Below are 55,226 nucleotides of genomic sequence, written 5' to 3'. Positions count from 1 at the left end.
AAAGGAACGCGCCATGCACAGCGCGCTGCTGGACGCCATGACGCACCTGCTGGGCGGGCGCTTCATCCGTTCGCGCAAGGCCGCCGTGGCCGCGCTGGCCCAGGAGAACGCCCTGGCCGCCGCGGGCGAGACGGTGCCGCACAGCCACCAGCTGCGCTCACTGGCCCACCTGGTGGCGGCCGAGGGCTCCCACGCCCTGCAGGACACCGCCACGCGCGACAGCCACCTGCAGCGCGCACTCGAAGACGCGCCCGCACGCGGTACCGCGCTGGAGCAGGAACTGCGCGAAGGTGCCCAGATGCGCGCCGCGCGCTGGACCCTGGACGACCGCGATGCCGAGGCCACCCTCGAATGGCTCGCCGCCCTGCCCCAGGGCGCAGCCCGGCGCACGCTGGCGCTGCGCATCAAGCTCAAGGCCACGCGCCTGGCCCGCCACACCCAGGAGGCGCTGGACACGGCCCGCCTGCTGGCCAAGCACCGCGCCTTTTCCCCGGCCGCCGCGCAGAGCATCGTGCGCGGCCTGGCCACTGAACTCATCCAGAGCGCCCACGACACGGCGCAGCTGCGCCGCGTCTGGGACGACTTGGAGGCCGCCGAGCGCAAGATGCCCGAGCTGGCCATCCACGCCGCGCAGCGCATGGCCGCCCTGGGCGGCGACGCGAGCCAGGTGCGCGCCTGGCTGCTGCCGGTGTGGGAGCGCATGCTGGAGCTGCCCGACGCCCTGGCCGAGCAGCATGCGCTCAAGCTGGTGCGCGCGCTGGAGTCCGGCCTGGACACTGTGGACGCGCCCTGGCTGGCCCGCATCGAGGCAGCCCAGCAGGCCAACCCGCGCGACGCGCGCCTGCAGTACCTGGCCGGCATGGCCTGCCTCAAGCGCCAGCTCTGGGGCAAGGCCCAGCAGTTGCTGACCCAGGCCGCCCAGCAGCTCTCCGACGCCAGCCTGCGCGCCAGCGCCTGGCGCTACCTGGCCGAGCTGGCCGAGCAGCGCGGGGACGAAGCCGGCGCCGCCGAGGCCTGGAAGAAGGCAGCGCTCGCGCGTTGAGCGATGGACTGGTTGATTGAACGCTGCGGCCCGGCTGGCTCCGTCAGGGCCTGCGGCCCGCGGTAGCCGCGCTGGCGGACTTGGCAGCACGCTCCAGCCTGGCGTACACGCCTTTGGGCACCAGGTCGGCCAGGGTACCGCCCTCGCGGTCCACCAGATCAATGCGTGCGCCCTGCGCGACCAGGTGCTCGGCGCAACTGCGGATGCGCTCGCGGTGCACCTTGTCTTCCACCCAGTTGGCGGAATGGGGTGCTGAAGCCAGCAGGTAGTGCAGCGCGGGAACGCCTTTCGCGTCGAGCGCGTTGAGGTCCAGCGGGGTGTGCTCCACGAGGTACTGCAGCGACTCCACGCTGCCATGCCGCGCTGCCATGTGCAGCAGGCCCAGGCCGCCTTCGGTGCGGGCATTCAGGGAGGCGCCCAGGCCTGCCAGGCGGCGCAGCATGTCCAGGCGGTTGTAGAGCGCGGCCCACAGCAAGGGGGTGCTGGCGCCCAGGCCGTCCTGCTCCTGCGCCGACACGCCTTCGAGTGGGGGCCCGCAGGCAAGGACCCGTTCCAGACCGGGAGCGTCGTCCTGCTCGATGGCGTGGAAAAGGGCCAGGGGATAGCGGCCCGCCCGCGCCCCATGGTGGCGCAACAGCTCGGCCATGGCGGGGTCGAAGGCCAAATCCAAAGGTTGTGCGCCTTCATCGTTCTCCGCATTGGGCATGGCGCCGCTCAGCAGCAGCATGTCGACCAGCGCGCGGTAATCAGCCTCCACCAGGGACTGGGCTTCGGGGTCGCCCGCAGGCTCCGAGTACAAGGCCGCACGCAGCACGGTGTGCAACGGCGTTTCTCCCCAGGTGCCACCCTTGTGGTTGAGCGTGGCGCTGCCCAATTCCAGCAGCCGCGCCACCAGCGGCTGGTAGGCCGCCACCCGCGGGCGCTCGGCGGTGTCATAGCGGCTGCGGCGCGTGGCATCGAGCAGGCGGTGCAGCGTGCTTCTCTGGCTGTCGTAGTCGTCTTCGCTGATGTACTCGGCATCGGCGCTGTCGGCGCTTGCCAGCAACTGTGCGATGCCATCGAGTTCGGCCTGGGTCTTGCCCACCTCCTTGCACTGCATGTACAGGGCCGCAGCCAATGCCGATCTGGCGGCCTGGGGTTTCGGCCTGGCCTTGGCCTTCCCGGACAAGAGGCCGGCCAGGCCGTGGACCCAGCTGCGGCGCTGGTCCTGCGCCGCCTGCTGCTTCGCGGTCGAAGGCTGCGGCTGCGCGGGCGCCCGGTCCGGGCGCTTCATGGCCTCGACCAGCATGGCGATGGCCTGCGGATCCTTGCACATCGCCAGCGGTGTCGCGCCAGAGGCCGGCTGGGCATGGGGGTCCGCCCCATGGCGCAACAGCGCGGCAATGGTATCGAGCATGCCCTGCCGCCGTGCGGCCTGGGCACCCTCTTCCTCGTCTGCGCGGGGGCTTGCGCACCGGCCCAGGCCCTCCACCGCCGAATGCAGCGCCGTCAGGTACTGCGTGTTGCGCCCCGCCACATCGGCTCCGCGCGCCACCAGCAGGTCGACCATCGCGGCGCTGCGGCATTGCTGCAAGGGGAAGCTGAAGAAATCGAAGGGGCCGTCCTTGCCGATGCCGTTGGGCGAGGCACCGTGGTCCAGCAGCACGGTGCACAGGGCCAGGTCGTCTTTCCCCACGGCTTCGTAGAGCGCTGTGCACTGGCTGGAATCGACCAGCACATTCGGGTCGGCGCCCTGCTCCAGCAGGTAGCGCGCCACATCGCCGTGGCCGTTCTCCAGCGCCACGTACAGCGGCGTGTGGGTCTGCTGGATGATCACGGTCTCGCTGCCCTTGGCGTTCAGGTTGGCCTTGTGCTCCACCAGGCAGCGCACGATGTCGAGATGGCCCGTCTGCGCAGCCCAGTGCAGCGGCGTGAAGCTGTAGACGTTGCGCGCACTGGGCTTGGCCTTGGCGGCCAGCAGGGCCTGCACGGTGGCCAGGCTGCCGCTGCCGGCCGCCTTGTGCAAAGGCCGGTTGCCGCGCCGGCCGGCCAGCTCGGGGTCCACTCCATGCTCCAGCAGGGCGCGCACGATGTCGGCGGCCCCCTTGTCGGCATACACATGCAGGCTGTGGTCGCCACTCTTGAACGCCACGTCCCAGGCCATGCCGGGGCAGTGCGCGCGCATGTGCTGGAACAGCGCCAGGCTGGTGACCAGGTCCACCGGGCGGTAGCCGTTCTGGGTTGGCAGGTCGGGGGCCAGGCCGGTGCGCTCGCGCACCATGTCGTACAGCCCCAGATCGTTGGAGCGGGCCGCCCAGTGCAGGCAGGTGATGCCCTCCTGGCTCGTGTGGTCGAGGGTGTGGCCTTCGCCGAGGAAACGCTGCACCCAGGCCATGTCGCCGCAGGCCAACACCCGGTCGAACACGCGCACGCCCGTGTGGCTGGCCGCATGCGGCGAAGCACCGGCATCGAGCAGCACCTGGGCCAGCGCCAGGTTGCGCAGCTCCAGGGCCTTGGCGAGGGCTGTGGCACCGTGGGTGCCAGGGCGGTCCACCGGCGCTCCCGCCGCCAGCAGGCACTGCGCAATCTCCAGGGCCTGGGTGCCCGCCAGCGCGGCCGCCTGCACCAGCGGCGGATCCAGGTCCCCCTTGTGCGCGCCCCCGGCATCCAGCAGCCCGGGCAGGTGGGCGGCATTCCGGTCCAGGAAGCGCCGCACGGCGGGCAGGTCGGCTTTGCCGATGTGGCGGTTCAGGTCGATCTGGCGTTGGACGGTTTCGCTCATGCAGTCTCGGAAATATCAGGAAAAGAGGGCGCGGCCAGAGAGGCCAGGCCGCGTGCCGGCGCACATTGTCAGCCACCGCCCCCAAAGGGTGGGCAAGCCCGGGCATGGCATGGGATGAAAGGGCAGCTCCAACCGCCGGGCGGCTGCCATCCACCGTCCATCCGGCTGTGCGCTTTTTTTCCAAGCATTGGGGAACTTTGAGCGCACAAGCCCTATCGATTCAGTTTTTTTGAATTGAAGCATCAATCCTGCTGAAGCCGAAGGCCCTGTCCGCTTTCTACACTGCGCTCACGGCGAGCCCCATGTGCCCACGGCACAGCGGGAACGGCGTGCCCACACCACCACCGCCCACGACCACCATGCCCTCGCCCACACCGCCCACCGCCAGCCGACCGGCCCGCTACACCCGCACCGCGATGCTGATGCACTGGGTTCTCGGCCTGGCCCTGATCGGCGCCTTCTGCGTCGGCCTGTACATGACCAGCCTGCCCTTCTCGCCCGCGCGCCTGAAGCTCTACAACTGGCACAAGTGGGCCGGCATCACCATCCTCGCGCTGTCGGTGCTGCGCATCCTGTGGCGCGCCACGCACCGCCCGCCGGCCCTGCCGGCCGCCATGGTGCAGGCCATGCCGCGCTGGCAGACGCTGGCGCACCACGCCACGCACGGCCTGCTGTATGGGCTGTTCCTGGCGGTGCCGCTGATCGGCTGGGCCTACAGTTCGGCGGCGGGCTTTCCCATCGTCTTCCTGGGCCTGTGGCAGCTGCCCGACTTCGTGCCCGTGGACAAGGAACTGGCCGAGGCCATCAAGCCCTGGCACCTGTACAGCGCCTGCACCATGGCCGCCCTCGTGGTGCTGCACGTGGCCGCCGCGCTCAAGCACCAGTTCATCGACCGCGACGGCCTGATTGCCCGCATGCTGCCCGGCCCGCGCTGAGCCCGCCCCACTCCCTCCATATCCGCACACCCCCTCTTCCAGGAGCTTTCATGAACGCATCTTCCTTCGTACCGAGCCTCGTGCTGGGCGCCGCCGTGCTGGCCGCGCCGGCCGCCTTCGCACAGCAGCAACTGGTGCCCGCACAGAGCGAGTTGCAGTTCACCGCGCGCCAGATGGGCGTACCGCTCGAAGGCCATTTCAAGAAGTTCGATGCCAAGGTCGCCTTCGACCCCGCCAAGCCCGACACCAGCAAGATCAGCTTCACCGTGGACACCGGCAGCGCCACGCTGGGCTCGCGCGAGACCGACGCCGAGCTGCCCAAGGCCACCTGGTTCAACGTGCCCAAGTTCCCGCAGGCCGCGTTCGAGTCCACCACCATCAAGGCGCTGGGTGGCGGCAAGTTCGAAGTGGCCGGCAAGCTCACCATCAAGGGCAATGCACAGAACGTGGTCGTTCCCGTGACGCTGGCCCAGAGCGGCGCCACCACCACGGCCACCGGCACCCTGCCCATCAAGCGCCTGGCCTTCAAGATCGGCGAGAACGAGTGGGCCGACACCTCCATGGTGGCCGACGACGTGACCGTCAAGTTCAAGCTGGCCCTCACCGGCGTGGCCAAGCTCTGATCACCCCCCTTTTCCTTTCCCTTCGCGTTCCCTTTCCCTTGACCCTTCCTTTTTCAGGAGCCTTTTCCATGCGCAAGTCTTCGTTCGCCCTGCTCGCCCTGGCCGCAGCCGCCGTTCTGTCCACGGGCGCAGCCCAGGCCCAGAGCGCCGCGTACGCCATCGATCCAACGCACACCTTCGTGACCTTCGAGATCGGCCACTTCGGCGCCACGACCAACCGCGGCCGCTTCGACAAGAAGGAAGGCACTGTGCAGTTCGACCGCGCCGGCAAGACCGGCAAGGTGGAGATCACCGTGGACACCACCTCCATCAACTCGGGCACGCCTCCCTTCGACAAGCACCTGCAGAGCGCTGACCTGTTCAACGCCGCCAAGTACCCCACGATCAAGTTCGTCTCCGACAAGTTCAGCTTCAACGGCGACAAGGTCAGCGAAGTGTCCGGCCAGCTGACGCTGCTGGACAAGACCAATCCCGTGACCCTCAAGGCCACGCAGTTCAACTGCTACCAGAGCCCCATGCTCAAGCGCGAAGTCTGCGGCGGCGACTTCGAAGCCACCATCGACCGCACCCAGTGGGGTCTGGACTACGGCGTGCAGTACGGCTTCCCCAAGAACGTGCGCCTGGTGGTGCAGATCGAAGCCATCAAGCAGCAGTAATCCACCGGCCTCTGGCCCACAAGCCACCCGCGGCACGACCCCGGGTGGCTTTTTTCATGTCCGACACGCATCGAGCCGCCAGCCGCCGGCCTGCCATGCCCAGACATGGGTCGGCGCCAGGGCCGACAGGAAGTACCGGTCGTGCGAGACCACCAGCAGCGCACCGCCAAAGCCCTGCAAGGCCGACTGCAGGGCCTCCACCGAGGCCAGGTCCAGGTGGTTGGTGGGCTCGTCCAGCAACAGCATCTGCGCGGGCGCACCACCCCACAAGGCGCAGGCCAGCGCGGCCTTGATGCGCTCGCCGCCGCTGAGCACGCCCGCGGGCCGCTGCACACGGTCCGCATCCAGGCCCAGTTGCGCCAGGCGCGTGCGCAAGGTGGACTCGGGCAGGGGTGAGCCCAGCTCCGCCAGGCGCTGCAGCACACTGGCCTGCGGCGGCAGCAGCTGCGCGTTGTGCTGGTCCAGCCAGGCCGCGCGCACGCTGCGCACCACGCGGCCGGCCGCCGGTGCCAGCTGCCCGGCCACCAGGCGCAGCAGGCTGCTCTTGCCGCAGCCATTGGGCCCGGTGACGGCGATGCGCACCGGGCCGCTCCAGACCCCGTCCAGCGCCGCCATGCCGGGCGGCGCAAACGGGACCCGCACCTGCTCCAGCGCCAGCACCTGCTTGCCCGCAGGCACGGTGCTGTCCGGCAAGGCCAGCGCCACAGAGTTCTGCGCCGGCGCATGGCGCGCGGCCTCGCGCACGGCGGCGTCGAGCTGGTCGCGTGCCTCCTGCTGGCGCTCGTGCTCGCGCCCGGCATGGGCTTCGGCGCTGTTCTTCATGCGACCCAGCAGAATGGGTGCGAGGTTGGCCGTGCGCCCCACCCAGCGCCCCTGCGCAGCGCGGCGTTGCTGTGCGTCGTGTTCGCGCTGCAAGGCCTTACGGCCCCGCTCGCGCTCGGTGCGCGCATGCTCCAGCGTGGCCTGCGCCGCGGCCCGCTCCTGGTCCCGCTGCGCGGCGTACAAGGTCCAGTTGCCTCCGTAGCGCCGCAGCCCGGCAGGCGAAAGCTCCACGATGGCATCGACCGCACCCAGCAGCTCACGGTCATGGCTGGCCACAACCACGCCGCCCTGGCGCGCGGCCAACTGCTCCCGCAGCCAGCGCCGCGCTCCCCGGTCCAGGTGGTTGGTGGGCTCATCGAACACCAGCACATCCGCATCGGAGACAAAGGCCCCGGCCAGCGCCACGCGCATGCGCTCGCCACCGCTCAGACGGGTCGCGTCGCCGTCGCCTGGCAAATGCCCCAGGCCCAAGGCCTGCAGGGCACGCTGCCAGCGTGTGGGCAGGTCCCATTGGCCATCGGCCAGCAACAGGTCCTCGGGAAGGCCCTGGCCTGCCTCCAGGCGCTCCAGTGCGCGCAGCACCGGTGCCAGGCCCGCCAGATCGGCCACGGTGCAACCCGGGGCGCCCTGCACCTCCTGCGCCACGGCATGCAGGCGCGCGCCGCGCTGCACCGTGCCTGTGGCCGGCTGGAGCCGCCCGAGCAGCAGTTGCAGGAACACGCTCTTGCCCGCGCCATTGGCGCCCACGATGCCCGTGGTGCCGGCGCCCAGCGCCACGGTCAGGGCCGCGTTCCACAGCGGCTGGCCATCGGGCAGCCGCCAGGTGACGTCCTGGAACTGAAGGGAAAAAGAAGAAGGAGAAGAAGCGACAGCCTTGCTGTCGCCACGGGCGCGCGGGCCCGGATGATGGATCGTCGCCATGCCTGAAACACTCCACGGTCACCACAAAACCGCCCGAAGACTGCAGCGGGCGGAACGGCGTGAAAGTGGTTTACAGGCGCATGGGTGAAGACACCTCGGGGTGGTTGGCGAGGGCCGCAATGTACCGCAAATACCCACGCCCTCAAAATTCCCTTTACGTAAATTGATTACGAATAGTAGAATTTCAACATCAACACGCACCGACCCAAGGAGACAAGCGCATGAATGCCGTTCTGAAGCCCGACCTCGCCAGCCTTCCCGCCCCCGCCGCCGTCCAGCAACTGCACCACTACGCCTACAAGGCACGCGACGCGGAAGAGACGCGCCAGTTCTACGAAGACATCCTGGGCCTGCCGCTGTACCACATCATCCAGAGCGACTACGTGCCCAGCACGGGCGAGTACTGCCCTTACACGCACTTCTTCTTCCGCTTGAAGGACGGCTCCTTCATCGCCTTCTTCGACCTGGGCGACGACGTGAAGGCCGAGCCCTCGCCCAACACGCCCCTGTGGGTCAACCACATCTCGTTCCGCGTGGACACGGTGCAGGAACTGGAGAACACCAAGGCCCGCCTGGAAGCCTTCGGCATCGAGGTGCTGGGTGTGACCGACCACCACATCTTCAAGAGCATCTACTTCTTCGACCCCAACGGCATCCGCCTGGAGCTGACCGCGCAGCTGGCCGACGCACAGGCCATGGAAAAGGACAGCACCGTGGCCCATGCGCGCCTGAAGGAATGGACGGCCCGCAAGGAACAATGGCGCAAGGAACGCGCCGAGGGCAAGACCGACACGCTGCTCAAGCCCCAGACCAATGACCGGCCGGAGTTCGTGAAGGACTGAGGGTTTCCGCCGCCTTCAACGACAAAGGGGCGCCACCGGCCGGTGGCGCCCCTTTGTTCTTCATGCACCGCGCTGCTATGCAGCGTCCAGCTCCGCAAGCAGGTCGCTGGTGGTGGCCGCTTCCAGCAGCGCCTTCGTATAAGCCTGCTGCGGCCGGTCGAAGATATCGGCCACACTGCCCTGCTCGACGATGCGGCCGTTCTCCATCACCACAATGCGGTCGGCGATCTCGGACACCACGGCCAGGTTGTGCGAGATGAACAGGCAGCCGAAGCCGCGCTCGGCCTGCAGGCGCCGGAGCAGGTCCAGCACCTGCTTCTGGATGGTCATGTCCAGCGCAGACACCGGTTCATCGGCCACCACGAAGGCGGGCTTGCGCACCAGCGCGCGCGCAATCGCCACGCGCTGGCGCTGCCCGCCCGACAGGGCATGGGGGTAACGCTCGCCAAAGCCGGCCAGGCCCACCTCGGCCAGCATGGCATCCACCATGGCACGCAGGGTATCGCGCGTGAGCGGCGGGCCGTGGCGCAGCGGCTCGGCCACGATGTCGAAGACACGCTGGCGCGGGTCGAGCGAGGAATAAGGGTCCTGGAACACCAGTTGGCAGGCCAGGCGGAATGCGCGCCGGCCCGCGGCATCGGCACTGCCCAGCGGCGTACCGCGAAAGCACACATCGCCACCGGCCACGGGCAAGAGGCCGATCATGGCGCGGCCCAGCGTGGTCTTGCCCGAGCCCGAGCCCCCCACCACCGCCACCACCTCGCCCGGCTGGATGGCCAGCGACACCCCGCGCACCGCCAGCTTGGGCGCGGCCCTGGACAGCCAGCCCTGGCGCGCGCCCGGAAAGCTCACCTCAACGTCCCGGGCCTCGATCAGCGGCGCCTGCACGGGCCGCACCGGGCGCTGGGCACTGCGCTGGGGCAAGGCATCGATCAGGCTCTTCGTGTAAGCCTCGCGCGGCGCGGTGAGCACGCTGCGCACGGGGCCTGTCTCCACCAGGCGGCCTTTTTCGAGCACCACCACCGACTGCGCGTAGCGCGCCACCAGCCCCAGGTCGTGCGTGATGAGCAGCACGGCCGTGCCCTCGGTGCGCGTGAGCTCGGCCATGATCTCCATCACCTCGCGCTGGCTCAGCGAGTCGAGCGCCGTGGTCGGCTCGTCGGCGATCAGCAGGCGCGGCTTGAGCAGCATGACCGAGGCCAGCATGATGCGCTGGCGCATGCCGCCCGAGAACTGGTGCGGGTACGAAGCCAGGCAGCGCTCGGGGTCGGCGATCTGCACGCGGCGCAGCATGGCGATGGCGCGCTCGCGCGCCTGCGCCGTGCTGACCTTCTCGTGCAGGCGCAGGCCCTCGAAGAGCTGCTCGGCGATCGTCATGGCCGGGTTGAGCGAGACCATGGGCTCCTGGAACACCATGCCCACGTCGCACCCGCGCAGGGCGCGCAGCGACTGGGCCGAAAGCGTGCCCACATCGCGGCCCTGCAGCAGCACGCTGCCACTGCTCTGGCGCACCTGGGGCGGCAACAGGCCGAGCACGGCGCGCCCGGCCATGGTCTTGCCGCTGCCCGACTCGCCCACCAGGGCCACCACGCCGCCCGCGGGTACGTCGAAGGAGACGGCGTCCAGCAGCGGGCGGGCCAGCGGGCCGTGCACCGTGAGTTCGCGCACGGACAGCAGCGGCAGCGGGTTCTTCTCGGTCGTCATGTCGTTTCTTTCCGCCATGGGGTAGGTGGAGGGGCGCATCAGTGGTGCTCCATGCGCGGGTCGAGCCAGTCGCGCAGCGCATCGCCCAGCAGGTTCACGCCGAGCAGGGTGAGCGCGATGCAGGCGCCGGGCGCAATGCCCAGCCAGGCGGCGGTCTCGATGTAGGGCCGGCCAGAGGCCAGCATGTTGCCCCAGGTGGGCGCCGGCGGCGGCACGCCCAGGCCCAGGAAGCTCAGCGCGCTCTCGGCCAGGATCACCCAGCCGAACATCGACGTGGCCAGCACCACCAGGGGCGCCACGCAGTTGGGCAGGATGTGGGCGAACACCGTGCGCAGGCCGGAGTTGCCGATGACCTCGGAGGCCTCGATGTACTCCTTTTCGCGCAGCGAGAGCACCGAGCCGCGCACCACGCGCACCGCCGTGGGCGCATAGGCCAGGCCCAGCGCGACGATGATGCCCCACTGGTTGGCGCCCACGATGACCATCACGCCCAGTGCCAGCAGGATGCCGGGGAAGGCCAGCAGCGCATCGTTGAAGACCATGAGCACCCGGTCCAGCCAGCCGCGGAAGTAGCCCGCCACCAGGCCGATCACCACGCCCAGCACCAGGGCCAGGGCCACGGTGAGTGCGGCCACCACCAGGCTGGTGCCGGCCCCGGCCATCAGGCGCGAGAGGATGTCGCGGCCGAATTCATCGGTACCCAGCAGGTAGGTGCCCGAGGGCGGCTGTAGCCGCTGGCGCAGCGCCACGCCCATGGGGTTGTAAGGTGTCCAGACGATGGACAGCAGGGCCATGGCGCCCACCAGGCCGACCAGCAGGCCGCCGACCAGGGCATTCGCCCGCAGGCGTTTCATCAAGCGTTTCACCACCATCATGATGCGGACACCCGGGGATCGAAGAGGGGATAGCACAGGTCCACCACGAGGTTGACCAGCACATAGATGGCGGCCGTGAACAGCAGGCAGCCCTGCACCACGGGGTAGTCGCGCGCGAAGATCGCGTCCACCAGCAGGCGGCCCAGGCCGGGCAGCGTGAACACCGTCTCCAGCACCGCAATGCCGCCCAGCAGGTTGCCCAGCACCAGGCCGATCATGGTCCAGGTCGGCGCGAAGGCATTGGGCAGCACATGGCGCAGCAGCACGCGGCGCTCGGCCAGGCCCTTGGCGCGGGCATGCGTCACGTACTCCAGGCGCAGCACCTCCACGGCACTGGCGCGCGCCATGCGGGTGAGGATACCGAGCTCGATCAGCGCCAGCGTGATGGTCGGCAGGATCAGGAAGGTGAGCGCCGAGCGCCAGTCCTCGCTGAAGGGCACATAGCCCACCACCGGCACCAGGCCGAGCTTGAGCCCCACGAAAAGCAACAGCAAGAGGCCCAGCCAGAAGCTCGGGATCGACAGGAAGAACGTGGCCGCGGCCACCACCATGGTGTCGAGCACGCTGTTCTGCTTCCATGCGGCGAGCAGGCCGGCCGGCACGGCCAGCAGCGCGGCCAGCGCCACGGCCACGAGCACGATGGCGGCACTCACCTGGAAGCGTTCGAGCAGCAGCGGCAGCACTGCCTCGCCGCTGGTGATGGACTGGCCCAGGTCGCCCTGCAGCACCCGGCCGAGCCAGAGCGTGAACTGCACGGGGATGGGCCGGTCGAGCCCGAACTGGGCATGCAGGTCGGCCAGTTGCTCGGGCGTGGCGCTGTCACCCAGGATGAGCAGCGCCGGATCGCCCGGCACCAGGCGCATGAGCACGAAGACCATCAGGCTCACGAGGAACAGGGTCGGCAGCGTCCACAGAAGGCGCCGGCCGAGGTAGGCGGGAAAGGAGGAACCCATGGCGGATCTGGATCGTCAGTTCGGCAGTGCCATGCGCATCATGGTGCACGCAGGGTGACACCCCAGGCACGCGGTGTGCCCAGGGCCCAGCCCTTGTAGCCCTTGGCGTACGAGCGGGCGGCGCTGGTGTTCACGGCCGAGTACATGAAGATCGCCGGCACGTCCTCGCGCATGCGCGCCTCCAGTTTGTCGAACAGGGCCTGGCGCTGGGCCACGTCGCTGGTCTCCATGCTCTTGGCCAGCAGCTCGTGGGCCTGCGGCTCGTCCCACACCTTGCGCGGCTGCTTGTCCTTGGGGCCCGTGACCATCTCGTACGACAGGGCCGGATCCAGCCGTGCCGAGAAGGTGAAGCCCATGGCTTGGTAGTTGCCCTTGTTGTAGCGGTCCAGCAGCGTGGCCCAGTCGAGCACCTCGACCTCGGCCTTGATGCCGGCCTCCTGCACCATGGCCTGCGTCAGCACGGCGATGTTGAAGACGCTGTTGTAGCGCTTGGTGGCCAGGATCTTGATGGGCTCGCCCTTGTAGCCGGCCTCGGCCAGCAGCTTCCTGGCCTGCGCGAGGTTGCGCGCGGGCAGCGCCGCCTGCGGCTTCTTGTAGAAGGCGCTGGGCGTGGGCACGACCGAGCGGCTGGGCGGCGCATTGCCCGAGGTGACGGCGGCCACCAGTTCGGGCATGTCCAGCGCCAGCGCGATGGCGCGGCGGATGCGCGCGTCCTTGAGCAGCGGGTCGCGCGTCTGGAACAGCAGGCCCTGCACATTCATCGTGGCCTGGGTCTCCATGAGGATGTCCTTGCGGCCCTTGTACTCGGCCATGTCTTCGTCGTTGATGTCGTAGTTCAAATCGATCCCGCCCGAGAACAGCGCCGCCTTGGCGGCCGAGGCATCGGGGATGATGATGAAGCGCACCTTGGGCGTCTCGGCGATCTTGGCGCCCGTGTTGCCGTCGCGCGGGCCGGGCAGCGCGGCATAGCTGTCGTTGCGCAGGAGCTCGATGTACTGGCCGCGCTTCCACTCCCCGAGCTTGTACGGGCCGGTGGCCACGGGCTCGCGCCACTTGCCGTCGGCTTCGAGCGAGCTGCGGTGGTAGATGCCGGTGCCGCCGCAGTCCACGCGCGCCAGCGTGGCCAGGAAGAGCGCCGAGGGCTTGTCCAGCGTGTAGACCACGGTGGCGGCGTCGGGCGCCTCCACCTTGACCACCTTGGTCAGGCCGCGCCCGTCGAACTCGGCCAGGCAGCGCCAGTTGTTGGCCGGGGTCATGTAGCGGTTCCAGGCGAAGAGCACATCGTCGGCCGTGAGCGGCGCGCCGTTGTGGAACTTCAGGCCCTGGCGCAGCTTGAAGGTGTAGGTCCTGCCGTCGGCCGAGGTGCTGACCGACTGCGCCAGCAGGGGCGCCACGGAGGCGTCCTCGCGGTAGGCCACCAGGCCTTCGAGCACATGCATCATCACCGCGTCGGTGTTGTTGTCACGGTTGATGCCGGGGTCGGTGGAGCGGATGTCGGCATTCAGGCGGATGCGCAGGGTATCGGGCTGCGGCTGGGCCTGGGCCAGGCCAAAGGAGCAGAAGCCGGCGAGCAGGGCCAGGCCTCTGGACAGCCAGCGCGAGGGGGCGGTAGTCATCTCGGGGTCCTTTCTTCGTGGGGCAAGCAATCGAGGGACGGCGGGCGCGCTCAGGCCAGCGCCAGGTGGCGCTCCAGGTCCAGGCGGTAGGTCTGGAAGCTGCGGCTCAGCGCGGGCAGCATGGCCACTTCCATCTCGCCCAGGGCCGGCTCCATCACCACCATGGCCACGGTGGCCGACAGGTTGCTGCTGGAGTTGGGGCGCGGCGGGCGGCACACCGACCAGGGCGACTGGAAGTCGTCGAACAGCGCGGTTTTGATGTGCTCGCGCGTGAGCGCACCGATGTGCGGCTCCACCAGTTCGCGCACGCGCAGGTCGCGGTACAGCGAGTCGGGCGTGTTCACGATGCCCATGTCCTTGACCTTGCCCAGGGCGATCGGGCTCTGGAAGTGGTTGGCGTGCACGATGACGCCGCGCTCGGGGTGGATCTGGAAGGTCTCGTCGGGTGCGCATTCGAAGTCGATGGCCACGCCCGTGGCGTGCGAGACCATCACGTTGTTGGAGGCCGACTTGGGCGTGCAGTACACGATGCGCATGGCCAGGGCCAGCTGCACCTGCTCCAGCGCCTTGCGGCGCAGCAGCGCCAGCGGCACGCCGAGCTGGCGGTAGTCACGGTCGGATTCCAGGTAGTTGGCGGTGATGGAGATGCCTGCAGAATTCATGCCCGAACGGGCGAGGCCGCCGGCCTCGGTGAAGGTCAGGATGTCGGGGCCGTCCTCGCGCAGCACGCGCAGCACGATGGCGGTCTCGGCGCACTCGGCCTTCCAGTCCCAGTTCTGGGCGTGGATCACGCGGCCCGATGCCGTGGCCCCCGGCATGGCGACCACGCCGGTGCAGCCATCGGGGTCGATCTGTGCCGGCTGGCCCTTGCGGCGGCGGTCGGCCAGCTTGAGGATTTCGGTGCGCGCATTGAGCATCACGATGGCTTCGTACGAGACCCCGGCACCCTCGGCGATGCCGCGCATCTCATCGAGGTAGGCCGCCTCGAAGGCCTCGATGGTGGGCTCGAAGGTTTTCACCAGCGTGCCGATCTCGGGCCAGCCGAGTTTGCTGGCTTCAAGCTGGGTGGAGTAATGTTCGATGCCGCGCAGGATGCGCGCCTTGGCCTGTTCGCCATACTGGCGGCCCCGCTCGCGCGGCGCGCCGCTGATCTCGACCAGGGGGCAGGAAGGAATGGGCTGGTCGGAGCCCCAAGGGAATGTCTGGTCCATGGCTGTGGGTGGAGTGAGCAATCGGTGATCGATGATTTAAATTGTATTTTGTAAAATAAAAAGCATCAACCATTTCAAACCATGGCTTCTACATCCTTGCACCTGGAGCTGGCAGACCGCATCAGCCGCCTCATCCACGAAGACGGCCTGGCGGCGGGCGCGCGTCTCAACGAAAACCAGTTGGCAGAGCGCCTGGGCGTCTCGCGCACCCCCGTGCGTGCGGCGCTCGACCACCTGGCGCAGCAGGGCTTTGCCGAGCGCAAGCCGCACCGCGGGGTGGAACTGCTGCGCCTGCCGCCCCTGCCCTCGGCCGCCCGCGAAGCGCCCGACGACAGCGACCAGCTGCTGCGGCGCATCGCCTACGACCGCCAGCACGGCAACCTGGGCGAGTACGTGTCGGAAAAGGAGCTGATGGAGGCCTACGACCTGGGCCGCCCCGCCATCCGCAATGCGCTGGAGCGCCTGGCCGACCTGGGCGCCATCGAGCCCAAGCTGGGCTATGGCTGGCGCTTTGCCACCGGCGCCTGGGACGCCGGCGTGCGCCATGAAAGCTACCGCTACCGCATGGTGATCGAGCCCGCGGCCATCCGCGAGCCCGGCTTTGCCCTGCCACCCGCCTGGGCGCAGGACATGCGCCAGCAGCACGAGGAGTTCCTGCGCACGCTGACGGAAGAGTCGTCGAGCATCGCCTTCTTCGAGATGAACGCAGCCTTCCACGAAGGGGTTGCGGCCGCCTCGGGCAATCGATTCTTCCACATGGACATCCAGCGCCAGAACCGCCTGCGCCGCCTGTCCAACTACGACTGGAAATACGGCCGCGAGCGCATGGAGGTGAACTGCCGCGAGCACCTGGAGATGCTGGACCGCATGCAGGCGGGCGACCAGGAACTGGCCGCGCTGCTGATGCTGCGCCACCTCGACGTGGCCAGCCGCTTGCGCCCTCCGGTCAAGACCTGAGGGCCGTAGCCATCGCTTTCGCGGCTGCACAGTCATTTGATTTTTGTTAAAACAAAAAACATAATGACGAAAATTGCAGCCCTCACCGAAAGCCCCATGACCTCTGCCGCCCCCTCCAGCGCCCCCAACGACTCCGCCTTCTGGCTCCCCTTCACCGCCCAGCGCCAGTTCCAGCAGCAGCCCATGCTGTTCACCGCCGCGCAGGGCATGCACTACACCACCGAGGACGGCCGCCAGGTGCTGGACGCGATGGCCGGCCTGTGGTGCTGCAATGCGGGCCACGGCCAGCCGCGCATCACCGAGGCGATCCGCGAAGCCGCGGGCCGCCTGGATTTCGTCTCCTCGTTCAAGATGAGCCACCCGGCCGCCTTCACGCTGGCGCAGCGCATCGCGGCCCTGGCACCCGAAGGCATGGACCATGTGTTCTTCACCAACTCGGGCTCCGAGGCGGTGGACACGGCGCTCAAGATCGCCCGCGCCTACCACCAGGCCCGCGGCGACGCGCGCCGCACCCTGCTGGTGGGCCGGGCCAAGGGCTACCACGGCATGGGCTTTGGCGGCCTGTCTGTGGCGGGCCTGGGTCGGCACAAGCGCGACTTCGGCCCGCTGCTGCCCGACACCGCCCACCTGCCCCTGCCCTACGACGCCGACGCCCGCTTCTCGCACGGCCAGCCGGCCACGGGCGCGCACTACGCCAACGCGCTGGAGCAGTTGTTCGTGGTGCACGACCCGGCCACCATCGCGGCGGTGATCGTCGAGCCCGTGACCGGCTCGGGCGGCGTGTACCCACCGCCCGTGGGCTACCTGCAGCGCCTGCGCGAGCTGTGCACGCAGCACGGCATCCTGTTGATCTTTGACGAGGTCATCACCGGCTTCTCGCGCGTGGGCGCGCCGTTCGCGGCCCAGGCCTTCGGTGTCACGCCGGACCTGATGTCCTGCGCCAAGGGCATGACCAACGGTGCCGTTCCCATGGGCGGCGTGATTGTCGGCAACAGCGTGTACGACGCCTTCATGCAGGGCTCGGCCAATGTGATCGAGCTGTTCCACGGCTACACCTACTCGGCCCACCCGCTGGCCTGCGCCGCCGGCCTGACTACGCTGGACGTGCATGAAGAACTGGGCCTGGCCGCGCGCGTGCAGGCCATCGCCCCGGTGTGGGAGGCGGCGCTGCATGCGCTGCGCGATGCACCCCACGTGGTGGATGTGCGCAACATCGGCCTGCTGGGCGCCGTGGACCTGGCGCCGCGCCCGGGTGCCGCCGGCGCACGCGCCCAGGCCGTACACCTGGCCTGCTTCGAGGCGGGCGTGCTGGTGCGCAACTCGGGTGACACGCTGGTGCTCTCGCCCCCGCTGGTGATCAGCGAGGCGCAGATCGGCGAGATGGCGCACAGCATCCGCACGGCGCTGCAGCACATCGCCTGAGCCCGCGCCATGCAGGAACAGCTGAATTTCTACATCGACGGCGCCTGGGTGCCGGCCCAGGGCACGCGCACGCAGGACGTGGTCGACCCGTTCACCGAGCAGCCCGTGGCGCGCATCGCCCTCGGGGATGCATGCGACCTCGACCGGGCCGTGGCCGCCGCACGCCGCGCCTTCCCTGCCTGGGCCGCGCAGAGCCGGCAGCAGCGCCTGGCGGTGCTGCAGGCCGTGATCGCGGCCTATGAAGCGCGCATGGACGCCATCGCCATGGCGGTCTCGCTGGAGATGGGCGCGCCGCTCACGCTGGCACGCCAGGCCCATGCCGTGGCCGGCCTGTCGCACCTGAAGCAGGCCGCCCAGGTGCTGGCCGGCTATGCCTTCGACGAGGTGGTCCATCGCACACGCATCACGCGCGAGCCCATCGGCGTGTGCGGCCTGATCACGCCCTGGAACTGGCCCCTGAACCAGATCGCCTGCAAGGTGGCACCGGCCCTGGCCGCGGGCTGCACGGTGGTGCTCAAGCCCAGCGAGACGGCGCCGCTGTCGGCCCTGCTGTTCGCCCAGGTGCTGCACGAAGCCGGCGTGCCGCCGGGGGTGTTCAACCTGGTCAACGGTGACGGCCCCGGCGTGGGCGCGGCCATGGCCGCGCATGCGGACATCGACATGATTTCCTTCACCGGCTCCACCCGGGCCGGCGTGGCCGTGGCCAAGGCGGCGGCCGACACCGTCAAACGTGTGGCGCAGGAGCTGGGCGGCAAGTCGCCCCACATCGTGGTGGACGGAGTGGACCTGCCGGCCACCGTGCGCCAGGCCGCGCTGCAGTGCTTTCGCAACAGCGGCCAGTCGTGCAACGCGCCCACGCGCCTCCTGGTGCCCGCGCACCTGCACGCGGCCGCCACGGCCATCGCGGTGCAAGCAGCGCAGTCGCTGCGCCCGGGCGACCCGCGCGATGCGGCCACCACCCTCGGGCCGGTGGCCAATGCCGTGCAGTACACCAAGGTGCGCGAGTGCATCGCCACCGGCCTGCGCGAGGGCGCGCAGCTCGCCACGGGCGGGCTGGAACGGCCCAAGGGGCTGGCCCGTGGCTACTTCGTGCAGCCCACGGTCTTTGCCCACGTGGCCAACACCATGGCGGTTGCGCGCGAAGAGATCTTCGGGCCCGTGCTCTGCATCCTGCCCTATGGCAGCGAGGAAGAGGCCATCGCCATGGCCAACGACACGGTCTACGGCCTGTCGGCCTATGTGAGCGCGCCCGACCTGGACCACGCCCGCCGCATCGCCCGTCGCCTGCGTGCCGGCATGGTGCACCTCAACGGCGCACGCGCCGACCATGCGGCGCCGTTCGGCGGCTACCGCCAGTCGGGCAACGGGCGCGAGTGGGGGCGCATGGGCTTCGAGGAATTCCTCGAGGCCAAATCCATGTTCGGCTACGAGGAGCAGCAGCAGGCCGCCTGAAGCGGCCCGCCGAACCGGGCCGTCATTCCGTGGGCGCAGGCACCGAGTGCAGCAGCACCGGGTGGTTGCCGTAGGCGTCCACGCTTTCGATCTGCACGCCAAAGCCCCACAGGCGCGCCACGTGGCGCAGCACCTCCGGCGTGTCCTCACCCAGCGGCCGGCCCTTGTACTGGGTGTGGCGCAGGGTGAGGCTGCGGTCGCCCCGCAGGTTCACGTTCCAGACCTGGATGTTGGGCTCGCGCGTGCCCAGGTCGTACTGCTGCGAGAGGATCTGGCGCAGGCTGCGGTAACCGTTCTCGTCGTGGATCTCGCTGACCAACAGCTCGCTCAGGGCGGGGTCGTCGTGCAGGGCAAACAGGCGCATCTCGCGCATCAGGTTCGGGCTCAGGTACTGGCCGATGAAGCTCTCGTCCTTGAAGTTGCGCATGGCATGGTCGAGCGTGGGCAGCCAGGGCGCGCCCGCGATGTCGGGGAACCAGTGCCGGTCTTCGGGCGTGGGGTTCTGGCAGATGCGCTGGATGTCGCGGTACATGGCAAACCCCAGCGCATAGGGGTTGATGCCGCTGTAGGCGCGGTGCCCCACCGGGGGCTGGAAGATCACGTTGGTGTGCGAGCCCAGCCACTCGACCATCACCCCGTCGCTCAGGTAGCCCTCGTCGTAGAGCGTGCTCAGCAGCGTGTAGTGCCAGAAGGTGGCCCAGCCCTCGTTCATGACCTGGCTCTGGCGCTGGGGGTAGAAATACTGCGCGATCTTGCGCACGATGCGCACGACTTCGCGCTGCCAGGGCTCCAGCAGCGGGGCATTCTTCTCGATGAAGTACAGGATGTTCTCCTGCGGCTCCTTGGGAAAGCGGTTGATCTCCTGCGCCGCACCGTCCTTGCCGGGGCGCGTGGGCAGGGTGCGCCACAGCTCGTTGACCTGCTGCTGGGCGTAGGACTCGCGCTGCTCGCGCTCCTGGCGCTCGCGCGCCAGGTTCTTCTTGGAGGGGCGCCGGTAGCGGTCCACACCGAAGTTGGCCAGTGCATGGCAGGAGTCCATGAGCCGCTCCACCTCGTCGAAGCCGTAGCGCTCCTCGCACTGGGCCACGTAGTCCTTGGCATAGACCAGGTAGTCGATGATGGAGGAGGCATCCGTCCACATGCGGAACAGGTAGTTGCCCTTGAAGAAGCTGTTGTGCCCGTAGGCCGCATGGGCAATCACCAGCGCCTGCATGGCGGTGGTGTTCTCCTCCATCAGGTAGCTGATGCAGGGGTTGGAGTTGATCACGATCTCGTAGGCCAGGCCCATGTGGCCGCGCCGGTAGCGCCGCTCGGTGGCCAGGAACTCCTTGCCGTAGCTCCAGTGGCGGTAGTTCACCGGCATGCCCACGCTGGAGTAGGCATCCATCATCTGCTCGGCGGTGATGACTTCGAGCTGGTTGGGGTAGGTATCGAGGCCGAAGCGCTCGGCCGTGGCCGCGATGGCGGCGTGGTAGCGCTCGATCAGCTCGAAGGTCCAGTCGCTCGGGTCGGGCAGCGGCGCTGCGGGCCGCGCCCCGGCGGGCAGGGGCTGCTCGGGCACGGTGCGGTGGCGCCGCTCGCCGACGATGGCGGTCTTCCAGGGGTTGTCGCGGATGCGGCGCTCCAGCACCGGGTATTGGGCCAAGGGGTTGTTCATACCTGCACCCCCTCCTTCTTGAAGAGGTCGCGGAACACGGGGTAGATATCCCCCGGCTCGGACACCTTGCGCATGGCGAAATGGGGGTACAGCGGCACCAGCTGGCTGTACTCCTCCCACAGGTTCTGCTCTTCCTGGGCCACCTGCACATAGGCGAAATGGCGTGCCAGCGGCAGGATGCGGTCCACCAGCAGGTTGCGGCAGTTGCCGCTGTCGTTGGTGAAGTTGTCGCCATCGCTGGCCTGGGCCACGTAGATGTTCCAGTCGCCCGCGGGATAGCGCGCGCGGATGATCTGGTCGAGCAGCACCAGCGCACTGCTGACCACCGTGCCGCCGCTCTCGGTGGAGTGGAAGAACTGCTCCTCGTTCACCTCGGCGGCCTGGGTGTGGTGGCGGATGAAGACGATGTCGATCTTCTCGTAGTGCCGCGTGAGGAACAGGTACAGCAGGATGAAGAAGCGCTTGGCCAGGTCCTTGCGCGCCTGGTCCATGGAGCCCGAGACGTCCATCACGCAGAACATCACGGCCTGGCTGTTGGGCACGGGCACCTGCACCCGGGCGCGAAAGCGCAGGTCGATGGGGTCCAGGTAGGGAATGCGGCCGGTGCGCGCCTGCAGCTCGTCGATGCGCAGCCGCAGCACGGCGGCCTCCTCGCTGGCGCCATCGCCGCGCTGCACCAGGGCCTCAAGCTGCACCTGCAGCGCCGCCAGCTCCCGGTGCGCCGACTGCCCGAGCGCAATGCGCCGCCCCAGTGCGCCGCGCATGGTGCGCAGCACCGCCAGGTTGTTGGGAATGCCGTTCTGGCTGTAGCCGGCGCGGCGCGGCTTGTACTTGGGGGTCTCGCCGATGTGCGTGCGCAGCAGGTTGGGCAATGCCAGGTCCTCGAAGAAGAGCTGCATGAACTCTTCCTTGGTCAGCGTGAAGGTGAAGTCGTCCTCGCCCTCCCCGCTGTCGCTGGCCTGCGAGCCGCCACCGCCCCCACCGCCGCCCTGGGGCCGCTGGATGCGGTCGCCGCGCACATGGTCGGCATTGCCCGGGTGCACCCGGTCATGGATGCCGCCGCGCCCATGGTGGAACACGGGCTCGCCGATGTCCTTCCTGGGTATGGTGATGTTCTCGGCCTGCTCGATGTTGCGGATGTCGCGCTGCGACACCGCACGGCGCACGCCCTCGGCGATCTGCTCCTTGAAGCGCCGCACAAAGCGTTCGCGGTTGCCGACCGATTTGTTCTTGCCGGCGAGCCTGCGGTCGATGATTTGCAATGCCATCCCTTGCCCCCATGCGTGGGCCAGCGCCCCCGGTGGGATGCCCTGGCCAAACCTTCAAGCGCGTCCCTTGCCGCTGCGCTGCCTAGCTGCTCTTGCGCACGCGCAGGTACCACTCGCACAGCAGGCGCACCTGCTTGGGCGTATAGCCCTTCTCCACCATGCGGGTGACGAAGTCCTCGTGCTTGCGCGCCTCCTCGGCGCTGCCCTTGGCATTGAAACTGATCACGGGCAGCAGCTCTTCGGTGTTGGAGAACATCTTCTTCTCGATCACCAGGCGCAGCTTCTCGTAGCTGGTCCAGCTCGGGTTGTTGCCTTGGTTGTTGGCACGCGCGCGCAGCACGAAGTTGACGATCTCGTTGCGGAAATCCTTGGGGTTGGCAATGCCCGCGGGTTTCTCGATCTTCTCGAGCTCGGCATTGAGCGCGCTGCGGTCGAACACCTCGCCGGTGTCGGTGTCGCGGTACTCGTTGTCCTGGATCCAGTAGTCGGCGTAGGTGACGTAGCGGTCGAAGATGTTCTGCCCGTACTCGCTGTAGCTCTCCAGGTAGGCGGTCTGGATCTCCTTGCCGATGAACTCGGCATAGCGCGGCGACAGGAACTCCTTGATGTAGCTGGTGTACTTGGTTTCGAGCTCGGCCGGGAACTGCTCGCGCTCGATCTGCTGCTCCAGCACATACATCAGGTGCACGGGGTTGGCCGCCACCTCGGCGCTGTCGAAGTTGAACACCTTGGACAGGATCTTGAAGGCAAAGCGCGTGGAGATGCCGGTCATGCCCTCGTCCACGCCGGCATAGTCGCGGTACTCCTGGTAGCTCTTGGCGCGCGGGTCGGTGTCCTTGAGGCTCTCGCCGTCGTAGACCTGCATCTTGCTGAAGATGCTGGAGTTCTCGGGCTCCTTCAGGCGCGTGAGGATGGCGAACTGCGACATCATCTTGAGCGTGCCCGGCGCGCACACCGCGTTGCCCAGCGAGGACTCGCGGATCAGCTTGTCGTAGATGCGGATCTCCTCGCTCACACGCAGGCAGTAGGGCACCTTGACGATGTATATGCGGTCGAGGAAGGCCTCGTTGTTCTTGTTGTTGCGAAACGCCTTCCACTCGCTCTCGTTGCTGTGGGCCAGCACCACGCCGTCGAAGGGAATGGCGCCAAAGCCTTCCGTGCCCTTGTAGTTGCCCTCCTGCGTGGCCGTGAGCAGCGGGTGCAGCACCTTGATGGGCGCCTTGAACATTTCCACGAATTCGAGCAGGCCCTGGTTGGCCAGGCACAGGCCGCCGCTGTAGCTGTAGGCGTCGGTGTCGTCCTGGGCAAAAGTCTCGAGCTTGCGGATGTCGACCTTGCCCACCAGGCTCGATATGTCCTGGTTGTTCTCGTCGCCCGGCTCGGTCTTGGCGATGCCCACCTGCTTGAGGATGCTGGGGTAGCGCTTGACCACCTTGAACTGGCGGATGTCGCCGCCATACTCCTCCAGCCGCTTGACCGCCCAGGGCGAGAGCACGCGCTGCAGGTAGCGCCGCGGAATGCCGAACTGCTCCTCGAGCACCGCGCCGTCCTCCACCGCATCGAACAGGCCGAGCGGCGACTCGTTCACCGGCGAGCCCTTGAGCGCGTAGAAGGGCACCTTCTGCATCAGGTATTTCAGGCGCTCGGCGATGGAGCTCTTGCCACCGCCCACGGGCCCGAGCAGGTAGAGGATCTGCTTGCGCTCTTCCAGGCCCTGCGCGGCATGGCGGAAGAAGCTCACCACCTGCTCGATGGCATCTTCCATGCCATAGAACTCGGCGAACGCCGGGTAGCGTTTGATCACCTTGTTGGCGAAGATGCGCGACAGGCGCGGGTCATTGCGCGTGTCCACCATCTCGGGGTCGCCGATGGCGGCCAGCATGCGCTGGGCGGCCGTGGCATAGACCATGGGATCGCGCTTGCATTCGGCGAGGTATTCGTCGATCGACATTTCCTCTTCGCGGCTACGGGCGTAACGCGAGGCGAAACTGCTGATGGCATCCATACGTCCTCCTGTGGTGGCACCCTCCGCATGGGCACCACGGTTTGCAGTGGGAATCGCTACCGGTTCAGCCCTGTTGTAGCACCACCGCCTGTCTTTGAACAGGGAATTCGTGTAGGCGCGCAACGCTTTTCCACGCGACCTGCACACGCTCCGGTAGAGCGTGGCACACTGCGGAAAGTTCGCTGGCAATTACAAATTGAGGAGCAGGACGCCCAGCAGGCACCTGCCACGGCGCGCGCAGCTGCTGTTTCGGGCTGCGCCGGGACGGGCTTTTCGCGCGCCGGGCCGAGCCCCCTGGCGGCGCCGGTTCGGGGGCCTGGCGCCCCCGGGAAATCCCCCGTGCCCTTCAGCCCTCGTTCTGGTGCGCGCGCATGATCTGGTGGCGCTGCCAGTAGTGGCCCACGGTGGCATTGAAGTCGTCTTTTTCCTTCTTGAGGCCCGCCAGCTTGATCTTGCTGGTCTTGGCCCCCAGGCCCAGGGCATTTTTCTCGGGGTGGGTCACGACGAGCGCATTGCCGAAACTGCTTTCCTTGAATTCCAGTGCCTTGATGGCGTCCCAGAACACCGTGGTGTCGTCGGCCGAGGTGCTGATGCCCTCGATGCTCACGGTCACCGTGTCGCTGCCTTTCAGGGCGAACTGCACGGGTGGAAAGTACTGCAGCACCAGCGCGCGCTCCTCGTCGGTGGCCGGCTCATAGCGGTAGGCCAGGCTGCGCTCGTGGTCCGCGGCAAAGGCCTCTTCGTACGCACCCCACATGCGCTGCTCGATGGCATCGGCCGTGAGGATCTGCTGCACCCAGGTGGCGGCCGGCGGGCGCACGACGATGGCGCCGTAGGCGCTCTCGGGCAGGTTCACGCCCACGGCGCGCATGCGCTCGGTCATGGCCGGGTGCGAGTCGAAGGGGTGCGGCACGTTGGCCGTCTTCATCTCGGCCAGGAAATCGGCCGACGCGGCATAGGGTGACAGGCCCTGTGCGACATAGCCGGCAATGCCCAGCGCGGCCGATTCGTGCCGGCGGTTCTGGCCGAAGAGCTCGTGCTCGATCTTGGCACGGTACTGCGCATAGGCCGCGATCTTCACCAGCGAGCGCGCAATCGCGTCGGGCGAGATCAGCTTGGCGGCGATGCGGTCGGCCTTGAACTCGCGCTCGCGGCTTTCGCGTGCCAGGGCGACCTCGAAGATCATGCGGTACAGGTCGAGCAGCGGCGAGACCACGGCCGACAGGCCGCCCGTGCGCATGGCATGGCGGTAATGGTCGTACTGGCTGATCTTGGGGCCGAGCAGGGCGCTGCTCTTGGTATCTCCGCCGCGCAGGTGGGCCAGCTCATGGCCGAAGACGGCGTCGGCCTCGGACTGGTCCAGCAGGCGCAGCAGCGGAATGCTCACGAACAGGGTGCGCCCGGTGAGCGTCTTGCCGCCCACTGTGAGCGGCGCCTCGGTCACGAAGAAGTTGGCATCGATGCCGGCCACGATGTGCCGGGGCGGCTCGGTCTTGAGGCGCTCGGCCATGTGGCGGATGCGCTTCCACAGGAGCGGTGCATCGGCCTCGGCCACGAGCTCACCGTCCACGCCATTGTTCAGCCGCACGCGCGTGAAGATGCTCTTGATGGCCATGAACACACCAATGGCCACCGCGATGCCCACGAAGATGATGAGCTTGGGCGAATACTTGTGGAAGAAGAAGGCCGTGAGCCAGAACGACAGCCACACCGCCAGCGCTCCCTGCACGATCAGCGACGCCGCACTGGACCAGGTGGTCAGATGCCAGCCGGTGACGAAGCTGGTGTACTGCATCTTGCGGTCCACGAAGGCCAGGGCACCGAGGCCCAGCACCGAGGCCAGCAGCAGCACGCCGGCGACCAGGGTCCAGGCCGAGGCCTTGCGCACCAGGTTGAACTGCCACAGCTCGCCGTACTGCTCGCACACCGCCTCGCGGTATTCCTGCACCTCGGGCGAGGGGTTGGTGCAAACCTTGGACGGCGGATTGGCGCGGTAGAAATCCTTGCGCGCCTGTTTCTCGGCCGCGGGCATGCCCTTTTCGGCGTCGATGCGCTGGCTCACCCGGGCGACGAACTGGGTGTCTTCATCGCGCTGGGCGTAGCCGGTGAACAGAAAGGCGGCCAGCGGAATCAGGAACAGCGACAGCAGCGAATAGCCAAAGACCTTGGCCAGGCCCAGGCGCAGGGCAGAAGAGATGTTCATACGGGAGCGGACGGTTGGAATGGTTTTGTGGAATCCGGCGAAGCAAAGGGGTCCAGGCACGCCCGCAGCGCGCCCTTTCCTCACCCCTTGGCGCGGATTATCGGAAAACACCCGCCCTGCGCCAGCCCGTACAAGGTAACAATTGGATAAGTGGCGGCCATGCCTGTCCGAATGGCACCGCGCCCACGCGCCGCACCGGGGCACCCGCGTCGCATAAAATGGTGGGTTCCACCCTCTCGACAGCAGAGGCGCCCCGCCAGGGCCGCCTCTCCACCCTGCCCCACCCATGAGCACGCCCCTGCAACAACCCGGCCTCGACAGCCTGTCCAAATCGTTTGAACCCGCCGCCCTGGAAGCCCACTGGGGCCCCGAATGGGAACGCCGAGGCTACGGTGTAGCAGGCTTTCGCGGCACCGGCGTGGCACAGGCGGGCGAGCCGGCCTTCTCCATCCAGCTGCCGCCGCCCAATGTGACGGGCACGCTGCACATGGGCCATGCGTTCAACCAGACGATCATGGACAGCCTGACGCGCTACCACCGCATGCGCGGCCACAACACGGCCTGGATCCCCGGCACCGACCACGCCGGCATCGCCACGCAGATCGTGGTGGAGCGCCAATTGCAGGAGCAGGGCATCAGCCGCCACGACATGGGCCCCACGCCGCCCGAGGCGCGCAAGAACTTCGTCGCCAAGGTCTGGGAGTGGAAGGAAAAGAGCGGCAACACCATCACCACGCAGATGCGCCGCATGGGCGACAGCGTGGACTGGAGCCGCGAATACTTCACCATGGACGACAAGCTCTCCAAGGTGGTGACCGACACCTTCGTCAAGCTCTACCAGCAGGGCCTGATCTACCGCGGCAAGCGCCTGGTGAACTGGGACCCCAAGCTGCAGTCCGCCGTGTCCGACCTCGAAGTCGAAAGCGAAGAGAAGGACGGCTCGCTCTGGCACATCGCCTACCCGCTGGCCGATGGCTCGGGCAGCCTCACCGTGGCCACCACCCGCCCCGAGACCATGCTGGGCGACGTGGCGCTGATGGTGCACCCCGAGGATGCGCGTTACACCCACCTGATCGGCAAGAACGTGGTGCTGCCCCTGGTGGGCCGCGAGATCCCCATCATCGCCGACGACTATGTGGACAAGGAGTTCGGCACCGGCGTGGTCAAGGTCACGCCCGCGCACGACCCCAACGACTATGCCGTGGGCCAGCGCCACCAGCTGCCCATGATCGTGGTGCTCACGCTGCAGGCCACCGTCAACGACAACGCGCCCGAGAAGTACCGCGGCCTGGACCGCTTCGTGGCACGCAAGGCCATCGTGGCCGACCTGGAAGCCTCGGGCGCCCTGGTGGAGACCAAGAAGCACAAGCTCATGGTGCCCATCTGCACACGCACCGGCCAGGTGGTGGAGCCCATGCTCACGGACCAGTGGTTCGTGGCCATGAGCAAGGTGAGCGAGCAGGACCCCACGGGCAAGAGCATTGCGCAAAAAGCCATCGACGCCGTGGCCAGCGGCGAGGTGCAGTTCGTGCCCGAGAACTGGGTGAACACGTACAACCAGTGGATGAACAACATCCAGGACTGGTGCATCAGCCGCCAGCTGTGGTGGGGCCACCAGATCCCCGCCTGGTACGACGAAGAAGGCAACGTGATCGTGGCCCGCAGCGAAGCCGAGGCCCAGGCCCAGGCCCCGGGCAAGACACTGCGCCGCGACGAGGACGTGCTCGATACCTGGTACTCCTCGGCCCTGGTGCCCTTCAGCACCATGGGCTGGCCCGAGCAAGGCGATGGCCCGACCGACGACTACAACCTGTACCTGCCCAGCAGCGTGCTGGTGACGGGCTACGACATCATCTTCTTCTGGGTCGCCCGGATGATCATGATGACCACGCACTTCACGGGCCGCGTGCCGTTCAAGCATGTCTACATCCACGGCCTGGTGCGCGACGCGCAGGGCAAGAAGATGAGCAAGTCCGAGGGCAACGTGCTCGACCCTGTGGACCTGATCGACGGCATTGCGCTGGAGCCCCTGCTGGACAAGCGCACCACCGGCCTGCGCAAGCCCGAGACTGCGCCCACGGTGCGCAAGAACACGCAAAAGGAATTCCCCGAGGGCATTCCCGCCTACGGCGCCGATGCGCTGCGCTTCACCTTCGCGGCGCTGGCCAGCCTGGGCCGCAGCATCAACTTCGACAGCAAGCGCTGCGAGGGCTACCGCAACTTCTGCAACAAGCTGTGGAACGCCAGCCGCTTCGTGCTGATGAACTGCGAGGGCCAGGACTGCGGCCTCAAGGAGCACACCAAGGAAGAATGCCAGCCCGGCGGCCCGGCCCACGGCTACATGCAGTTCAGCCAGGCGGACCGCTGGATCGCCTCGCTGCTGCAGAAGACCGAGGCCGAAGTCGCCAAGGGCTTTGCCGAGTTCCGCCTGGACAACGTGGCCAACACGATCTATGACTTCGTGTGGAACGAGTTCTGCGACTGGTACCTGGAGATCGCCAAGGTGCAGATCCAGACCGGCACCGAGGCCGAGCAGCGCGCCACGCGCCGCACGCTGATCCGCGCGCTCGAAGCCATCCTGCGCCTGGCGCATCCCATCATCCCCTTCATCACCGAAGCCCTTTGGCAGACGGTGGCGCCTGTGGCCGGCCTGCCCGGCCAGTCGGTCAGCATCGCCCGCTACCCCGAGGCGCAGCCGAGCAAGATCGACGAGGCCGCCATTGCGCACATGGAGCGCATCAAGGGCCTGGTGGACGCCTGCCGCACGCTGCGCGGCGAGATGAACGTCTCGCCCTCGACGCGCCTGCCGCTGTACACCGTGGGCGACGCCGACTTCATGCGCGGCGTGGCGCCGGTGCTGCAGTCCCTGGCCAAGCTCAGCGAGGTCAAGGTGTTCGACGACGAGGCCGCCTGGGCCGCCGCGGCACAGGCAGCACCCGTGGTGGTGGTGGGCGAGGCCCGCATGTGCCTGCACATGGAGGTCGACGTGGCCGCCGAGAAGGCCCGCATCTCCAAGGAAATCACGCGCCTCGAAGGTGAAGTGGCCAAGGCCGATGCCAAGCTTGGGAACGAGGCCTTCGTGGCCAAGGCACCGCCCGCGGTGATCGACGAGACCAAGAAGCGCATCGCCGATTTCACCGCCACGCTCTCGCGTTTGCGCGATCAGCTTACACGCCTGGGCTGAAAACCCCGCGATACTGAGGGCAGGTGCGCCCGGCTGCTGCAAGCCGGGCCCTGCCCTTTTTCTTTGTCACCATTCTTGCCAGGAGCCCCATGACCGCTGCATCCGCCATCCGCAAAGCCGTTTTTCCCGTTGCCGGCCTGGGCACGCGCTTTCTGCCGGCCACCAAGGCATCGCCCAAGGAGATGCTGCCGGTGGTGGACAAGCCGCTGATCCAGTACGCCGTGGAAGAGGCCTATGCCGCGGGCATCCGCCACATGATCTTCGTCACGGGCCGCAGCAAGCGCGCCATCGAGGACCATTTCGACACGGCCTATGAGCTGGAGAACGAACTGGAAGCCGCCGGCAAGGCCGAGCTGCTCAAGCTCGTGCGCTCGGTGCAGCCCGATGACATGGACTGCGCCTTCGTGCGCCAGCCCCGCTCGCTGGGCCTGGGCCATGCCGTGCTGTGCGCCGAGCCCCTGGTGGGCAAGGAGTCGTTCGCGGTGATCCTGGCCGACGACCTGATGGTCGGCCCCCGGGGTGGCCCGCCCGTGCTGGCCCAGATGGCCGCGGCCTTTCGCCAGCAGGGCCGTTCGGTCATCGCCGTGCAGGAGGTGCCCGAGGACCAGGTGCACAAGTACGGCATCGTGGCCGGTGAGCCCGCCGGCGGCCCGCTGATCCGCATCGACCGCATCGTGGAGAAGCCCAAGGCCGACGTGGCGCCCTCGCGCATGGGCGTGGCCGGCCGCTACATCCTCACCCCCGGCGTGTTCGACGAGATCCGCAACCAGCCGCGCGGCGTGGGCGGCGAGATCCAACTCACCGACGGCATCGCCCGCCTGATGCAGCACGAGGCCGTCTACGCCTTCCAGTACGAAGGCAAGCGCTACGACTGCGGCAGCAAGGAAGGCTTCCTGGAAGCGACGGTGGAACTGGCCCTGCAGCATCCGCAGGTGGGCACCCACTTCCGCGAGTACCTCAAGGGGCTGAGCCTGTAAGCCTGCTGGCGGCGCACTCTGCCAGCAAAAAAGTCCTCCCGCGGTGCGAGCCGCCGGAGGACTTTTTGCGTTCAGGCGGGCCCACCGCCCGCCAGCCGATCAGCGCCGGCGCAGGATATGGATGAACTCCTTGGCGCCCTCGTCGCCTTCGCTCGTCTGCTCCACCAGCTCGTTGCCGGTCTGTTTGGCAAAGGCCTGGAAGTCGCGCACCGAGCCCACGTCGGTGGCCACCACCTTGAGCAGTTGGCCGCTGGCCAGGTCGGCCAGGGCCTTCTTGGCCTTCAGGATGGGCAGAGGGCAGTTCAGGCCGCGCGTGTCGATTTCTTTGTGGATGTCCATGGTCGTCAGTCCTTTGGCGGCAGGTCCAGGCCGCGGCGCCGCTCGGCATTTTCCTCGGCAGTGAAGAACACCGGCTCGTGCCCGCGCGTGCGCAGCCAGTCGGCCAGCGCGTAGCCGGTGCCGGCGGGCCAGCATTTGAGGTCTGCCAGGTCGTACATGCGGTAGTCCACCAGTTCGGGCGAGAGCTTCACCTCGCCCTCTGCCACCACATGGTAGGCGATGATGATCTGGTTCATGCGCAGGAATTCGTACGCCCCCACCAGCGTGGTGGCGGTCACGTCGAGGTTGGTCTCTTCCTTGACCTCGCGCGCAATGCCTTCCATGGGCGATTCACCGGCCTCCATGAAGCCGGTGATCAGCGCGAACATCTTGGCCGGCCAGGCCGCATTGCGGGCCAGCAACACCTGCCCGTTGACCTCCACGATGGCGGCGAGCACCGGCGTGGGATTGTTCCAGTGCGTCCAGCCGCAGGCCGGGCAGCGCAGGCGCTGCTTGTCGCCGCCGTCCTCGGCCACGGTGATCAGGGCCAGCGGCGTGCCGCAGTGGGTGCAGTAACGGGTTTCGTAGTGCATTTTGCTCTTGATTTTATAGCATCAGCCGTCACGGCGGCTGAGTGGCTGGCGCAGGGATGTCATCGTGGGCGGCATTCTGGCCGCGCCACCGCAGCGTAGCAGCGGCGGCCGGCCAGCACCGTCACGCGGGGAACACCCCGGTGGAAAGATACCGGTCGCCCCGGTCGCAGACCACGAAGACGATGGTCGCATTGCTCACGCGCTGCGACAGCTGCAGCGCCGCCCAGCAGGCGCCCGCGGCCGAGATGCCGCCGAAGATGCCCTCTTCGCGCGCCAGGCGCCGGGCCATGTCCTCGGCATCGTCCTGGCTCACATTCACGGTTTCGTCCACGGCGCGCGGGTCGAAGATCTTGGGCAGGTATTCCTGCGGCCACTTGCGGATGCCGGGGATGCGCGAACCGTCCTGCGGCTGCGCGCCGATGATCTGGATGCCGGCGTTCTTTTCCTTCAAGAAGCGCGAGACACCCGTGATGGTGCCCGTGGTGCCCATGGCGCTCACGAAGTGGGTGATGCGGCCATCGGTCTGCTCCCACAGCTCGGGGCCCGTGGTCTCGTAGTGGATGCGCGGGTTGTCGGCATTGGCGAACTGGTCGAGCACCTTGCCCTCGCCGCGCTTTTGCATGGCCTCGGCCAGGTCGCGCGCATGCTCCATGCCACCGCTCTTGGGCGTAAGCACCAGGTCCGCGCCAAAGGCCTTCATGGTCTGGGCGCGCTCCACCGACAGGTCTTCGGGCATCACCAGCACCATGCGGTAACCCTTGATCGCAGCCGCCATGGCCAGCGCAATGCCGGTGTTGCCCGAGGTCGCCTCGATCAGCGTGTCGCCAGGGCGGATGTCGCCGCGCTCTTCCGCGCGGCGGATCATGGACAGCGCCGGCCGGTCCTTCACCGAGCCTGCCGGGTTGTTGCCTTCAAGCTTGCCCAGGATCACGTTGCCGCGTGCGGCATTGTCGGCCGCCCCAATGCGCTGCAGCGCCACCAGCGGCGTCTTGCCAATCGCGTCTTCAATCGTCGGATATTTCATGCGCCCTACTGTGCCATAATTTGAGTCTTCACGAATTCCCTGCCCGGGTGGTGAAATTGGTAGACGCAGGGGACTCAAAATCCCCCGCCGCAAGGCGTGCCGGTTCGATTCCGGCCCCGGGCACCATAGTTTCTTTGCTATGGTTTTAGGAATGCGTTCCGCATTCCGTCCCAGAAAGTGGGACCGGCAAGGTGTTCCGTCACCTCCCGCCCCCCTGCCGCCCTGCTAGTTGATGGGCGAAGTGGCTTCTTCGATTTGAAATCGGGGCAGCGAAGCTCCGCACCAGGCGCCGAGATCCCGCAATTTTTGCCATCTGCGTCGTAGGTTCAATATTGGCATCCCAGGGATGGCCCCCATCAGAACCGGCCAGCAGCCGCCCCGTTTCGGAGAAATTCGATGCCCGCCAAAAAGATTGATCCAGAGGTTGCCGAGTTTGATGCCGCGCTTGTGCGCAGCGTAGACCAAGCCCTGGCCGGTGAAATCGGCGCCGAGCATAGGCCCCAACAGGCCCCGCCACGCGCACTTCTCGGCTTTGCGCATCTGACAGACGCCGAATTGGAACAGATGGCCCTGGCTATAGAAGCCGACGCCGGCCATGAAGTCCCCGGCGTGCGCGAGTCGCTAAGAGAGGCGAGAGACGGCAACTTCGCGGCCGTTCACACTCCCGAACAGATCGACGCGTACAAGCGTAGACAGTCTGCGGATTGAAGGGCGCAAGCTGCTTGCCTTGCCCTGTGGCCTCGGCCGAGCGGGCTTCCCACCCAGTTGACTGAAAGCCTGGAAGCTCGCCCAACTGGGCGCCCTTGAATGTCCGCATCCCGGATATTTGCGCAGACGATCTGCGTCGCCCCACGTCTACAAGATGACATCCTGCAGCGACGCACGTCACGGTGCATCGCTCTCACCATCGCCGCTCCCGAAAAGCGCCCTCAGCCAGGGTGACATGGAAACCGGCCAGCTCATCTCAACTCGATTGGGCCAGCAGCCCCTGGAGCTTTGGGATCGCAGGCCGATGAAGCTACGGATTCGCGGCGGGGAGCAAGGCATCCCGGATTTGCCCCCTTTCAGAGCCCAAAAAACCATCAGAGAATGTCCAGTGGCTTGAGTACTGATCCGACACTGAAAGAGCAGCCAATCCGGAGATTCCTCATGTTCGAAACAGGCCGATGGAATGTGACCGACCCGTCCGGGAAACACGTGGGCGTGGTCGAGGGCGACGAGTACGTGCGCGATGGCGAGCACCTGCTCTACCGCATCGATGGAAATGAACTCTACTCTGCAGGCCTCGAGGGGCGGCTGTACGGCTTCATCGAGGGCGATCTGGTGATCGCGCCCGCGACCAGTGCGCTGCTGCTGCGCTTTATCCAAGAATAAATAAGCCAGCGCTCTGTTACCCCTTGTGCTCCATGCTGCGGAGCACGTTTTCCCCCGCCTTCTGCACATGCGCGGCCGACAGCCGGGCGGCCGCCTCGCCGTCGCCGCGCTCGATGGCCGCGACCATGGCGTTCAACTCCTGCAGTGTGTGGGGCAGCCGCTCGGGCTGGGCCATGGAGATGCGGCGCAGCACGGTCACGCGGTTGTTGAGCTGGCGCAGCATCTGGCCTGCGACCAGGTTGCCGCAGCCGTCGACGAGGATCTCGTAGAACTGATTCTTGGTCTGGAGCAGCTTGGCCCGGTCTTGCGCGAGGGCGGGTTTGGCCAGCTCGTTGAGCTTGGCGCGCAGCGCGCGCACCTGCTCGGGCGAGGCGTGTTGGGCAAAGGCCCTGGCGGCCAGGCTTTCGAGGTGGGCGCGCACTTCGTAAATGTCGCGCACCTCTTTGGGCGAGATGGTGGTCACCTCAGGCCCGCGGTGCGGGACGATGGTGATGAGCCCTTCGGCCTGCAGGTGCTGCAGGGATTCGCGCACGCAGGAGCGGCTGACTTCCAGGCTTTCGCACAGCTCACGCTCCGAGAGTTTCTGGCCGGGCGAAAACACCCCGTCCAGGATGGCCTGGCGCAGCGCGCTGGTGGCGCGCTCGCGCAGGGAGGTCTCTTCACGGGGCACACGGAGCATGGCGGTCATGGCTTGATCCTAGCGGATCCCTCCTGCAAACAGATTGTCGGACACGCAGACGAAGCTTGCCATTGGCCTCCGCACATCATATGATTGTCCGACAATCTTATTGCATTCCAGCTGCGGGGCTTTGTTGCACCGCTGCTTTTTCCAACCCTTCCCTATCTACCCACCAGGAGCTTTCATGACCCGCGCCCTCGCCCCCAAGAACCCCGCTCTCTTCGACCAGGGCCTGTCCACCCGCCGCGAGGTGCTGGGCGCCGAGTACGTCGATGCTGCCGTTCGCAACGCAACCGACTTCAACATCGACATGCAGGAGATGGTGACCCAGTACTGCTGGGGCGATGTGTGGAACCGGCCGGGGCTGGACCGCAAGACGCGCTCGTTCCTGAACCTGGCCATGCTGACGGCGCTGAACCGCCCGCACGAACTGAAGCTGCACGTGCGCGGTGCCATCAACAACGGCCTGACGCGCGACGAGATCAAGGAGGTGTTTTTGCAGACCGCGATCTACTGCGGCGTGCCTGCAGCGATCGACTCCTTCCGCGTCGCCGCAGAAGTGTTCAAGGAAATGGATGCTTGAAATTAAGCACCCCCTGAGGCGCTACGCGCCTTCACCCCTCTCTTGACTCGCTGCGCGAGTCGGCAGGGGGACGCCCCCAGCGCGGCGGGGCGGCCCTTGCGCGGGGGCACTGGCCTTGGCAGCGCCAGTTTCGTGCGCCGTGGGTGGCGCGCAGCGCTGATACCGTGCCGCCCGGCAGCCAGCCCGGCATTGATCAGGGCTTGCGCGTGCCCGAGGCGATCTCGTCCAGCGCCTGCATGGCCTCTTCGCGGCTGTCCCAGCCGTTGTGGGTCACGGGCGTGTTGTGGCCATCGACCACCAGGTTGATGCAGTAGAAGCGGCCGGCCTGCTCGCGCAGGGTGGCCGAGTAGGTCGAACCGTCGTGTTCGCCGAACACGTTCTCTTCTTGCGGGTCTGATGGCATCGGGCAGCACCTCCTGGTGCAGCCATTGTGCACAAGCCGGCGGCCAGTGCATGTAGGCACGCAACGCGCACCCCGGCGGCATGCCCCTGGCCGGGCTCAGGGCCCCGGGGGGGCGACGTCGCTGTCAGTTGTTTTGTCGGCGCACCAGGTGGCGGCCCGTCTCGGTGATGCTCAGCTGGCCCGAGGCATTCTTGGCGATGTAGCCATGCTCGTACAAGCGCCCGGACATGTGCTCCTTCATCGCGGATATCACGCTGATGTTCTCGATTTCGAGGTGCTTCAAGGTGGCGAGTTCGTCCACCGTGGGCTCGAAGACAGGGGCATGGTAGGTGGCGTTGTAGTTGGCATTCAACAGCATGGCGGCTCCTTGGTGAAATAGTGAAGGTATGAGGTGCCTGCAATTCCCAGGGCTGCTGCCTTGGGGGCTTGCACTGGGTATGACACCGCAGCACCGCAGTTGTTCCGTTCCACTTTTCCAATCGGGCTGTAGGACCAGGGAGATCAGCCCATCTCCATGCGTCGACCGCCCGCACCACCAGGGTAGACCTGTACGCTGCCGCGCGCAAGCGGGTGCGCCCTCGCCAGCGCTCAAGGCGCCTGCGCCGCCTCCAGCAGCCATTGCGAAAACGCCGCCAGCACCGGCGACTGCACATGCGCCGGGCTCACCAGGTAGTAGCCGCGCTCGCCCTGCAGCGGCCGGTTGCAGGCCACGACCAGCTCGCCGCGCGCCAGCTCGGCCTCGATCAGCAGGGGCGGGATCAGTGCCACGCCCATGCCGCAGGTGGCGGCCACGGCCAGCATGGAGAACAGCTCGTAGCGCGGGCCGTCGAGCGCATGGGGCGCCTCCACGCCCATGGCCTCGAACCACTGGCGCCAGCCGTAGGGGCGCGTGCTCTGCTGCAGCAGGGGCAATTCGGTCAGCACCTGGGGGGCCACAGGCTGGTAGGCACGGCCCAGGCCGCGCTGGGCGGCGGCTTCGAGCAGGCGCGGGCTGCACACGGGCACCACGTCCTCGTGCATGAGCAACTGCGCGGTGATGCCGGGCCAGTTGGCCACCTGCTCGGCCGTGCCGGCATACAGCGCGGCGTCGAAGGGCGCATCGGCAAACAGAAAGGGCCGGGTCTGCGTCTCGATGTGGACCACGATGTCGGGGTGCTGCTGCGCCAGCTGCGGCAGGCGCGGAATCAGCCAGCGCGTGGCAAAGGTGGGCACCGCCGCCAGCGACAAGGTGCCGCCCTGGCCCTGGTGGGCCATCACGTCCAGCGTATCGCGCTCCAGCCCCTGCAGCCAGCGCGCCACCTGGCGGCCGTAGTGCGCGCCAGCCGGGGTGAGCACCACGCCGTGGCGCGTGCGCCGGAACAGGGCCACGCCCAAGAATTCCTCCAGCGCCTGGATCTGGCGCGACACGGCGCTTTGCGTGAGCGACAGCTCCTGTGCGGCGCGGGTATAGCTTTCGTGCCGGGCGGCGACTTCGAAACAGGCCAGGGCCTGGGTGGAGGGGATGTTACGGCGCATGCTGAAAAGGAACTTTTAGTCACGTCCAAAGCAGTTCTGCATAGTGAACGCCTGGACATCCAGTATTCCATACATTCCAAAAATGCATTTCTGGATGAAAAGAACTCGCTTGCGGCCGGCACGGCACAGGCCTACGATGGCCTCCATTCGCAGCACGGCCCCGTACCGTGCCCTCCTCTTTCATCTGCATCTTCACGGAGACACGCACCATGGCCAAAAACGCCGCTTTCCATTGGGACGACCCCTTTCTTCTCGACCAGCAACTGAGCGACGACGAACGCATGGTCCGCGACGCGGCGGCTGCCTACTGCCAGGACCGGCTGGCACCGCGCGTGCTCGAGGCCTTCCGCCACGAGAAGATGGACGTGAGCATCTTCCGCGAGATGGGCGAAGTGGGCCTGCTGGGCCCCACCATCCCCGAACAGTACGGCGGCCCCGGCCTGAACTACGTGGCCTACGGCCTGATCGCCCGCGAAGTCGAGCGCGTGGACTCGGGCTACCGCTCCATGGCCAGCGTGCAGAGCTCGCTGGTGATGGTGCCCATCTATGAATTCGGCACCGAAGCCCAGCGCCAGAAGTACCTGCCCAAGCTGGCCAGCGGCGAGTGGATCGGCTGCTTCGGCCTGACCGAACCCGACCATGGATCCGACCCCGGCAGCATGGCCACGCGCGCCTACAAGGTGGACGGCGGCTACAAGCTCAAGGGCAGCAAGATGTGGATCACCAACAGCCCCGTGGCCGACGTGTTCGTGGTCTGGGCCAAGGAAGTGTCCGAAGGCGGCGCCGTGGGCCCCATCCGCGGCTTCGTGCTGGAAAAGGGCATGAAGGGCCTGACGGCCCCCGCCATCCACGGCAAGGTGGGCCTGCGCGCCAGCGTGACAGGCGAGATCGTGATGGACGATGTGTTCGTGCCCGAAGAAAACGCCTTCCCCGAAGTGCAGGGCCTGAAGGGCCCCTTCACCTGCCTGAACAGCGCGCGCTACGGCATCGCCTGGGGCGCGCTGGGCGCGGCCGAGTTCTGCTGGCACACCTCGCGCCAGTACACGCTGGACCGCAAGCAGTTCGGCCGCCCCCTGGCCGCCAACCAGCTGATCCAGAAGAAGCTGGCCGACATGCAGACCGAGATCGCCATCGGCCTGCAGGCCTGCCTGCGCCTGGGCCGCATGAAGGACGAAGGCACGGCCGCCGTGGAAGCCACCTCCATCATCAAGCGCAACAGCTGCGGCAAGGCGCTGGACATTGCCCGCCTGGCCCGCGACATGATGGGCGGCAACGGCATCAGCGACGAGTTCGGCGTGGCCCGCCACCTGGTGAACCTGGAAGTGGTGAACACCTATGAAGGCACGCACGATGTGCATGCGCTGATCCTGGGCCGTGCGCAAACCGGCATCGCTGCTTTCAGCAACTAAAACCGACAAGGGCGCCCCGCGCGCCCTGCCCCTCTTGCGGCCGCTGCTCCATGCACCATGGTGCAGCGGCCGTCTGTCCTTTCACGATTTGCCGTTTTTGACCTTATGACCACACCTCCTGTCGGCGCCCTCGATGGCATCAAAGTCCTGGACCTCTCGCGCGTGCTGGCGGGCCCGTGGTGCACGCAGATCCTGGCGGACCTGGGTGCCGACGTGGTCAAGGTGGAGCGCCCCGGCGCGGGCGACGACACGCGCCACTGGGGCCCTCCCTTCCTGAAGGATGCCGAAGGCAACGACACCAACCAGGCCAGCTACTTCACCGCCTGCAACCGCAACAAGCGCTCGGTCACCATCGACATGGCCACGCCCGAGGGGCAGCAGCTGATCCGCGACATGGCGCTGCAAAGCGACATCGTGGTGGAGAACTTCAAGGTGGGGGGCCTCAAGCAATACGGCCTGGACCACGCCAGCCTGCGCGCGCTGAACCCGCGCCTGATCTACTGCTCGGTCACCGGCTTCGGGCAGGACGGACCGTACGCCGAGCGCGCGGGCTACGACCTCATGATCCAGGCCATGACCGGCATGATGAGCATCACCGGCAAGGCCGACAGCGAGCCTGGCGGCGGCCCGCTGCGCGTGGGTGTGGCGCTGACCGACCTGTTCACCGGCGTGTACGCCAGCACGGCCATCGTCGCCGCGCTCAATGTGCGCCACCGCACGGGCGAGGGCCAGCACATCGACATGTCGCTCTTGGACGTGGGCATGGCCATTCTGGCCAACCAGGCCTCGGGCTTTCTGGCCACGGGCCATGCGCCCACGCGCCAGGGCAATACCCACCCCAGCCTGGCGCCCTACCAGGACTTCCCCACGGCGGACGGCTCCATGCTGCTGGCGATTGGCAACGACGGCCAGTTCGCCCGCTTCTGCGCCGCTGCCGGCCAGCCTCAGTGGGCCAGCGATGAGCGCTTTGCCAGCAACACGCTGCGCGTGAAGCACCGCGCCGCGCTGATCCCCGCAATGGAGGCCGTGACGCGCACACGCACCACGGCCGACTGGGTCACCCTGCTCGAAGACAAGGCCGTGCCCTGCGGCCCCATCAACACCATTGCCCAGGCCTTCGACGACGCGCAGGTCAAGGCCCGCGGCCTGGCCGTGGCCCTGCCGCGCTGGAAGGACGGCGAGGTCGGCGACGGCGTGGCCAGTATCACCGGCGTGGCCAGCCCGCTGCGCCTGTCGGCCAACCCGCCCATGCTGCGCAATGCGCCACCGGCCCTGGGACAGCACACCGACGAGGTGCTGGCCGAACTGGGGCTGGATGCGGCGCGCATCGCGCAGCTGCGCGCCAGCGGCGTTCTGTAGCCCCGGCGACCCCTCCGCCCCCAGGCCTGGCCTTGCACGCCAGGCCTTTTTTCATCACGGTAGGCAATGACCGCCCGTCGGCCGGGCTCCAAAAAAGTCGGACACAAAGATTTACAACGCCCATAATGCAGTGGAGCGCTCCGGCGTCCCCACGCGCATGGGGAGCCCATGCCCTGCTGTGGTGATCTGTGGAATCCAAGGAGTCCCGTCATGAAGCTCAGCCTCAAGCTCCCCCTGGCCTTTACCGCGTCGCTGCTGCTGCTGTTTGCGGCCGCCCTGTTCGGCATCAGCCGCCTGAACCAGGCACTGAACACCTACGAGACCACCGTGGCACAAAGCCACGAGCACGAGCGCATGGCCTCGGACGTGCTCAACGGCTTCAAGGTGCAGGTGCAGGAATGGAAGAACGTGCTGATCCGCGGCAAGGACCCGGCCCAGCTCACGCGCTACTGGGGCGCCTTTGAAAAGCAGGAAAAATCCGTCAACGACCAGGCGCAGAAGCTGCTAGCCGCCCTGCCCCCGGGGGAGGGGCGCGAGCATGTGGCGAAGTTCGTGCAGGCGCACGAGCGCATGGGCGCCGCCTACCGCAAGGGCTTCGAGGCCTTCAAGGCCGCCGGGCACGATGTGGAGGCTGGCGACAAGGCCGTGCAGGGCATGGACCGCGAGCCCTCGCAGTTGCTCGACAAGGCCGGTGAGCTGATCGGCAAGGCCAGCACCGAGGTCGCCGACCAAGCGGCCGCCACCGCATCGCGCGCCACCAGCATCAGCCTGGTGGTGATGCTGGTGGTGTGCGCTCTGGGCATAGGCGGGGCCATCGTGTTCAGCCGCACGGTGACACAGCCGCTGGGCAATGCCGTGCTGGTGTCCCAGGCCGTGGCCGGTGGCGACCTCACGGTGGCCACCGCGGTGAACGGCCGGGACGAGATCGCCCAGTTGCTCAACGCCCTGCACGCCATGCAAGGCAGCCTGTCGCGCGTGGTGAGCAATGTGCGCACCAACGCCGACAGCGTGGCCCTGGCCAGCGCCGAGATCGCCCAGGGCAACAACGACCTGAGCGCCCGCACCGAGCAGCAGGCCAGCGCGCTCGAAGAAACCTCGGCTTCGATGGAAGAACTCAACTCCACCGTGCAGGCCAATGCCGACAACGCCCGCCAGGCGAATCAGTTGGCGCTCAACGCCTCCACCGTGGCCGTGCAGGGCGGCGACGTGGTCTCCGAGGTGGTGCAGACCATGAAGGGCATCAACGACAGCAGCAAGAAGATCGCCGACATCATCTCGGTGATCGATGGCATCGCCTTCCAGACCAACATCCTGGCCTTGAACGCAGCCGTGGAAGCCGCCCGCGCAGGCGAGCAAGGCCGCGGCTTTGCCGTGGTGGCCAGCGAGGTGCGCAGCCTGGCCGGGCGCAGCGCGGAAGCCGCCAAGGAGATCAAGAGCCTGATCACCGCCAGCGTGGAGCGGGTCGAGCAGGGCAGCACTCTGGTGGACAAGGCCGGCGCCACCATGACCGAGGTGGTCAGCGCCATCCGCCGCGTAACCGACATCGTCGGCGAGATCAGCGCCGCCAGCAGCGAGCAGAGCGCGGGCGTGTCCCAGGTGGGCGAAGCCATCACGCAGATGGACCAGGCCACGCAGCAAAACGCGGCGCTGGTGGAAGAAAGCGCGGCCGCGGCGGACAGCCTGAAAAACCAGGCCCAGCAACTGGTGCAGGCCGTGGCGGTGTTCCGCCTGCACCCGGGTGCCGCGCAGGCCCCGGGCGAGAGCACACCCGCAGCACCCCGGCACCAGGTGCCCCGGCTGGCGGCGGGCTGAGCACCGGGCGGCTGCAGCCCGCCCTGCCCTCCTCAATCCCCGTGGGCGGGCTCCAGGGCGCGCAGATGGGACATGGTGGCCAGACAGGCCTGGGCCACTTCCGTGCCCTTCTTCACGAAGTGCTCGCGGAAGAAGCGCACATGCTCTTCATGCTCATGGAAGTCGCGCGGCGTGAGCACGGCGCTCATCACGGGCACCTCGGTGTCGAGCTGCACGCGCATCATGCCGTCGATGACGGCGGTGGTCACGAACTCGTGGCGGTAGATACCGCCGTTGACCACCAGGGCGCAGGCCACGATGGCGTCGTAGCGGCCGCTCTTGGCCAGCTTCTTGGCCAGGAGCGGGATCTCGAACGCGCCGGGTACGTCGAAATGCTCGATCTGGCTGGATGCCAGGCCGCCGCGGGCGAATTCCGCCACGGCCGCATCGCGGGCCTGGTGGACGATGTCCCGGTGCCAGCTGGCGCAGATCACCGCAACGCGTTCGCCGCGCGGGGCGCCGCTGCCGGCAATGGCCGTGACTGCTTGGGGAGGGAGAGGCTGATTCATGGATTTTCTCGAAACGAAGAAAAGGATTACCAGAATCAGGGCGCGCGCGAACGAACAAGGCGGCTGCACAGGCGCTGCGCACGCGCGGGCCACCACCGTCCACGGCCGCCGACCCGAAGGCCGGCCGCACCGAAGCGGCAATGCATCCACGCGGGCGCCCACACCGGCGGCAGGGCCCATGGTTTCGCGATCTCTTTCATCCGGACTGTGACCGTCGGCTCTGGCATCGCACCAGATCTGCTGACCCCGCAGCGGCATGTGCCGCAGCGGGCGCTCGCGGGCTCCTGCGCCGCGCCGGATGGCCCAGCACGGCACAGATACCGCCGGTGGGGAATTGCACCCCGCCCTGAGAACGCTGCCGGACCGAAGGTTTTCAGTCCGACGAAATCATTCTAGGGCAAACCCTGAGACCTTGCAGTCGCCGGCATGACCGTCAGCGGGCTCAGCGGGGTTTCTCGAAGCCGCCCTCGGCCCAGGCCGTGGCACTGCCCACGCTGAGCTTGAAGTTCGGTGGCACCGGCACGCGCGCGATCTCCTCGCCCAGTTCGTCCTCGGCGCTCAGCGTGGCCGTGGCGCCCTCCTCGTCGGGCACGATGGCCAGCGCCACGCGCAGGCGCTGGCCCTGCGACGTGGTGATGCGGACGTTCTTGTTGAGCTGCGCATGCAGCTGCTGCTCATGGCGGCGCAGCACCTCGCTGGCCGTCTTCACCAGCGTGTTGAAGGCCGAGACGTCGAGCGGCTTGGGGTTCTTCTTGTCGCGGCCCATGGTCCACGGGCCCACCAGCGCGGGCTCGGCCTCGCCATGCAGGGTCATGGACACGGCCCAGCCATCATCGTCTTCGTTCTTGATGACGCGCGCCATCCAGCGCTCGTCGCTCCACAGGCGTGCTTCGTTGATGGGTTCGGGGATGTCCTGGTGGTCTGGCATGGGGGAAGTCCCGCAAGGATTCAATGGGAGAAAGGGCGCAGAGCATACCGGCCGGTGGCAGCGTCCCGTTTCCAATAACCTTCTGTTATCGATGGAGTGCCCGAGGCACTGCAGGCGGCTCGTTCACGGCGCAGCCTCGGTGGGCAGCGCAGCCACCGCGCGCAGCACGTCGATGAAGGCCTGCGCGGCGGGCGTCGGCGGCTCGCCCAGCCGCGTGATGAGGCCATAGTCCGGCATGCGGTCCGGCAGTTCCACGGGGATGCGTGCCAGCAGCCCCTTCTGGATGTAGCGCTCGACCAGTGCCGCGGGCTGCAGGGACAGCATGTCGGTCGCCTGCATCATCTCCAGCGCGAACAGGAAGGAAGGGGTCTCGACCACCCCCGAAGCGAGCGCCAGCCCGTTGCGCCCGAAGATGTCGTCGGACACCTTGCGCAGGGCCGTCGAGGGCGGGTAGAGAATCCAGGGCCAGTGGGACAGCTCCGCCATGCCCATGTCGCGCACGCCGCGCAGCGGGTGGTGCACGCCCGCCACCACCTGCAGCGGCTCGCTGGACAGGCGCTCGTACTGGAACTGCGTTCGCTGCGCGTCGTCGGTGAAGCGGCCGATCATGAGATCGATCTTGCGCTCTGCGAGCCAGTCGATGAGCTGGTCGCTGCTTTGCTCCAGCACCTTGAGCACCAGCAGGGGGCGCAGCCGCTGGATCTCGGCCACGGAGGCGATCAGCACATGGGCCGCAGACCCGGTGATGGCGCCGATCGTGAGGTGGCCATGCCCTCCCTGCTTGAGCGCATTGAACTCTTCGACAAATTTGCGGTGCCCTGCCAGCGAGGCAGCGGCATAGCGCAAGGTGAAAAGGCCCAGCTCGTTGGGCCGCATGCCGCGCGAGAGGCGCTCGAACAGCCGCGATTCGAGGATCTCCTCGATGTCCATCAGGATCTTGGTGGCCGCTGGCTGCGTGATGTGCATCTGCTCGGCCGTCAGGCGCAGGTTGCGCGTCTGGCCCAGGATGTCCAGGAACTGCAGGTGCCGGAAACGCAGCCGAGCGCAGGCCTGGGCCAGGGACAGGGGTTTACCCGGAAAGGGGCCTGAAGTCATAAGCATCTGGAATGGATGCTAGCAAAAAAGTGAGTGGACCAGGAGCGGCCCGAAACCTACTCTCTGCCTGCGTTCACGAGGATCCACCAGAGATCCGAGGGCGCCGACGGGCCCGCCCGGCGTGTCCAGCCATTCCATATTTGGAGACAAACATGACATTCAAAGCACTGGCCCTGGCGGCCACGATCCTGGCCGCCGTGGCCGCCCCGGCTTCGGCCCAGACCAAGGAGCATGTGTTCAAGGTCGGCATCGGCCTCAACGATGACCATCCCCAGGCGCTGGCCGTCAAGCACTTTGCCGAGCAGTTGTCGGCCAAGAGCGGTGGCAAGCTGGTGGCCCGGCTGTATGCCAGCGGTGCCCTGGGCAACGACGTGACCATGACCTCGGCGCTGCGCGGCGGCACCCTGGAGATGACGGTGCCCGACAGTTCGACCCTGATGTCGCTGATCAAGCCCTTCGGCGTGCTGAACCTGCCCCTGACCTTCAACAACGAGCAGGAGGCCGATGCCGTGCTCGACGGCCCCTTCGGCCAGAAGCTGCTGGCCAGGCTGCCCGAAAAAGGCCTGGTGGGCCTGGGTTTCTGGGAGAACGGCTTTCGCCATGTGACCAATTCGCGCCGCCCCATCACCAAGGCCGACGACCTGGCCGGCCTGAAGCTGCGCGTGATCCAGAGCCCGCTGTTCCTGGACACCTTCAACGCCCTGGGCGCCAACGCCACGCCCATGCCCTTCACCGAGCTGTACTCGGCGATGGAACAAGCGGCCGTGGACGGCCAGGAGAACCCGCCCGCGACGATTCTGTCGAGCAAGTTCTACGAGGTGCAAAAGCACCTGGTGCTCTCGCGCCACATGTACAGCGCCTGGGTGCTGCTGATCTCCAAGAAGGCCTGGGACGGCCTTTCGCCCCAGGAGCAGAAGATCATGCAGGAGGCCGCGCGCGAGGCCACCCTGTTCGAGCGCAAGACCATCCGCGCCTTCGGCGACAAGGCCCTGGGCGAGCTCAAGAAGGCGGGGATGCAGGTGACCGAGCTGCCCCCGGCCGAGCAGGCCCGGATGCGCACCAAGCTGCAGCCGGTGCTGGCTAAGTACGGCAAGGAATTCGGCGAGGAGACCACCGGCGAGCTGAACGCCGAACTGGCCAAGGTGCGCGGCACCGCCAAGTGATCCCGAACGGCACGGCCTGGACAGCGACGCCTGCGCCGGCCCTTTTTCTCATTTGCTGAATGCACCCCATGGACAAGAAACCCAGCCGCCCATTCCGCTCGCGCGAGTGGTTCGCCGCCCCCGAGCGCTCGGACATGACCGCGCTGTACCTCGAACGCTTCATGAACTACGGGCTCACGCCCGAAGAGCTGCGCTCGGGCCGCCCCATCATCGGCATTGCGCAGACCGGTAGCGACCTCTCGCCCTGCAACCGCATCCATGTGGACCTGGCGCGGCGCGTGCGGGACGGCATCCGCGATGCCGGCGGCATTCCGATGGAATTCCCGGTGCACCCGATCTTCGAGAACTGCCGCCGCCCCACGGCCGCGCTGGACCGCAACCTGGCCTACCTGGGCTTGGTGGAGATCCTGTACGGCTACCCCATCGATGCCGTGGTGCTGACCACGGGCTGCGACAAGACCACGCCGGCGGGGGTCATGGCGGCCTCGACCGTGGACATCCCGGCCATCGTGCTGTCGGGCGGGCCCATGCTGGACGGCTGGCACGACGGCGAATTGGTGGGCTCGGGCACCGTGATCTGGCGCAGCCGCCGCCAGTTGGCGGCCGGAGAGATCGGCGAAGAGGAATTTCTGCAGCGAGCCTGCAGCAGCGCGCCCTCGGCGGGCCACTGCAACACCATGGGCACGGCCTCGACCATGAACGCGGTGGCCGAGGCCCTGGGCCTGTCACTACCGGGCTGTGCCGCCATTCCCGCGCCCTACCGCGAGCGCGGCCAGATGGCCTACGAGACCGGCCGGCGCATCGTCGAGATGGCTTTCGAGGACCTGCGGCCCTCGCGCATCCTCAGCCGCGACAGTTTTCTCAACGCGCTGTCGGTGGTCAGCGTGGCGGGCGGTTCGAGCAACGCGCAGGTGCACATCATGGCCATGGCGCGGCATGCCGGTGTGGACCTGCGGGCCCAGGACTGGACCGAGCACGCCTACGACCTGCCGCTGCTGCTCAACATGCAGCCGGCCGGCAAGTTCCTGGGCGAGCGCTTCTTTCGCGCCGGCGGTGTGCCGGCCCTGATGTGGGAGCTGCAGCAGGCCGGGCGCCTGCACGGAGACTGCCTGAGCGTGACCGGCAAGACCGTGGCCGAGAACCTGCAGGGCCGCGAGACGCGCGACCGCGAGGTGATCTTTCCCTTCGGGGCGCCCCTGATGCACCAGGCCGGCTTCCTGGTGCTCCGGGGCAATCTGTTCGACTTCGGGATCATGAAGACCTCGGTGATTTCCGAGGCCTTTCGCCAGCGCTACCTGAGCCGGCCCGGGGCCGAAGGTGTCTTCGAAGCTCGGGCCGTGGTGTTCGATGGCGCCGACGACTACCACGCGCGCATCAATGACCCGGCGCTGAACATCGACGAAGGCTGCATCCTGGTGATGCGCGGCGCCGGGCCCATCGGCTGGCCGGGTTCGGCCGAGGTGGTCAACATGCAGCCGCCCGACGCCCTGATACGCCGCGGCATCACCACATTGCCCACCCTGGGGGATGGGCGCCAGTCGGGCACGGCCGACAGCCCTTCGATCCTCAATGCCTCGCCCGAGAGCGCGGCGGGCGGCGGCCTGTGCTGGCTGCAGAGCGGCGACACGATCCGCATCGACCTCACGGCAGGCCGCTGCGATGCGCTGGTGTCGCCCGAAGAGATTGCACGCCGCCGCCGCGAGCTGCCACCGCCCCCGGTGCCCCGCAGCCAGTCGCCCTGGGAGGCGCTGTACCGCGAGAAGACCGGGCAGTTGGTCGATGGCGCAACGCTCGACTTTGCCCTGGGCTTTCACCGCATTGCCGAGAACACGCCGCGCCACAACCACTGACCAGCCACCGAAGGTGGGCGGCACCGATTTCGAACCTTCAAGGACTTTACGATGAGTGACACAACAGCGGCCGCCGTGGCCGGTGCGGCGACGCACGCCCACATCCTGCCCCACGACGGCCTGGCCGGCACCTTGGTGGGCCGCGCCTGGGTGGATGGCAGCCCGCCCGGGCCCGCCGTGGTGGCGCTGCGCGCCGATGGCGTCTACGACCTGAGCCAGCACTACCCCACCATGAGCACCCTGCTGGACACGCCCCGGCCCGCCGAGGCGGCGCAGGCGGCCCCGGGCCGCTACCTGTGCAGCGTGCCCGAGCTGCAGGCCAACAGCCAGCCCGGCATGCGCGACTCGGCCCGACCCTGGCTGCTGGCACCCTGCGACCTGCAGGTGGTGAAGGCCGCTGGCGTGACTTTCGCCGCCAGCCTGATCGAGCGGGTGATCGAAGAGCAGGCCCGGGGCGACGCCAGCCGCGCCCAGGGTCTGCGTAGCCAGGTGGTCGGCCTGATCGGCGACAGCCTGGCCGATATCCGGCCGGGCTCGGAACAGGCCATGGCCCTGAAGGCCCTGCTGCAGCAGCAAGGTCTGTGGTCGCAGTACCTCGAAGTGGGCATCGGCCCCGACGCCGAGGTCTTCACCAAGGCCCCGGTGCTGGCCTCGGTGGGCACGGGCGAAGCCATCGGCATCCGCGCCGACTCGGCCTGGAACAACCCCGAGCCCGAGGTGGTGCTGGCGGTCAACAGCCGGGGCGAGATCGTGGGCGCGGCCCTGGGCAACGACGTCAACCTGCGCGACATCGAGGGCCGCAGCGCGCTGCTGCTGGGCAAGGCCAAGGACAACAATGCCTCGTGCGCCATCGGCCCCTTCTTGCGCCTGTTCGATGCCGGCTTCGGCATGGACCAGGTGCGCAGCGAGACGGTGCACCTGCGCGTGGAGGGCAAGGACGGCTTCGCGCTGCGCGGCATCAACACCATGGCCAGCATCAGCCGCGACCCGGCCGACCTGGTGGCCCAGACCCTGGCCGCGCACCAGTACCCCGACGGCTTCATGCTGTTCCTGGGCACGTTGTTCGCCCCCACCGAGGACCGCGGCCAACCCGGCGGCGGCTTCACGCACCAGTTGGGCGATGCAGTCACCATCCACAGCGCCTGGCTCGGCGCCCTGCACAACACCGTGACCCACAGCGAGACGGCACCGCCCTGGCGCTTCGGGATCCGGGCCTTCATCGCCAACCTGGCGGCGCGCGGCTTGCTGCACGAAACGCAGCTCTGACGTCCAGCCCACAAGGAGCCAAGCATGCTCGACCGCTTCATCGACCGCTACGTGCGGGCCATCAACCTGCTCATCGCGCTGGCGCTGGCCGCCATGGTGGTGCTGGTCTTCGGCAACGTGGTGCTGCGCTACGTCTTCAACTCCGGCATCACGGTCAGCGAAGAGCTGTCGCGCTGGCTGTTCATCTGGATCACCTTCCTGGGCGCGGTGGCGGCCCTCAAGGAGAACGCCCACCTGGGCACGGACATGCTGGTGTCCCGGCTGCCCGTGAAGGGCAAGAAGGTCTGCATGGTGCTCGGGCAGGTACTGATGCTCTACCTCACCTGGCTCTTCCTTGCCGGCAGCTGGAAGCAGATGGTGATCAACTGGGACGTGGAGGCACCAGTCACCGGCGCCTCGATGGCCTTCTTCTACGCCTCGGGCGTGGTGTTCTCGGTGTGCGCCGGCTTCCTGCTGGCGCTGCAGTTGCTGCGTGTGCTGACCGGCAAGGTCCGCGAGGACGACCTGGTGATGGTCAAGGAATCCGAAGAACAGGCCGAGCTGGAAGCCCTGCAGGCCGAACTGGCGCGCGAGAACGCCGCCACGCAAAAGCCGGAGGCAAGAACATGACCGTGCTGATCTTTCTCGGCGGCCTGCTGGGCGCCATGGCGCTGGGCATTCCCATCGCCTACGCGCTGCTGGCGGCCGGCGTCGGGCTGATGTGGCACCTCGACCTGTTCGACGCCCAGATCCTGGCGCAGAACTTCATCAACGGAGCGGACAGCTTTCCACTCCTGGCCGTGCCCTTCTTCATGCTGGCGGGCGAGATCATGAACGTGGGTGGTCTGTCGCAGCGCATCGTGAACTTTGCGCTGGCGCTGGTGGGCCACGTCAAGGGCGGCCTCGGGTATGTGGTGATCCTGGCCGCCTGCCTGCTGTCCTCGCTGTCGGGCTCGGCCGTGGCCGACGCCGCGGCCCTGACGGCACTGCTGCTGCCCATGATGGTCAAGGCCGGGCACAAGAAGGAGGTGTCGGGCGGGCTGATCGCGGCCTCGGGCGTCATCGGCCCCATCATCCCGCCGAGCATCGGCTTCGTGATCTTCGGCGTGGCGGCCAATGTGTCGATCAGCAAGCTGTTCATTGCTGGCATTGTTCCCGGCATCATGATCGGCATGGGCCTGGCGGCCACCTGGTGGTGGGTGGGGCGCAAGGAGGCCCTCGCCTTGCCCGAAAAGAAGAGTGCGGCCGAGATCTGGCGCGCGGCCCGCGAATCGGTCTGGGCGCTGACGCTGCCGGTGTTCATCCTCGTGGGCCTGCGCATGGGCGTGTTCACGCCGACCGAGGCCGCCGTGGTGGCGGCGGTGTACTCGCTGTTCGTGGCCAGCGTCATCTACCGCGAGCTGCCGCTGTCCGCCTTGCTGCCGATCTTCACCACCGCGGCCAAGACCACCGCCGTCGTGATGTTCCTCGTGGCGGCGGCCATGGTCTCGTCCTGGCTCATCACGGTGGCCAACCTGCCTGCGCAGATGGTGGAACTGCTCAAGCCCTTCATGGGCAACCAGACCCTGCTGCTGATCGCGATCATGGTGCTGGTGATGCTGGTAGGCACCGCCATGGACATGACGCCCACCATCCTGATCCTGACGCCGGTGCTGATGCCCGTCATCAAGGCAGCGGGCATCGACCCGGTCTACTTCGGCGTGCTGTTCATCATCAACAATTCGATCGGCCTGGTCACCCCGCCGGTGGGCACCATCCTGAACGTGGTGGCTGGCGTGGGGCGCATGAAGATGGACGAGGTGACGCGCGGCGTGCTGCCCTTCATGGCCGCCGAATTCGCCGTGATGTTCATCATGGTGCTGTTTCCGCAGACGGTGCTGGCGCCGCTGCGCTGGCTGACGGGCTGAGCTGACAACGGGGTACAGCGGGCCGGGGATTGCCAGAATTTTCTGGCTGCGCACAGGATTTTGGCTTGCAATGCTTGCTCCACCGCCGCCAACCACCCTGGAGATATGCGCCATGCCCGATTTCTACATGCCCCTGTCCGGCCCCGTGAACCAAGCCTTCCAGTACTGGACGAAGATGACGATGGGCCAGGTGGGCCTCATCAACATCAATATGGGCAAATCCTCGGACCCCGCGCTGGAGCAGAAGATCATCGAAGACGTGGGCAGCTATGGCCGCCAGATCGGGCAATTGAGCGATGCGCTCATGGCTGTGCTGCAGCACATGAAGACCGATTCCTGGGACGAAGCGTCGAAAGACGCCGTGGCGGCCTTCCGCCTGCAGGTGAAGGAAGTGGCGAAGCTCAAGGAGCGCCACGCCCGCGCCATCCAATGACCCTGCCGGGATGTTGCAGGCGCCACACACCCGGCTTGGAAGCACGTCGCAGTGGCGCTACAGTCCGCCGATGACCCCACTGCGACCTCTTGTGCATGCCCCCTGACCCCCAGCGCGACCGGGACTGGAAAATCCGCTACCGCCAGGCCGTGCAACGCGCGCGGGCGCCCAGCCCTGAACAGCTCGCCGCCGCTGGCGAACCACCTCCCGGCCCACTGCGGCAAGACCGCCAGCGCCATCCTGGGCCACCACCCGAACCGCGCCTGCAGGTGCTGTTCATCTGCAGCCGCAACCAATGGCGCAGCCCCACCGCCGAAAAAGTCTGGCGCAACCACCCGCAACTGTCCGTGCGCTCTGCGGGCACCAGCCCCCATGCGCGGCACCATGTGTCCGAACAGGACCTGAACTGGGCGCAGGCCATTTTCGTGATGGAAGAAAAGCACAAGTCGCGCCTGCTGGCGGAGTTCGGCCGCATCATTGAACATAAGCCTATCCACGTGCTCGATATACCCGACGAGTACCGGTACATGGACCCGAATCTGGTGGCAGAGTTGGAGCGCTCGGTCGGTGCCATTCTGGGCTTCGATGACGGCACCGCTCAGCCCCCATAGTCCCTGCCTTGCAGGTACCTGGCTGCGGACGGTCAGTCTGTGAGACGGTAGGCCAACACCTTGAGCGAGCGCTCTTCGGATACATCGGCGAACACGGCGGGATTGGCCACACGCTCTACAAACTCCAGCTCCGGTGCGATCTCGCGCATCTGGTCCTTGAGGAAGGCCGTGTCCAACTCGGGCGCATTCAGGCACAGCAGCGCATGGCCGCCCGGGGCCAGCAGGTCGGGCAGGCGGCGCATCAGGCGCGCGTAGTCCTTGGTGGCAACAAAACTGCCGCGCTGGAAGCTCGGCGGGTCCACGATCACCAGGCCATAGGGCCCGCCGCGCGTGATCTTGCCCCAGGTGGAGAAGATGTCGTGCGCGAGGAAGCTCGCGCCCGTGGTGAGGCCATTGAGCTGGTGGTTCTGCTGGCCGATGGCGATGGCGCCCTGGGCCATGTCCACATTGACCACCTGTTTGGCGCCCGCCTGCAGGGCCACCACCGAGAAGGCGCAGGTGTAGGCGAACAGGTTGAGCACCTTGAGACCGTAGCGGTCGGTGCTGCGCGCGGCCGCGTAGTCGCGCACCCAGCGGCGGCCCTCAGCCATGTCGAGGAACAGGCCGTGGTTCTGGCCGCGGGCCACATGCACGCGAAAGCGCGCGCCCTGCTCGCTCACCACATGCGGGTCGGGCACGCTGCCGGCCATCAGCCGGGTCTCGCTGCGGCCCTCGTGCCGGGTCTGGAAGACCCAGTTCAGCGGCTCGCCCGGGTGCAGTTGCTCCCAGCGCGCAGCCAGGGCCGCGCCGACAGCGGCCAGGTCTTCCTCGGCCACGGGCGCGAAGCTGGTGAGCACCCACACGGGCGGGAACACGTCGAGCACCCAATGCTCGCAGCCCGGGAAAAGGCCGCCGCGGCCATGGAAGATGCGCTGGGCGTCGGTGGGCAGGGGGGCCATCGTGGCGATGGCGTTCAACAGGGCGTGCATCGAAAGGAAGGGGGAAACGGGAGCAGGGAGTGTATGCACTCCAGCCCCAGGCCCCCTCCCTTGCGGACGATCAGCTCGCCACAGTGAAGCGCTGCTGCAGGTGGCGCGGGTTCTCCAGTTCGTCGGCGATGGCCACGGCCAGATCGGCCACGCTGATGCCGCCGGGGGCTTCGCCGTTCATCAGCGGCGCATCGGTGCCCAGGCGGTACTGGCCGGTGCGCTCGCCCGGGGCCAGCAGGATGGGGGGCGACAGGAAGGTCCAGTCCAGCGTGCTTTCGTTGCGAATCAGGTTGAGCGCCTCGCGCGCCGCCAGGGCGCCGGCCTTGTATTCGGTCGGGAAACCGGGCGTGTCCACGAGTTGCACGCCGGGTGCCACGTACAGGCTGCCCGCGCCGCCCACCACCAGCAGGCGCTTGACGCCGGCCTGCTTGACGCCGGCATAAATGGCGCGCGTGCCGATGAGGAACTGGTCGTGGATGTCGGGCACGGTCCAGCCAGGGTTGTAGGCGTTGACCACGGCATCCTGGCCGGCCACGGCCTGGGCAACCTGGGCGGCGTCCTGGGCATCGGCCTGCACCACGGTGAGGCCGTCGCGCGCGGCGATCTTGCCGGGGTTGCGGGCCAGGGCGGTCACCTGGTGCTGGCGGAGCAGCAGTTCTTCGAGCACGGCCGAGCCGACAAAGCCGGTGGCACCGATCAGGGCGATTTTCATCAGGAATCTCCGTTGGTTGAAGCGATGGAGTGAGAATAGGGGCTTGTCAAAGAAGGCGGTAGAGGCCAAAAAATGCCTTCACCTTGAAGTACAGCTTCACGAACACCCGATGGAAGACCTCAAACGCATGGCCGTGTTCGCCGCCGTGGTGCAGCACGGCTCGATGAGCGGGGCGGCGCGCGCCCTGGGCATGAGTACCTCGGCCGTGAGCCAGCAGGTGCGCAAGCTCGAAAGTGACGGCGGCGTGACCCTGCTGCACCGCTCCACGCGCCAGTTGGCGCTGACCGAGGCCGGCCAGCGCTACCACGCGCGCTGCGCCGCCATGTGGGCGGCGGCCGAGCAGGCGCGGGCCGAGCTGGCGGCCTCTCGCGATGCGCCGAGCGGCGAGCTGCGCCTGTCGGCCACGGTGGGCTTTGCGCGCCACATCGCACCAGCCCTGGGCGACATGCTGGCGGCCCACCCGGCGCTGCGTCTGCGCCTGCTGGTGGACGATGCGCCCATCGACCTCATCAACGCACGCATCGATCTGGCCGTGCGCTTTGGCCGGTTGCAGGATTCGAGCTGGGCGGCGCGCCGCCTGTGCGCGATGAACGTGTACCTCTGCGCCTCGGCCGACTGGGTGGCGCGCCATGGCCTGCCCCAGCACCCCGACGCCCTGCTCTCGCACGCCTGGCTGGGCCTGGTGCGCGATGGCGAGGGCATGTTCGCCGAGTTGCGCAACCGCCAGGGCGAGGCCCGCGCGCTGCGTGTGGAGCCGCGCATCGCCAGCAACAACCAGCTGTCGCTGCAGCAGATGTGCGAGGCCGGCCTGGGCGTGGCCATGCTGGGCAGCAGCGACGTGCACGAGGCCCTGCAGTCGGGCCGGCTGGTGCGCCTGCTGCCGCAGTGGGACCTGGGCATGCTCGACGTCTGGGCCGTGACGCCCCAACGCGACGCCCAGCCGGCCAAGGTGCGCCAGGCGATCGCGGCGCTGCATGGCTACCTGCGCCAGGTGCCCGGCATGCTCGATTGAGCCCCACCGGGGCCCTTGGACATCCCTCGGTTTTTTATCGCCTCGGGCCATAAATTCCATCGTTGTGCGGGCGCGGGGGCCTGCCTACAGTCGCGGCTTCTTTCTTCCCCAAGGAGCCTTGCCATGACGTCGAACCCCGCCACCCCCATCTATCCCATCGACCAGGTGATCGCCGCCTTCGCGCGCGGCGATGTGCCCACCCTGCTGGCCCATGTGGCCGATGGCGTGGACCTGCGCATCGACCACTACCAGGATGGCGCGGACACCAGCTGGCAGGTCGCCCGCGACAAGCAGGGCCTGATCGCCGTGCTGCAGCGTCTGGCGGTGGAAGTGTTCCCGCGCGGCACGCAGATCCTGCACATCCACAGCCAGCCGCTGGGCAACGACTGGGTGCTCACGCAGTTCCACCAGCGCTTCTTTTATGCGGTACAACAGCGGGAGGTGGAAAGCCTGACCTGGATCGTGAGCCATTCGCAGAACGGACAGGTGGACTACTTCCGCGAAAACGTCACCACCATCACCCCGGTCTGATTGATACCGCCCTTGATCCATGCTGTTTGACCTGCGCGCGCTCGGCTACTTCGTGGCGGCCTACGAGGAGCGCTCGGTGACGGCGGCCGCGCGGCGCTGCTTCGTGGCGCAGCCGTCGATCAGCATGGCCATCAAGGGGCTGGAGGACGCACTCGACACCGTGCTGTTCGAGCGCAGCCGCAATGGCCTGGCGCCCACGCCCGAGGGCCACCGCCTGTACCCGCGCGCCTGCAGCCTGCTGGCAGACGCGGGCGCCATGGTGCGCGATTTCCGCGAGGCGCCGCGCGAGACTGTGCGCATCTTCCTGCAGGACGCCCTGCTCGTGGGCCCGGCCGCGCCGCTGCTGGCGCAGCTCGAGCAGCATCTGCCCCAGGCCCTGGTCCGCCTGACCGCCAGCGCAGACGATGCCCGGTTGCGCCTGGTAGCCGAGCACTGCAAGGCACAGGGCGACACCTTTTTCCCGCTGTGGCGCGAGCCCTATGTGATGTTGGTGCCCGGCGGGCACCCGCTGCGCTTCAAGAAGCGCTTTGGCGTGGCAGACCTTGCGGGCCTGCCGCTGATCGAGTGGCCGCACTGCCCGCTGCACCAGTCCTTCATCCGCCTGCTGGCGGAGCAGGGCATTGCACTCACGGTGCGCGCCAGCGCCGAGCGCGAGGAACTGCTGCTGCACATGGTCGACGCCGGCATCGGCCTGGCCGTGGTGCCGCAATCGCACGCCGCCCATGCGCGCCAGGCGGTGGCGCGGCCGCTTCATGGTGCGCTGGCCTTCGACCGGCACATGGGCCTGGCCTGCGATGCCTCCGACGCCCCCATGCTGGCGCTGCTGGGCCTGCTTGCCGCAGGCGCAACCGCACCGGCCCCACTGTCGAGCGCCGCATAGGGCGTGTCATCGTTCATTTCTCCCCCGCGAAAGCCTGCAGCGCGGTGCAGTACAAGGCGCCCTGAGTGCCGCGTAGCACCGCTACGCAAGCGAAGGGCAACGCCGCAATGCGCCGCGCTGCAGGCTTTCCCTTCGGGCTGGCCCCGGCATGCGGCGTCTGCTTTGTCGCACGGCTTGCCCATAGTCCA

At 67.6% G+C, this 55,226-nt stretch carries 49 protein-coding genes, 1 tRNA gene and 1 riboswitch (1 of these 51 running past the window's edge); of the genes, 27 read left to right on the top strand and 23 right to left on the bottom strand.

Translation table 11 applies throughout. The features are described from left to right. Positions 1-1,042, top strand: the 3' portion of a protein-coding gene (locus tag AC3WOH_RS29080) for a heme biosynthesis protein HemY (RefSeq protein WP_492232787.1). 236 nt of this gene lie to the left of the window's left edge; 1,042 of the gene's 1,278 nt are visible here — the last part of the coding sequence; the start codon falls outside the window, past its left edge; it ends in the stop codon at positions 1,040-1,042. Between the two features lie 43 nt (positions 1,043-1,085). On the opposite strand, the gene AC3WOH_RS29075 is transcribed toward AC3WOH_RS29080, so the two are convergent. Next, positions 1,086-3,803, bottom strand: a complete 2,718-nt coding sequence (locus AC3WOH_RS29075) for an ankyrin repeat domain-containing protein (RefSeq protein WP_492232786.1) — start codon at positions 3,801-3,803, stop codon at positions 1,086-1,088. Between the two features lie 359 nt (positions 3,804-4,162). Between AC3WOH_RS29075 and AC3WOH_RS29070 the strand changes: the two genes are divergently transcribed. The 3 genes from AC3WOH_RS29070 to AC3WOH_RS29060 all read left to right on the top strand — a co-directional run bounded on the left by AC3WOH_RS29070 (position 4,163) and on the right by AC3WOH_RS29060 (position 6,017). Then, positions 4,163-4,738, top strand: a complete 576-nt coding sequence (locus AC3WOH_RS29070; RefSeq protein WP_492232785.1) for a cytochrome b — start codon at positions 4,163-4,165, stop codon at positions 4,736-4,738. A 50-nt stretch (positions 4,739-4,788) separates the two neighbouring features. Continuing rightward, on the top strand, positions 4,789-5,361 hold the full coding sequence (locus tag AC3WOH_RS29065; protein ID WP_492232784.1) for a YceI family protein: 573 nt from the start codon (positions 4,789-4,791) through the stop codon (positions 5,359-5,361). Positions 5,362-5,429: 68 nt separating this feature from the next. After that, positions 5,430-6,017, top strand: coding sequence for a YceI family protein (locus AC3WOH_RS29060; RefSeq protein WP_492232783.1), 588 nt, complete (start codon positions 5,430-5,432; stop codon positions 6,015-6,017). A gap of 54 nt (positions 6,018-6,071) precedes the next feature. Here AC3WOH_RS29060 and AC3WOH_RS29055 read toward each other — a convergent pair whose 3' ends face one another. Beyond that, positions 6,072-7,760 (bottom strand): ABC-F family ATP-binding cassette domain-containing protein, encoded by a 1,689-nt coding sequence (locus AC3WOH_RS29055; protein WP_492232782.1) that lies wholly within the window; start codon positions 7,758-7,760, stop codon positions 6,072-6,074. A 221-nt stretch (positions 7,761-7,981) separates the two neighbouring features. Here AC3WOH_RS29055 and AC3WOH_RS29050 point away from each other — a divergent pair, with 221 nt between their 5' ends. After that, positions 7,982-8,602 (top strand): VOC family protein, encoded by a 621-nt coding sequence (locus AC3WOH_RS29050; RefSeq protein WP_492232781.1) that lies wholly within the window; start codon positions 7,982-7,984, stop codon positions 8,600-8,602. A 75-nt stretch (positions 8,603-8,677) separates the two neighbouring features. On the opposite strand, the gene AC3WOH_RS29045 is transcribed toward AC3WOH_RS29050, so the two are convergent. The 5 genes from AC3WOH_RS29045 to AC3WOH_RS29025 are packed head-to-tail and all read right to left on the bottom strand — an operon-like array spanning position 8,678 to position 14,961. Next, positions 8,678-10,345: a dipeptide ABC transporter ATP-binding protein gene (locus AC3WOH_RS29045; protein WP_492232780.1), complete on the bottom strand. Its 1,668-nt coding sequence runs from the start codon at positions 10,343-10,345 to the stop codon at positions 8,678-8,680. After that, positions 10,345-11,160, bottom strand: coding sequence for an ABC transporter permease (locus AC3WOH_RS29040; protein ID WP_492232779.1), 816 nt, complete (start codon positions 11,158-11,160; stop codon positions 10,345-10,347). Before AC3WOH_RS29040 ends, AC3WOH_RS29045 begins: the two co-directional genes overlap by 1 nt. Before the next feature lie 17 nt (positions 11,161-11,177). After that, positions 11,178-12,134 carry an ABC transporter permease gene (locus AC3WOH_RS29035; RefSeq protein WP_184856660.1) on the bottom strand — a complete coding sequence of 319 codons (957 nt, stop codon included), beginning with the start codon at positions 12,132-12,134 and terminating at the stop codon, positions 11,178-11,180. Between the two features lie 38 nt (positions 12,135-12,172). Continuing rightward, on the bottom strand, positions 12,173-13,750 hold the full coding sequence (locus AC3WOH_RS29030) for an ABC transporter substrate-binding protein (RefSeq protein WP_492232778.1): 1,578 nt from the start codon (positions 13,748-13,750) through the stop codon (positions 12,173-12,175). Positions 13,751-13,800: 50 nt separating this feature from the next. Further along, positions 13,801-14,961 carry a C45 family autoproteolytic acyltransferase/hydrolase gene (locus tag AC3WOH_RS29025; protein ID WP_492232777.1) on the bottom strand — a complete coding sequence of 387 codons (1,161 nt, stop codon included), beginning with the start codon at positions 14,959-14,961 and terminating at the stop codon, positions 13,801-13,803. An 81-nt stretch (positions 14,962-15,042) separates the two neighbouring features. Between AC3WOH_RS29025 and AC3WOH_RS29020 the strand changes: the two genes are divergently transcribed. From AC3WOH_RS29020 to AC3WOH_RS29010, 3 genes are all read left to right on the top strand, one after another. After that, complete coding sequence (locus AC3WOH_RS29020) at positions 15,043-15,918, top strand: GntR family transcriptional regulator (RefSeq protein WP_492232776.1); 876 nt, start codon at positions 15,043-15,045, stop codon at positions 15,916-15,918. 96 nt (positions 15,919-16,014) lie between these two features. After that, on the top strand, positions 16,015-17,340 hold the full coding sequence (gene aptA / locus AC3WOH_RS29015; RefSeq protein WP_492232775.1) for an omega-aminotransferase AptA: 1,326 nt from the start codon (positions 16,015-16,017) through the stop codon (positions 17,338-17,340). 9 nt (positions 17,341-17,349) lie between these two features. Continuing rightward, positions 17,350-18,792: an aldehyde dehydrogenase family protein gene (locus AC3WOH_RS29010; protein WP_492232774.1), complete on the top strand. Its 1,443-nt coding sequence runs from the start codon at positions 17,350-17,352 to the stop codon at positions 18,790-18,792. A gap of 22 nt (positions 18,793-18,814) precedes the next feature. Here AC3WOH_RS29010 and AC3WOH_RS29005 read toward each other — a convergent pair whose 3' ends face one another. The 4 genes from AC3WOH_RS29005 to AC3WOH_RS28990 all read right to left on the bottom strand — a co-directional run bounded on the left by AC3WOH_RS29005 (position 18,815) and on the right by AC3WOH_RS28990 (position 25,925). After that, positions 18,815-20,449 carry a SpoVR family protein gene (locus AC3WOH_RS29005; protein WP_492232773.1) on the bottom strand — a complete coding sequence of 545 codons (1,635 nt, stop codon included), beginning with the start codon at positions 20,447-20,449 and terminating at the stop codon, positions 18,815-18,817. Further along, the gene (locus AC3WOH_RS29000) at positions 20,446-21,717 is read right to left on the bottom strand and encodes a YeaH/YhbH family protein (protein WP_184856667.1); all 1,272 of its coding nucleotides are present in this window, start codon (positions 21,715-21,717) and stop codon (positions 20,446-20,448) included. Before AC3WOH_RS29000 ends, AC3WOH_RS29005 begins: the two co-directional genes overlap by 4 nt. A gap of 82 nt (positions 21,718-21,799) precedes the next feature. Then, on the bottom strand, positions 21,800-23,722 hold the full coding sequence (locus AC3WOH_RS28995) for a PrkA family serine protein kinase (RefSeq protein WP_184856668.1): 1,923 nt from the start codon (positions 23,720-23,722) through the stop codon (positions 21,800-21,802). Positions 23,723-24,068: 346 nt separating this feature from the next. Then, the gene (locus tag AC3WOH_RS28990; protein WP_492232772.1) at positions 24,069-25,925 is read right to left on the bottom strand and encodes a M48 family metallopeptidase; all 1,857 of its coding nucleotides are present in this window, start codon (positions 25,923-25,925) and stop codon (positions 24,069-24,071) included. Positions 25,926-26,211: 286 nt separating this feature from the next. On the opposite strand from AC3WOH_RS28990, the gene AC3WOH_RS28985 reads away from it, so the two are divergent. Then, positions 26,212-29,109, top strand: coding sequence for a valine--tRNA ligase (locus AC3WOH_RS28985; RefSeq protein WP_492232771.1), 2,898 nt, complete (start codon positions 26,212-26,214; stop codon positions 29,107-29,109). A gap of 89 nt (positions 29,110-29,198) precedes the next feature. Then, entirely contained in the window at positions 29,199-30,086 is an 888-nt protein-coding gene (gene galU, locus AC3WOH_RS28980) for a UTP--glucose-1-phosphate uridylyltransferase GalU (RefSeq protein ID WP_492232770.1), read from the top strand. 99 nt (positions 30,087-30,185) lie between these two features. Here galU and AC3WOH_RS28975 read toward each other — a convergent pair whose 3' ends face one another. From AC3WOH_RS28975 to cysM, 3 genes are all read right to left on the bottom strand, one after another. After that, positions 30,186-30,425, bottom strand: a complete 240-nt coding sequence (locus tag AC3WOH_RS28975) for a sulfurtransferase TusA family protein (protein WP_492232769.1) — start codon at positions 30,423-30,425, stop codon at positions 30,186-30,188. Between the two features lie 5 nt (positions 30,426-30,430). Further along, positions 30,431-30,997: an NUDIX hydrolase gene (locus tag AC3WOH_RS28970; protein ID WP_492232767.1), complete on the bottom strand. Its 567-nt coding sequence runs from the start codon at positions 30,995-30,997 to the stop codon at positions 30,431-30,433. A 121-nt stretch (positions 30,998-31,118) separates the two neighbouring features. After that, positions 31,119-32,021 (bottom strand): cysteine synthase CysM, encoded by a 903-nt coding sequence (cysM, locus tag AC3WOH_RS28965; RefSeq protein ID WP_007855477.1) that lies wholly within the window; start codon positions 32,019-32,021, stop codon positions 31,119-31,121. Between the two features lie 41 nt (positions 32,022-32,062). On the opposite strand from cysM, the gene AC3WOH_RS28960 reads away from it, so the two are divergent. The 3 genes from AC3WOH_RS28960 to AC3WOH_RS28950 all read left to right on the top strand — a co-directional run bounded on the left by AC3WOH_RS28960 (position 32,063) and on the right by AC3WOH_RS28950 (position 33,395). Beyond that, positions 32,063-32,147: transfer RNA gene (locus AC3WOH_RS28960), tRNA-Leu, on the top strand. Positions 32,148-32,417: 270 nt separating this feature from the next. After that, positions 32,418-32,729 (top strand): hypothetical protein, encoded by a 312-nt coding sequence (locus tag AC3WOH_RS28955; RefSeq protein WP_492232764.1) that lies wholly within the window; start codon positions 32,418-32,420, stop codon positions 32,727-32,729. 441 nt (positions 32,730-33,170) lie between these two features. Beyond that, positions 33,171-33,395 carry a hypothetical protein gene (locus tag AC3WOH_RS28950; RefSeq protein ID WP_492232763.1) on the top strand — a complete coding sequence of 75 codons (225 nt, stop codon included), beginning with the start codon at positions 33,171-33,173 and terminating at the stop codon, positions 33,393-33,395. Positions 33,396-33,411: 16 nt separating this feature from the next. Here the strand turns inward: AC3WOH_RS28950 and AC3WOH_RS28945 are convergent, their stop codons facing one another. Continuing rightward, entirely contained in the window at positions 33,412-34,083 is a 672-nt protein-coding gene (locus AC3WOH_RS28945) for a GntR family transcriptional regulator (RefSeq protein ID WP_492232762.1), read from the bottom strand. Positions 34,084-34,258: 175 nt separating this feature from the next. Between AC3WOH_RS28945 and pcaC the strand changes: the two genes are divergently transcribed. Beyond that, positions 34,259-34,657, top strand: a complete 399-nt coding sequence (gene pcaC / locus AC3WOH_RS28940) for a 4-carboxymuconolactone decarboxylase (RefSeq protein ID WP_492232761.1) — start codon at positions 34,259-34,261, stop codon at positions 34,655-34,657. A gap of 193 nt (positions 34,658-34,850) precedes the next feature. On the opposite strand, the gene AC3WOH_RS28935 is transcribed toward pcaC, so the two are convergent. The 3 genes from AC3WOH_RS28935 to AC3WOH_RS28925 form a co-directional block, all read right to left on the bottom strand. Next, complete coding sequence (locus AC3WOH_RS28935; RefSeq protein WP_492232760.1) at positions 34,851-35,060, bottom strand: hypothetical protein; 210 nt, start codon at positions 35,058-35,060, stop codon at positions 34,851-34,853. A 124-nt stretch (positions 35,061-35,184) separates the two neighbouring features. Beyond that, positions 35,185-35,418, bottom strand: a complete 234-nt coding sequence (locus tag AC3WOH_RS28930; RefSeq protein ID WP_492232759.1) for a hypothetical protein — start codon at positions 35,416-35,418, stop codon at positions 35,185-35,187. 230 nt (positions 35,419-35,648) lie between these two features. Further along, the gene (locus tag AC3WOH_RS28925; protein WP_492232758.1) at positions 35,649-36,575 is read right to left on the bottom strand and encodes a LysR family transcriptional regulator; all 927 of its coding nucleotides are present in this window, start codon (positions 36,573-36,575) and stop codon (positions 35,649-35,651) included. Between the two features lie 209 nt (positions 36,576-36,784). On the opposite strand from AC3WOH_RS28925, the gene AC3WOH_RS28920 reads away from it, so the two are divergent. From AC3WOH_RS28920 to AC3WOH_RS28910, 3 genes are all read left to right on the top strand, one after another. Further along, positions 36,785-37,984, top strand: coding sequence for an acyl-CoA dehydrogenase (locus tag AC3WOH_RS28920; protein WP_184856682.1), 1,200 nt, complete (start codon positions 36,785-36,787; stop codon positions 37,982-37,984). A 105-nt stretch (positions 37,985-38,089) separates the two neighbouring features. Beyond that, complete coding sequence (locus tag AC3WOH_RS28915; RefSeq protein ID WP_492232757.1) at positions 38,090-39,343, top strand: CaiB/BaiF CoA transferase family protein; 1,254 nt, start codon at positions 38,090-38,092, stop codon at positions 39,341-39,343. A gap of 210 nt (positions 39,344-39,553) precedes the next feature. Beyond that, entirely contained in the window at positions 39,554-41,155 is a 1,602-nt protein-coding gene (locus tag AC3WOH_RS28910) for a methyl-accepting chemotaxis protein (RefSeq protein ID WP_492232756.1), read from the top strand. Between the two features lie 32 nt (positions 41,156-41,187). Here the strand turns inward: AC3WOH_RS28910 and AC3WOH_RS28905 are convergent, their stop codons facing one another. The 3 genes from AC3WOH_RS28905 to AC3WOH_RS28895 form a co-directional block, all read right to left on the bottom strand. Further along, a complete protein-coding gene (locus AC3WOH_RS28905; RefSeq protein ID WP_492232755.1) occupies positions 41,188-41,703 on the bottom strand; it encodes a 6,7-dimethyl-8-ribityllumazine synthase in 516 nt (171 codons plus the stop codon). 184 nt (positions 41,704-41,887) lie between these two features. Beyond that, positions 41,888-42,061: riboswitch (FMN riboswitch) on the bottom strand. An 84-nt stretch (positions 42,062-42,145) separates the two neighbouring features. After that, entirely contained in the window at positions 42,146-42,631 is a 486-nt protein-coding gene (locus AC3WOH_RS28900; protein WP_492232754.1) for a hypothetical protein, read from the bottom strand. Between the two features lie 123 nt (positions 42,632-42,754). Next, a complete protein-coding gene (locus tag AC3WOH_RS28895) occupies positions 42,755-43,732 on the bottom strand; it encodes a LysR family transcriptional regulator (protein WP_492232753.1) in 978 nt (325 codons plus the stop codon). A 146-nt stretch (positions 43,733-43,878) separates the two neighbouring features. Between AC3WOH_RS28895 and AC3WOH_RS28890 the strand changes: the two genes are divergently transcribed. The 7 genes from AC3WOH_RS28890 (at position 43,879) to AC3WOH_RS28860 (ending at position 50,935) form a co-directional block, all read left to right on the top strand. Then, positions 43,879-44,889: a TRAP transporter substrate-binding protein gene (locus tag AC3WOH_RS28890; protein ID WP_492232752.1), complete on the top strand. Its 1,011-nt coding sequence runs from the start codon at positions 43,879-43,881 to the stop codon at positions 44,887-44,889. Between the two features lie 68 nt (positions 44,890-44,957). Then, complete coding sequence (locus AC3WOH_RS28885; RefSeq protein WP_492232751.1) at positions 44,958-46,739, top strand: IlvD/Edd family dehydratase; 1,782 nt, start codon at positions 44,958-44,960, stop codon at positions 46,737-46,739. A 51-nt stretch (positions 46,740-46,790) separates the two neighbouring features. Further along, positions 46,791-48,005 (top strand): fumarylacetoacetate hydrolase family protein, encoded by a 1,215-nt coding sequence (locus AC3WOH_RS28880; protein ID WP_492232750.1) that lies wholly within the window; start codon positions 46,791-46,793, stop codon positions 48,003-48,005. Positions 48,006-48,029: 24 nt separating this feature from the next. After that, positions 48,030-48,614: a TRAP transporter small permease gene (locus AC3WOH_RS28875; RefSeq protein WP_492232749.1), complete on the top strand. Its 585-nt coding sequence runs from the start codon at positions 48,030-48,032 to the stop codon at positions 48,612-48,614. Then, positions 48,611-49,891: a TRAP transporter large permease subunit gene (locus tag AC3WOH_RS28870; protein WP_492232748.1), complete on the top strand. Its 1,281-nt coding sequence runs from the start codon at positions 48,611-48,613 to the stop codon at positions 49,889-49,891. Before AC3WOH_RS28875 ends, AC3WOH_RS28870 begins: the two co-directional genes overlap by 4 nt. Before the next feature lie 112 nt (positions 49,892-50,003). After that, entirely contained in the window at positions 50,004-50,324 is a 321-nt protein-coding gene (locus tag AC3WOH_RS28865) for a hypothetical protein (protein ID WP_492232747.1), read from the top strand. A gap of 95 nt (positions 50,325-50,419) precedes the next feature. Continuing rightward, a complete protein-coding gene (locus AC3WOH_RS28860) occupies positions 50,420-50,935 on the top strand; it encodes a low molecular weight protein tyrosine phosphatase family protein (protein WP_492232746.1) in 516 nt (171 codons plus the stop codon). 32 nt (positions 50,936-50,967) lie between these two features. Here the strand turns inward: AC3WOH_RS28860 and AC3WOH_RS28855 are convergent, their stop codons facing one another. Together AC3WOH_RS28855 and AC3WOH_RS28850 are read right to left on the bottom strand one after the other, a co-directional pair. After that, positions 50,968-51,903 carry a class I SAM-dependent methyltransferase gene (locus AC3WOH_RS28855; protein ID WP_492232745.1) on the bottom strand — a complete coding sequence of 312 codons (936 nt, stop codon included), beginning with the start codon at positions 51,901-51,903 and terminating at the stop codon, positions 50,968-50,970. A gap of 70 nt (positions 51,904-51,973) precedes the next feature. Beyond that, a complete protein-coding gene (locus tag AC3WOH_RS28850) occupies positions 51,974-52,615 on the bottom strand; it encodes an NAD(P)-dependent oxidoreductase (protein ID WP_492232744.1) in 642 nt (213 codons plus the stop codon). 109 nt (positions 52,616-52,724) lie between these two features. Here AC3WOH_RS28850 and AC3WOH_RS28845 point away from each other — a divergent pair, with 109 nt between their 5' ends. From AC3WOH_RS28845 to AC3WOH_RS28835, 3 genes are all read left to right on the top strand, one after another. Beyond that, entirely contained in the window at positions 52,725-53,627 is a 903-nt protein-coding gene (locus tag AC3WOH_RS28845; protein WP_492232743.1) for a LysR family transcriptional regulator, read from the top strand. Positions 53,628-53,750: 123 nt separating this feature from the next. Next, positions 53,751-54,158, top strand: coding sequence for a hypothetical protein (locus AC3WOH_RS28840; protein WP_492232742.1), 408 nt, complete (start codon positions 53,751-53,753; stop codon positions 54,156-54,158). Positions 54,159-54,177: 19 nt separating this feature from the next. Further along, a complete protein-coding gene (locus AC3WOH_RS28835; RefSeq protein WP_492232741.1) occupies positions 54,178-55,038 on the top strand; it encodes a LysR family transcriptional regulator in 861 nt (286 codons plus the stop codon). Positions 55,039-55,226 lie beyond the last annotated feature (188 nt).

This window comes from Acidovorax sp. FW305-C-20-28 (assembly GCF_058783375.1).
This window is presented reverse-complemented; position numbering and strand designations above follow the sequence as displayed.

What these genes read in the sequence shown, in the direction of transcription:
- AC3WOH_RS29075 (WP_492232786.1), bottom strand. Translation starts at nt 3,803, where the DNA reads ATGAGCGAAACCGTCCAACGCCAGATCGACCTGAACCGCCACATCGGC.
- AC3WOH_RS29070 (WP_492232785.1), top strand. Translation starts at nt 4,163, where the DNA reads ATGCCCTCGCCCACACCGCCCACCGCCAGCCGACCGGCCCGCTACACC.
- AC3WOH_RS29065 (WP_492232784.1), top strand. Translation starts at nt 4,789, where the DNA reads ATGAACGCATCTTCCTTCGTACCGAGCCTCGTGCTGGGCGCCGCCGTG.
- AC3WOH_RS29060 (WP_492232783.1), top strand. Translation starts at nt 5,430, where the DNA reads ATGCGCAAGTCTTCGTTCGCCCTGCTCGCCCTGGCCGCAGCCGCCGTT.
- AC3WOH_RS29055 (WP_492232782.1), bottom strand. Translation starts at nt 7,760, where the DNA reads ATGGCGACGATCCATCATCCGGGCCCGCGCGCCCGTGGCGACAGCAAG.
- AC3WOH_RS29050 (WP_492232781.1), top strand. Translation starts at nt 7,982, where the DNA reads ATGAATGCCGTTCTGAAGCCCGACCTCGCCAGCCTTCCCGCCCCCGCC.
- AC3WOH_RS29045 (WP_492232780.1), bottom strand. Translation starts at nt 10,345, where the DNA reads ATGCGCCCCTCCACCTACCCCATGGCGGAAAGAAACGACATGACGACC.
- AC3WOH_RS29040 (WP_492232779.1), bottom strand. Translation starts at nt 11,160, where the DNA reads ATGAAACGCCTGCGGGCGAATGCCCTGGTCGGCGGCCTGCTGGTCGGC.
- AC3WOH_RS29035 (WP_184856660.1), bottom strand. Translation starts at nt 12,134, where the DNA reads ATGGGTTCCTCCTTTCCCGCCTACCTCGGCCGGCGCCTTCTGTGGACG.
- AC3WOH_RS29030 (WP_492232778.1), bottom strand. Translation starts at nt 13,750, where the DNA reads ATGACTACCGCCCCCTCGCGCTGGCTGTCCAGAGGCCTGGCCCTGCTC.
- AC3WOH_RS29025 (WP_492232777.1), bottom strand. Translation starts at nt 14,961, where the DNA reads ATGGACCAGACATTCCCTTGGGGCTCCGACCAGCCCATTCCTTCCTGC.
- AC3WOH_RS29020 (WP_492232776.1), top strand. Translation starts at nt 15,043, where the DNA reads ATGGCTTCTACATCCTTGCACCTGGAGCTGGCAGACCGCATCAGCCGC.
- aptA (WP_492232775.1), top strand. Translation starts at nt 16,015, where the DNA reads ATGACCTCTGCCGCCCCCTCCAGCGCCCCCAACGACTCCGCCTTCTGG.
- AC3WOH_RS29010 (WP_492232774.1), top strand. Translation starts at nt 17,350, where the DNA reads ATGCAGGAACAGCTGAATTTCTACATCGACGGCGCCTGGGTGCCGGCC.
- AC3WOH_RS29005 (WP_492232773.1), bottom strand. Translation starts at nt 20,449, where the DNA reads ATGAACAACCCCTTGGCCCAATACCCGGTGCTGGAGCGCCGCATCCGC.
- AC3WOH_RS29000 (WP_184856667.1), bottom strand. Translation starts at nt 21,717, where the DNA reads ATGGCATTGCAAATCATCGACCGCAGGCTCGCCGGCAAGAACAAATCG.
- AC3WOH_RS28995 (WP_184856668.1), bottom strand. Translation starts at nt 23,722, where the DNA reads ATGGATGCCATCAGCAGTTTCGCCTCGCGTTACGCCCGTAGCCGCGAA.
- AC3WOH_RS28990 (WP_492232772.1), bottom strand. Translation starts at nt 25,925, where the DNA reads ATGAACATCTCTTCTGCCCTGCGCCTGGGCCTGGCCAAGGTCTTTGGC.
- AC3WOH_RS28985 (WP_492232771.1), top strand. Translation starts at nt 26,212, where the DNA reads ATGAGCACGCCCCTGCAACAACCCGGCCTCGACAGCCTGTCCAAATCG.
- galU (WP_492232770.1), top strand. Translation starts at nt 29,199, where the DNA reads ATGACCGCTGCATCCGCCATCCGCAAAGCCGTTTTTCCCGTTGCCGGC.
- AC3WOH_RS28975 (WP_492232769.1), bottom strand. Translation starts at nt 30,425, where the DNA reads ATGGACATCCACAAAGAAATCGACACGCGCGGCCTGAACTGCCCTCTG.
- AC3WOH_RS28970 (WP_492232767.1), bottom strand. Translation starts at nt 30,997, where the DNA reads ATGCACTACGAAACCCGTTACTGCACCCACTGCGGCACGCCGCTGGCC.
- cysM (WP_007855477.1), bottom strand. Translation starts at nt 32,021, where the DNA reads ATGAAATATCCGACGATTGAAGACGCGATTGGCAAGACGCCGCTGGTG.
- AC3WOH_RS28955 (WP_492232764.1), top strand. Translation starts at nt 32,418, where the DNA reads ATGCCCGCCAAAAAGATTGATCCAGAGGTTGCCGAGTTTGATGCCGCG.
- AC3WOH_RS28950 (WP_492232763.1), top strand. Translation starts at nt 33,171, where the DNA reads ATGTTCGAAACAGGCCGATGGAATGTGACCGACCCGTCCGGGAAACAC.
- AC3WOH_RS28945 (WP_492232762.1), bottom strand. Translation starts at nt 34,083, where the DNA reads ATGACCGCCATGCTCCGTGTGCCCCGTGAAGAGACCTCCCTGCGCGAG.
- pcaC (WP_492232761.1), top strand. Translation starts at nt 34,259, where the DNA reads ATGACCCGCGCCCTCGCCCCCAAGAACCCCGCTCTCTTCGACCAGGGC.
- AC3WOH_RS28935 (WP_492232760.1), bottom strand. Translation starts at nt 35,060, where the DNA reads ATGCCATCAGACCCGCAAGAAGAGAACGTGTTCGGCGAACACGACGGT.
- AC3WOH_RS28930 (WP_492232759.1), bottom strand. Translation starts at nt 35,418, where the DNA reads ATGCTGTTGAATGCCAACTACAACGCCACCTACCATGCCCCTGTCTTC.
- AC3WOH_RS28925 (WP_492232758.1), bottom strand. Translation starts at nt 36,575, where the DNA reads ATGCGCCGTAACATCCCCTCCACCCAGGCCCTGGCCTGTTTCGAAGTC.
- AC3WOH_RS28920 (WP_184856682.1), top strand. Translation starts at nt 36,785, where the DNA reads ATGGCCAAAAACGCCGCTTTCCATTGGGACGACCCCTTTCTTCTCGAC.
- AC3WOH_RS28915 (WP_492232757.1), top strand. Translation starts at nt 38,090, where the DNA reads ATGACCACACCTCCTGTCGGCGCCCTCGATGGCATCAAAGTCCTGGAC.
- AC3WOH_RS28910 (WP_492232756.1), top strand. Translation starts at nt 39,554, where the DNA reads ATGAAGCTCAGCCTCAAGCTCCCCCTGGCCTTTACCGCGTCGCTGCTG.
- AC3WOH_RS28905 (WP_492232755.1), bottom strand. Translation starts at nt 41,703, where the DNA reads ATGAATCAGCCTCTCCCTCCCCAAGCAGTCACGGCCATTGCCGGCAGC.
- AC3WOH_RS28900 (WP_492232754.1), bottom strand. Translation starts at nt 42,631, where the DNA reads ATGCCAGACCACCAGGACATCCCCGAACCCATCAACGAAGCACGCCTG.
- AC3WOH_RS28895 (WP_492232753.1), bottom strand. Translation starts at nt 43,732, where the DNA reads ATGCTTATGACTTCAGGCCCCTTTCCGGGTAAACCCCTGTCCCTGGCC.
- AC3WOH_RS28890 (WP_492232752.1), top strand. Translation starts at nt 43,879, where the DNA reads ATGACATTCAAAGCACTGGCCCTGGCGGCCACGATCCTGGCCGCCGTG.
- AC3WOH_RS28885 (WP_492232751.1), top strand. Translation starts at nt 44,958, where the DNA reads ATGGACAAGAAACCCAGCCGCCCATTCCGCTCGCGCGAGTGGTTCGCC.
- AC3WOH_RS28880 (WP_492232750.1), top strand. Translation starts at nt 46,791, where the DNA reads ATGAGTGACACAACAGCGGCCGCCGTGGCCGGTGCGGCGACGCACGCC.
- AC3WOH_RS28875 (WP_492232749.1), top strand. Translation starts at nt 48,030, where the DNA reads ATGCTCGACCGCTTCATCGACCGCTACGTGCGGGCCATCAACCTGCTC.
- AC3WOH_RS28870 (WP_492232748.1), top strand. Translation starts at nt 48,611, where the DNA reads ATGACCGTGCTGATCTTTCTCGGCGGCCTGCTGGGCGCCATGGCGCTG.
- AC3WOH_RS28865 (WP_492232747.1), top strand. Translation starts at nt 50,004, where the DNA reads ATGCCCGATTTCTACATGCCCCTGTCCGGCCCCGTGAACCAAGCCTTC.
- AC3WOH_RS28860 (WP_492232746.1), top strand. Translation starts at nt 50,420, where the DNA reads ATGCCCCCTGACCCCCAGCGCGACCGGGACTGGAAAATCCGCTACCGC.
- AC3WOH_RS28855 (WP_492232745.1), bottom strand. Translation starts at nt 51,903, where the DNA reads ATGCACGCCCTGTTGAACGCCATCGCCACGATGGCCCCCCTGCCCACC.
- AC3WOH_RS28850 (WP_492232744.1), bottom strand. Translation starts at nt 52,615, where the DNA reads ATGAAAATCGCCCTGATCGGTGCCACCGGCTTTGTCGGCTCGGCCGTG.
- AC3WOH_RS28845 (WP_492232743.1), top strand. Translation starts at nt 52,725, where the DNA reads ATGGAAGACCTCAAACGCATGGCCGTGTTCGCCGCCGTGGTGCAGCAC.
- AC3WOH_RS28840 (WP_492232742.1), top strand. Translation starts at nt 53,751, where the DNA reads ATGACGTCGAACCCCGCCACCCCCATCTATCCCATCGACCAGGTGATC.
- AC3WOH_RS28835 (WP_492232741.1), top strand. Translation starts at nt 54,178, where the DNA reads ATGCTGTTTGACCTGCGCGCGCTCGGCTACTTCGTGGCGGCCTACGAG.